The following is a 57,671-nucleotide window of genomic DNA, read 5'->3' as shown; positions in this document are numbered from 1 at the left end:
TGCATTTGCTTGGGGATATTGCGATCGCAAATTATCCAGTTGCGCTTGTGGTGTCGGTAACTCTAGTATTCGAGTTACTTCCCACTGATTGCCAATTCGCTGAAGAATTCCTTCTTCAACCAGCATTTCCAACAGGCGCAAAGCGAGTTTCTGATGTTGCTCAATGACTCCTAGTTTGGTAAGTTGGGGGATGGAATAGCGATCGCCTAGCTGCAAATTCCATCCCATCTGCCGGAATGCCGCCACCACATAAAGGATACTTAGGGATTCTAAAGTACTTAGGGCTTCCCCATAGTTTTTTAGATTAAGTTGGGCTGTCAATTCAGCCAACTGGGGCACAAGCAAACGCTTGATTTCTGCTGGCGAACAGAGCGATTCTTTAGCAGTCACGTCATTAGATGCAGTTTCCATCCAGAAACGCGATCGCTCAAAGGGATAATTGGGCAACACTACCCGACGATTTTGAGAGCCATGATGGAAGCCTACCCAATCAACTGATATTCCAGACTCGTACAAAGTTGCCAAACTACACAACATCTGCTGAGAATTCGCTTCCTTTTTGAGGCTGGGAAGCCACACATACTCGTTACTCGGTAAGCACTGGCGACCCATTCCCAATAAAATCGGTTGCGGCCCTACTTCCAAATACGCTAAGGTTCCTAGTTCTGCGAGAGTTACCATTCCATCAGCAAACCGGACTGGCTGCATCACATGTTGCACCCAATATTCAGGCGTGGCGATCTCTGATGCAGCCAGTTGACCAGTGAGATTAGAAATAAAGCGAATATCGGGATTTGGCAGATAGTAGTTTACTTGCTGGACAATTTGCTCAAACTCCGCCAGCATGGGTTGCATCAACGGCGAATGAAAAGCATGGGAAACCTCAAGTGCTTTTGTCTTCACTCCCTTTGCTTCTAACCTAGCCACAGCCGATGTCATAGATTCAGATCCACCTGAGACGATCAGATGTGCGCCGTTCATTGCGGCGATCGCCAAATCTGAATACTCATCAATGATGCTCGATACTTCTTGCAACTGGGCAAATACCGCTACCATTGCTCCCACAGACGGTAACGCTTGCATCAGTTTCCCGCGTGCGGCAATTAACTTTAGTCCATCTTCCAGACTGAACACTCCTGCAACAGTTGCGGCAACATACTCGCCGATACTGTGTCCCATCACCACACTCGGTTTGATTCCCCAGGATTGCCATAGCTGGGACAATGCATATTCCAGAGCAAATAAAGCAGGTTGGGTATAAGCGGTTTCGTTAATAGAGGCTTGAGTTGAGTTGTCTAACTCACTACTTGGATATAGAACCTCTAACAAAGGTTGATTTAAGTATGGCTGCAAGATTTCAGCGCAGCGTTCTATAGCTTGCCGGAAAACAAGTTGCGTGTTGTAAAGTTCCCGCCCCATACCGATATATTGCGAACCTTGGCCAGTGAACAGGAAAGCAACTCCCTGACAACGATCGCCTGTTCTAGAAGGTGGTGAATTATAAATGAACGCTGCGAGTTCCTCGCAAAATTCCTCAGAGGATTCTGCAACCAGAGCTAGTCGATGGTGAAAATGCGATCGCCCCACATTGCTCGTATAACAAATATCCCTCAAAGATACTTCTGAATGAAACTCCAAAAACGCCACATACCGCCGAGCTAATTCCCGTAACGCCGTCTCACTTTTTGCCGAAAGCGTCAACAGCGATTTGACATGCTCCCCTACTTCCCCGGTTACTGAGCGTTGGTCATTGAGCGTAGCCGAAATGAGTCGAAGTATGCTCCCCTGCTCCTCGGTCACTGAGCGTAGTCGTTCGTGCAGCGTCTCGTAGAGAAGGGCTGCTCCTCTGCTCCCTGCCCCCTGCCCCCTGCCCCCTGCCCCCCTGCCCCCTGTTGGTGCTTCCTCCAGAACAACATGGGCATTCGTACCGCCGAAGCCAAAGGAACTTACCCCTGCAAAACGTTGCTCCCCAAAACCAGACCACTTCTGATTTTCGCTAGGAATTGAAAAAGGCGTGTCTTGGATGGTAATCTTCGGATTTAGCTGCTGGAGATGAAGCGTACCGGGAATCTCTTGATGTTGCAAAGCCAGTACAACTTTAATTAAGCCTGCAATTCCGGCTGCTGATTCTAAATGACCGATATTAGTCTTCACCGAACCGATCGCACAAGGTTGGTTTGGAGAACGACCTGACATCAGCACTGATTGCAAGGAATTAACTTCAATCGGGTCGCCCAAAGCTGTACCCGTCCCGTGAGCTTCCACATAGCTAATCGCTGCGGGTGCGACTCCAGCATTCACAAGTGCTTGATGGATGACGGCTTGTTGGGCAATTCCTCTAGGAGCAGTCAGTCCATTGCTGCGACCATCCTGATTGACTGCCGAGCCGCGAATCAGCGCCAGGATATTATCCCCATCTTCGATCGCATCAGTCAAACGTTTCAGCACTACAATCCCACAACCTTCTCCCCGGACATAACCATCTGCATCCGCATCAAAGGTTTTACAGCGACCATCCCCCGACATGAATCTTGCTTGGGAGAGGGCGATTGTCATTTGGGGGGTGAGAATTAAATTAACACCACCTGCCAAAGCCAAGTCACATTCCCCTAACCGCAAACTCTGGCAAGCCTGGTGAACTGCAACCAAAGATGAAGAACAGGCAGTATCGACAGCCCAACTGGGCCCGTGCCAATCGAACTGATAGGATAAGCGGTTAGCAGCAATGCTCAGAGCGTTACCTGTGCTGGCATAGACATCAATATCAGACAAGCGATCGAACTGGAATCGAGCATAGTCGTTGGTGCTGATGCCGATAAATACACCACTGTTGCTACCTGTCAAGCGATCGCTTGCTAATCCAGCATTTTCTAAAGCCTGCCAACTCACTTCTAGTAACAGCCTTTGCTGCGGGTCCATCCGCTCGGCTTCACGAGGAGAAATGCCAAAAAACTGGGGATCGAATTGGTCAACTTGCTCGATAAATCCACCCCAACGAGTACTCATTTTCCCTGGTTGGGCGGGGATGGGGTTGTAGAAAAGATGAGAATCCCAACGATTGGCGGGAATTTGGTCAATGGCACTTTTACCATTTCGTAGTAATTGCCAAAAGGCTTCCGGGTTATTAGCCCCAGGAAAGCGGCAGTCAAGACCAATAATCGCGATCGCCTCGACAGATTTGAGGTTTTGTCTGGGTTGTGGAGATTCTCGCCGTTGGGATATTTCTGTGAGATAAGCTGATAGAGTGGCGATCGTTGGGTAATCGTAAGCCAAAGTAGGCAACAACTGACAACCTAACCAATCTTCTAAATCTGCCGACAGGCTGACTGCAGCAATAGAATCTAACCCGTAGTAAGCAAACGATTCACGCGGATCTATAGATTGGGGTGCAATGTTTTGTCGTTGAGCAATCTTATTTACCAACCAGTGTTGAATTTCCGCCGCTCCTTTGTCTTTTGACTTGCGGCTTCTCAATTCTCCCCGCTCCCCTACTCCTCGGTCACTGAGCGTAGTCGAAGTGCTGCTCCCACTTCGGCTACGCTCAGTGACCACCTGCTCCCCTGCCTTCCTCCACTGTCCCACCACTTCCAAAGTCCCCGCCAAAAATCCTGCACGGGTGGCATAGCGTTGAATCTTCCCACTAGAAGTTTTGGGGATACTGACTGGCTTCAACAGCAAGACGGCATAAACTTCTAACTCGTGCTGTGTTGTAACTGCTTGTCGGATGCAGCTAATTACCTCACTTGCATCAAGCTTCCGCATTGCAGTTCGCTCGACTTCACAGGCTACTACGAGTTGTTCTTCACCGTCTACCTCGATAGTAAATGCGGCTACTCCCTGCGTTCCCAAAGCCGAATGACTATTTGTAACTGTGAGTTCAATGTCTTGAGGATAATGATTGTGTCCTCGAATAATAATTAAATCCTTGAGTCGTCCGGTGATAAATAGCTCGCCGTCTTGTAAAAAGCCTAAATCTCCTGTACGCAGAAACGGGCCTTCCCCTGTATCTGCTAAATAAGCTGCAAATGTATGTTTTGTTTCTTCATATCGCTGCCAATAGCCTTGGGTGATACTCGCTCCCGCTACCCAAATCTCGCCCACTTCATCTGGTAAACATCGTCTCAATAATTCCGGATGAGCGATCGCAATTTGGGTATCGCCCTGCTGGCTATTGCCACATCCAACTAAAAGCCGCGTCTTGGAATCCTCTGCTGTTGCCAGCATTACCCGATTTTCTGCCAGTGCGGTTGCCTCTACCTTGATAATTATTGGCTGAGTTTGTGCCTCTACGGTAGTCACTTTCAGCGTCGCCTCAGCTAGCCCGTATGCTGGACAAAAAGCTGTTTCTTGAAATCCACAGGAGGCAAATGCTTTGGCAAACCGTTGGAGTGTTTCTGCTTTGACTGGCTCGGCACCATTGGAAGCAACTTGCCAAGAACTGAGATTTAGGCTAGCACGTTGTTCTGCGGTAATTTTCCGAAGGCATAGTTCATAGGCAAAGTTGGGTGCGCTGCTATGGGTTGCCTGATAGCGGGAAATAGCTTGCAACCAGCGAATCGGACGCCCAATAAAGGACACCGGCGCCATGATATAGCTAGGAAAGTTGTAGTACAAAGGTTGGAGTACTCCATAAATTAGCCCCATGTCGTGAAAGAACGGAATCCACGTCACCATCACACTATTAGCTGTGTGATTCCAACCTTGGTCAATGTAGGCTAAATTGTGCAGCAGATTGCTGTGGCTAACCATCACCCCTTTAGGCATTCCCGTAGAACCGGAGGTGTATTGCAGGAATGCTAAAGTATTTCCATTGATATTAGGTGCTTGCCATTCCTGTGCGATTGCCTCAGAAATCCCATCGCTGGCCAACACTTTTAGAGATGCTAGTCCTGGATTGTCTGCAAAGTAGTTCTTAACGATTGGCAATAGTGCTGTTGTTGTCAGGATGGCAGTTGCTTGGGCGTCGGAAACGATCGCACCCAACCTAGCAATCGACTGATTTTGCCGAGGGGGATAGGCAGGAATCGCGATCGTACCAGCATATAAGCAGCCGAAAAAAGCAGTAATAAATTCTAAACCAGGTGGGTAGAGCAGGAGTACGCGATCGCCTGGCTTTGCAAATGTTTGCAAGTAGGTAGCGATCGCTCTTGCCTGTTTATCCAATGCTCTATACGTGAGTCTACTTCCCTCAGATTCACCATCTACCAAAAAGGTATAGCCTAGCGTCTGAGGTTGCTCAATAGCTCTGTAGCGCAATACGTCTACTAGCGTCTGACTAGTATGTTGTTTTTCCATGCACGGCTACTCCTAAAACCTGGAAATTGTTCAGACCGCTAATCTCTAGCACATTGACAAGCAAAGCCAACATCTGCGAGTAAATGAAGGTATTGAAGATTTATCGGACTGATGAAGCCATCAGTTTGATCGATCTTGGTGTTCTCCGAGAAAATCTTGGTTTGGTGTTATCCAAAAAATCTTAGTGTTCTCCGAGAAAATCTTGGTATTGTTTAGAATACCAATATTTCACTCTTCATGCATAAATTTTATAAATTCTCAACTATTTAAGGGATGACTTTTATATCAAAATAACTTAATAGTTATCGCAGGAGACTTGTAGAATTTCTATTTAAATTAGCAGATGCATTCAATTTAGTGAAGCGATTGCCGTCCTGAATCTTACCCCAATAATAAAGCGACAGGTCTATTTTATGATCCAACGATCTTATGAAGAGAATGGCATAGCAGAGAATCAACAGCTAATTGAGGAACTGAAAGCCCTGCAGCGAGAGGTAGCTGAATTAAAAACAGAAAAAGCTGCTTTCCAGGCTCAAAAAAAGCTGCTGGAGCATTCAGTAGCAACAATCATCCGCGCTTCACCCGAAGAAGAGATGTTGAAAGCTACTTTACAAGACACGTTAGATGTTTGTAGTCAGCTTACTGGTGCCCAAAAAGGCAGTCTGTTTTTACTCGATCGCCAGGGTGCTGTCACCGATAGTATCCTCACGCAAAGGGAAACAACAGCACTGAAGGAACGCGATCGCCTGATTGGTTGTGTTTTAGCACAGGGGCTTGCTGGTTGGGTATACAGACAGCGCCAGATCGGGTTGATTGTAGACACTGAAACCGACGATCGTTGGTTGCAGTTGCCCAATCAGCCTTACACTGTACGTTCAGCATTAGCTGTTCCCATTCTCAGGAATGAAGAGGTGTTAGGCATTCTTACCTTGCTACACCAAGAACCTGGGCACTTTAGCCCAGAAATTGCCCATCTGATGCAGCTCACTGCTGACCAAATCGCTATAGTTTTAGAAAATGCCCAGCTATATGGGAAAATTGAAACTTATTCCAAAGCACTCAACTACGAATTAGAAAAAGGGCGGCAAATCCAGAGAGATTTTCTACCCAACGAAATCCCACAGCTACCTAATTTAGAGATTGCCACGTTTTTCTCTCCTGCGCGTCAAGTTGCTGGCGACTTCTACGACGTTTTCATGCTACCTGGCGATTACTTGGGGCTAGTTATTGCTGATGTCGCCGACAAAGGTGTAGGCGCTGCGTTATTTATGGCTTTGTTCCGAAGCTTAATCCGTATTTTTTCGGGACAAATTAGTTTGGGCGGACTCTCTATTATTGCCAATGAGGCGGAATTATCGATTTTGCTGGAGTCAGAGATGGCAACCAATTTATACCAAATTAACCCCCTGAAAGCAGTAGCGCTCACGAATAATTACATCGCCCAGCAGCACGCCCAGATGAGTATGTTTGCTACGCTGTTTTTTGGCGTGCTAGATCCGGCAACTGGCATTCTCACCTACATCAATGGTGGACACGAAACTCTGTTTGTTGTTGGTGAGACTGGTATCAAAGCCAGTCTCAACTCAACCGGGCCAGCAGTAGGGATGATGCCTAATATGAAATTTAAAATTCAACAAGTACAGTTGGAACCAGGCGATATCTTAATTGGCTATACCGATGGGGTAACTGAGGCACGCAGTCCCAGCGGTCAATTTTTTACTGAAAAGCGACTGCGATCGCTCCTAGATCGATCTGCGCTTTTGCCGTCTCCTCTGCTAGAGCGGATTACAACTGATTTGTTCGCTCACATCAGCAACGCACCTCAGTTTGATGACATCACAATGCTGATTGTGCAGAGAAAGGCATCAGACTAAAGTTTCATCCTTTCACTCACCCCCAATCTGTAAAATATGGAACCTTTAACTGTGCCTGGAACACTGGACTCTTTAAAGGCGATCGCAGAATATGTGATGGCAGCAGCAACGGTAGCAGGTTTGAATAAAAAAACCTCCTACAGACTGCGTTTGGCGGTCGATGAAATCGTTACAAACATCATTAATTACGGCTATAAGGCAGCAAATCGCGAAGGCATATTGATTTTAAAAGCCGATTTTGACGATCGCTCCTTGAGCATTACGATTAAAGATACTGGTGTTCCCTTCAATCCTACCCAGAAGTTAACCCCAAATGATTTGAACAAGTCGCTACAGCAACGACAGATTGGCGGTTTGGGAGTTTATCTAGCTCTTAACAGCGTAGATCGGTTTATTTACCAACAAGACGGAAACCAAAATTGTAATATTTTAATTGTAAATCGTGACGACGGATTGGGAATCAGTTAAGTAAGTTTGCAGGAATATTAATTATAAAAAAATAACAATGACTTTAACAAGATACAACAAGAGTTACAAGTTAATTTATTTTTATTTACATAGTTTTGTTTTTCGACACCGTTGCACTCAAAACTGAGTGATTGTTGGACAAAAATCTTCCTAAAACTTGCTAGCAAATATTTACAAAGCTTTAAGTCCAATCCTTCCAGATTATCTTTTCACGTCACTTGTTACAAATGGTCACGAAGTTAGTAACTACAAAAAAATTTCATGTATTCTCAATATTCACAAGGTAGCGACCTGAAACAGCAAATATGTCAAAAACGGACAAAAAAAGCATATATAGCAGTTACCAGATAGGTTAGGACATGAACCAATTGTCAAACCCCGACACCAAGGATTTTTAAGCCTGTTGCCTATTAGCTGTTGCCTGTTATATCAAACCACCAACTAATAGGGTTGCTTGTAGAAGCAAAGACATCCCGCAACAGCAAACGTGTCTAAGTTAGTTTGGAGCTTATGAATGTTAGAGAAAATTAATACCCTCAATGGTTTTCAGGCAAACTTAGCAGACCAAGAAGCACTCGAAACTACGCTCCTGACCCATCCAGAAATTGAAGAGTGTCGGGTATTAATCCGAGAAACAGAAACCGCAGATATGTGGTTCGTTGCCTACGTAGTTGCATCAGGAAAATCTTCGTTGGCACAACTAAATGCATATTTGCAGGGTCATTTGCCAAATACTATCCCGCCTCAAGCCTACGTTTGGTTATCCAGATTGCCGCTCACCAGCGAAGGACTGATTGACGATCGCCGTCTAACTGATTTAGCCGTGATTGACATAGATTTGGTCGAGCGATGGGAGTCGTCTTTGCGATCGCTCCCCTCGATTAACCAAGTCGCAGTTATCGTACAAGACCAGACGAAACAACTACCACCATTACACGTTTCGGATTTGCTAGGGAATCCTCAAGCAACAAAGCTTAATTTTCAATTAGAGGATTCTGGAGAAAAACTAAAATCCGATGGCGTAAATCAACAATTTGAGCTTTCACAATCTCAGATAAAAGCCAAAGCAATTAGTCATGGCGAACCTTTACAACTGGAAATAGACGCGATCGCTAACTTAACGGAACTACTTCAAAGGGCAGCGTTACAAACCTCAAAAGGAATTACTTACATCCAACCCGATGATACTTACCAAAACCAATCCTACAAAGATTTATTAGACGCAGCTCAACGGATTTTGGCAGGTTTGAGAAAATTAGGACTTGTGCCTCAAGATAGAATTCTCTTTCAATTTGACCAACCTGAAAATTTCATTCCTGCCTTCTGGGGTTGTATTTTGGGCGGATTCATCCCAATTCCTTTATCCGTTCCTCAGAGTTACGATCGCTCTGATGGTTTCGTTAATAAATTAGCTCAAATCTGGCAAAGACTAGAACCAAGCTTAATACTGACTAGCGATCGATTAGCACCTGAACTGAGATGTTCCCTGACAGACTTGCCACTTGACAATTTGGCGATCGCTACCCTCGATGAGTTGCAATCTCACGATCCCGATCCTAACTGGTATGTTCCGGCGGCCGATGATTTGGCAGTACTGTTTCTCACTTCTGGTAGTACAGGTACGCCGAAAGCAGTTATGCAAAGCCATCGCAGTCTTATCTGTCGGTCGGCTGCGAGTGTGCAAATGAACGGGTTTACCCAAGAAGATGTTTCCTTAAACTGGATGCCACTCGATCACGTTGCCGGATTAGTGTATTTCCATATTCGGGATGTGTATGTGGGTTGTCAACAAATTCATGCCGTCACCGATTGGGTGTTGCAACAACCCCTAAAATGGCTTGATTGGATGTCTGATTATCGCGTGAGTGTAACCTTTGCACCGAATTTTGCCTATGGGCTAATCAACGCCGCCGAAGCAGAACTTTCTCAAGGGCATTGGGATTTATCATCAGTGCGATACATCTTTAACGGTGCAGAAGCTATTGTCGGCAAAACTGCGAAAAAATTTCTCGAATTGCTGACAGCGCACGGACTCCCGACTACGGCAATACATCCGGCTTGGGGAATGGCTGAAACTTGTTCGGGAGTGACTTACTCTCACAACTTTTCTGGAGAATCAACCACTGATGAAGATGCATTCGTAGAAGTTGGAGCGCCGATTCCCGGATTTTCTTTGCGGATAGTTGATGCTCAAGACCAACTCGTTGAAGAAGAAGCGATCGGAAGGCTGCAAGTCAAAGGATTGACAGTAACATCAGGTTATTTTGGTCAACCAGAACTGAATTCGGAGGTATTTACAGAAGATGGCTGGTTCAATACGGGAGATTTAGCTTTCTTACGACAAGGACGTTTAACAATTACAGGCAGAGAGAAAGACGTTATTATCGTCAATGGACTGAATTACTATAGTCATGAAATCGAAGCAGTTGTTGAAGAAATTGCAGGTGTAGTTGTTTCTTACACTGCCGCAGTTGCAGTCCGCGATGGAGAAACTACAGAAAAGCTAGCTATATTTTTCCATGCAGGTGAAGCGAATGAAATGCAAATTTCAACGTTGATGCAAACCATTCGTCAGCAAGTTATCCAACGTTGTGGGATCAATCCCAGTTATGTAATTTCAGTTGAAAAAGCTGCGATTCCAAAAACGGCCATTGGCAAGATCCAGCGATCGCAACTGGTTAAACGCTATGAATCAGGTGAATTTAAACCTATCCTCCGTCAGTTTGATATCTTGACTGGCAATGCTAACACAATCCCTGACTGGTTTTATCGCCGAATTTGGTGTGTTAAGCAGTTAAATCACAATCGGCAGCCAGTTAAACTTCCGACTCAGAAATTCCTCGTGTTTCTCGATAATTTAGGTTTAGGAAATTACCTGTGTACAGAACTCAAACGCAATAATCAATCTTATATCTGCGTTGAAGCAGGTACGGATTTTATCAAATCTGAGCAAGGCGATCGCTTTACCATCAATCCCGAAAATCCCGATCACTATCAGCGGTTGCTAGAGTCTTTGGCATCGGATATTCCCACTCAGATTTTGCATTTATGGACTTATAACGAGTCTGCGGGTCAAGTGTCTAGTAGTTCGCCAAGTGAACTTGGCGGGGGAAAGGGGAAAGGGGAAGGGGGAAAGGTTTTAAATCCCTTAGCCTTTACCCCTTCCCCTTTCCCCAGCCCTCACCCGACTTCTAGCCTAGAGGAACTAGAACGCGCCCAATACTTAGGACTATATAGCATTCTATTTTTAGTGCAAGCCTTAGCAAATGCCAAGGAAAAACACCAACTACTAGATATAGGCATTCAGTTACAAGTCATTTCTAACAACGTCCAGTTAACTAGCAGCGATGATGCGATCGCTTATGAAAAATCGACACTTATTGGATTGCTAAAAACAATTCCTTTAGAACTATCTTGGTTGCACTGTCGCCACCTTGACTTAGAAATTGGGTCGCTGGAAACAAATGCAAACTATGTTTTTAAAGAACTAAATGTTACCAAAGATGATAGTGAAATTGCTTATCGTCAAGGTCAACGGCTAGTCTCGTCACTCGCCAAAGTCGATATGCTTGCTAGTCCAAGCCAGGAAATACCAATTAAACCAGGGCAGACTTATCTGGTAACAGGCGGATTGGGTGGAATTGGGACTTCCGTTTGCCAATATTTACTTAAGCAATATGGTGTGCGATTGCTGATTATTGGCAGAACAAATTTGCCACCAGCAACAGAATGGTCGCAGCATCTCGAACAGAATACAGCGATCGCCAAGCGACTGAAAAATTATCAATCTCTCTTGGCGATAAGTGGCGATTTATTATACAAGTCAATTGATATCTGCGATCTAACTTGCTTACAACAGGCTGTCACTGAGGCAGAGTTGAGATGGAATCAACCTCTGGCAGGAATTATTCATCTGGCAGGTGAAGGCGACCTCAAACACCACTGGACGGTGATGGAAAATCACTGGATAGCTGTAGCTACATTAGAAAGCTTTCGTACCATGCTACGTCCGAAAGTTCAGGGCACTTGGACGCTTTTTCAACTGATTCAGAATCGGCCAGATGCCCTTTTCATCGGCTTTTCTTCCGTAAATAGTGTGTTTGGGGGAGCAACCTTTAGTGCCTATGCTGCTGCCAACAGTTTTTTAGATGGTTGTTGTCAGTATCAGCAATACCATTACCATCCTCATGCTTACTGCTTTAACTGGAGCCAGTGGGATGATGTTGGTATGAGCGAGGGAAACCCGATGCACAGCCGGGAAGCAGCTCATCGCTTGGGGTATCAGAGTATTACTCAGGAACAAGGTTGGCGTTCCTTAGTGGCAGGTTTATCGCGTCATCAACCGCAGCTAATTATTGGTTTAGATGGCAGCAATCATCATATTCGTCGATATCTGAAGACAGAAGCCGATAACGTCCAGAAATTAACCGCTTATATTACGACGATTGATGGTGCAGGGTTGTATGGTTGGGAGCAAATGAGAGTTAGCGATCGCTTTGGAACTCCGAGCCATTGTGAAATTGTACAGCTTCCAGAAATGCCCGTAACACAAACGGGTACGATAGACATTGCCAAAATTATTGGCAGCAATCAGAAGCACAACCAACCTTGGCAAGTCGTTTTGCCCCAAACTGACATTCAACGCGAGATAGCTCAAATATGGCAAGACGTGCTGGGCATTTCTTCAGTGAGTATCGATCGCAACTTTTTTGAACTAGGTGGCAGTTCGCTCACCTTGGTTCGGGTTCACGATCGCTTACAAAAACAATTTGGGCAACATCTGTCACTGATTGACTTGTTCCAATATCCAACGATTCAGACGCTAGCAGAATTCCTGAATCAAGCTCAAATGCTATTGCCGGAGCGATCGCAATTATCGCCATCCGAGCGCGTGGGTAAAATGAAAGATACCCAGCAATTAGAAATTGCCATCATCGGTATGTCCGGGCGTTTTCCAGGAGCCAAAACACTCGATGAATTCTGGGAAAACTGCTGTAATGGCGTGGAATCGATTTCATTTTTCAGTGATGAAGAACTGGAGTTAGCCGGAATCGATTCCTCATCCTTTAATGATGCCAATTATGTGAAAGCTAGTGGTATCTTATCTGACATTGATTTATTTGATGCCGCGTTTTTCGATATCTCTCCCAAAGAAGCCCAAATCATGGACCCGCAGCATCGCCTGTTTTTAGAGTGTGCTTGGGAAACACTGGAAAATGCTGGTTACGACCCTGCAACTTATACAGGATTAATCGGGGTTTATGCAGGCATGGGGATGAATCTTTATGCAGGTCGAACCTACTGGAATCACAATCTTTACCCAAATCGGGAGCGATTAGAATACGTTGATGACTCGCAACTAGCGATCGCCAATGGTACAGATTTTCTTCCCACACGGGTTTCATACAAATTCAACTTGCAAGGGCCCAGTGTCAACGTGCAAACCGCTTGCTCAACTTCCTTAGTTGCAGTGCATCAAGCTTGTCGGAGTTTGATTCAGGGAGAATGCGATATGGCTCTGGCTGGCGCTGCGGCGATCGCCGTACCTCAAAAATCTGGTTATCGGTATCAGCCCGGAATGATTCTTTCACCCGACGGTCACTGCCGAGCATTTGATGCCAATTCACAAGGAACCGTTGGCGGCAATGGCGTTGGAATTGTGATGTTGAAACGATTGGCAGATGCGATCGCCGATGGAGATAATATTTACGCTGTTATTAAGGGTTCTGCGATTAATAACGATGGCTCCCAAAAAATCAGCTATACGGCTCCCAGCGTTCAGAGACAGGCAGCAATGATTGCCCAAGCCCAAGCGATCGCAGATATTAATCCAGAAACTATTACTTACATCGAAACCCACGGAACCGGAACGACTCTCGGCGATCCGATTGAAATTGCAGCATTAACCCAAACATTTCGTGCCAAAACACAGAAGCAACAATTTTGCGCCATCGGTTCTGTAAAGACTAACATCGGACATTTAGATACAGCTTCAGGCATAGCAGGATTGATTAAAACAGTTTTGGCACTCAAGCACCGATTGCTACCGCCTAGCCTAAATTTTAAACATCCCAATCCCAAGATTGATTTTGCTAACAGTCCATTTTATGTAAATACAACTTTATCAGACTGGCAAACAGACCAAACACCTCGGCGGGCTGGCGTAACTTCTTTGGGTGTTGGCGGTACGAATGTTCATGTGATTTTGGAGGAAGCACCAACAGGGGGCAGGGGAGCAGGGGGCAGGGGGCAGGGAGCAGGGGAGCATACTTCGACTGCGCTCAGTAACCGGGGGAGCAGGTGGTCACTGAGCGTAGCCGAAGTGGGAGTAGGGGAGCATGTCAAATCGTTGTTGACGCTTTCGGCAAAAACTGAGACAGCGTTACGGGAATTAGCTCGGCGGTATGTGGGGTTTCTGGAGTCTCATTCAGAAGTATCTTTGAGAGATATTTGTTATACGAGTAATGTGGGGCGATCGCATTTTGATTATCGGCTGGCCTTGGTTGCCGATTCACCCGCACAATTGAGAAATCAACTCACAACATTTATTGCCGAAAATTCGCGCACTCGCTTTCAGGCTTCAGGGGTAGCTTTCCTGTTCACTGGACAAGGTTCGCAGTATATCGGTATGGGACGAGAACTTTACGAAACCCAACCTGTTTTCCGACAAGCCATAGAACGCTGTGCCCAAATTCTGGACTCATTATTAGAGCAACCATTGCTAGAAGTGCTGTATCCGTTAGGGGAAAGGGGAAAGGGGAAAGGGGAAAGGGAAAAGAACTTAGGGGGTCATATTCTGGATGAGACGGGCTATACCCAACCTGTCTTATTTGCTCTGGAATATGCATTGTCCCAGCTATGGCAATCTTGGGGTATCAAGCCTAGTGTTGTGATGGGTCATAGTGTGGGCGAATATGTTGCTGCAACTGTTGCAGGTGTATTCAGTCTGGAAGATGGATTGAAACTCATCGCTGCACGGGGAAAATTGATGCAAGCACTACCGCAGACTGGGGCGATGGTAGCGGTATTTACTGATTTGGAACAAGTATCTGCGGTTATTGATTCATTGCCGGAGGTGGCGATTGCAGCAATCAACGCACCAAGACAAATCACGATCTCTGGTGCAGCTGGGGCGATCGCATCGGCTGTGGCTATCTTAGAAGCCAGAGGAGTGCAAACAAAGTCACTGAAAGTTTCCCATGCCTTTCATTCGCCGTTGATGCAACCAATGGTGGCAGAGTTTGGGCAGATTGCCCAGCAAGTGAGCTACCGTACACCAAACCCGAATATTCGTTTCATTTCCAACATCACAGGGCAATTGGCAGGAGTGGAGATTAGCACGCCTGAATATTGGGTGCAGCATATTTTGCAGCCAGTGCAATTTGCTAACAGTATCGTCAGCCTGTCAGCGTTAGGAAATTTGGCTTGTTTGGAAGTGGGGCCGCACCCAATTTTAGTAAGCATGGGTCGTCAATGTATCCCAGAATCACGACATCTGTGGCTAGGGAGCCTCAAATCGCAAGAATCAGATTGGCAGCAGATGTTGACCAGTTTAGCGGCGTTGTATGAGCAGGGAATATCGGCGAATTGGTCGGAGTTTCATCGGGGATCTGAGCATCGGCGCGTGGTATTGCCGAATTATCCCTTTGAGCGATCGCGTTTTTGGGTTGAACCAAACAAAGACAGCAGCCACAAAAATGTTCAACTCTCCTCTGCAAATCTCAAATCTTCTCATCCTCTGCTCGGTTCTAGATTGCACTTGGCAGACTCGAAAGAGATTCGTTTCCAGACGCAAATCAGTTCTAATTTCCCCGCTTTTTTAGCTGACCATCGCGTTTACGGAAAAGTAATTATGCCGGGAACCGCCTATCTAGAGATGGTTTTGGGGGCAGCAGCTAAGGTTTTGAAATCCAAAAATTTAATTTTAGAAAATGTCTTATATAAACGGGCGTTAATTTTATCAAAAAATGAAGTTAAGACGCTCCAGCTAATTCTTCAACCAACGGAACAACAAGGATATTCCTTTGAAATTTTTAGTTGTGAATTAGATGAAGAAGATTCACCATCTTGGATGCTGCATGTTTCTGGAAATGTCACCGCATCCAATCTCAAACCATCGCTGGAACTTTCTGCAACGCACTGTTTCCCCAAGGAAGTAGCCTCCCACAACCAAGCCGAACATTACCAACAGTTTCTTCAACGAGGAGTTGATTATGGTGCGAGTTTTCGGGGAGTTAAACAGTTGTGGTTGAATTCAGAAGTAGTCACAGGAGAGATTGAGTTACCCCAAACATGCGTAGAAACAGATACCTATCAGTTTCATCCAGCATTCTTGGATGCTTGTTTTCAGGTTTTACAAGCTAAATTCCCAGAAGATAATAGCAAAGAGGCTTATGTGCCGATCGCCATCCAGCGATTGCAAGTTTGCGATCGCCCCAGCAACCGACTATGGAGTTTTGCCAAAGTACATCCTAGCCAGAACAGTAACAAAACACTGATTAGCGATTTACAATTAGTTGCAGATGATGGTGAAATTCTAGCGGTTGTTGAAGGTCTGCAACTTCAAAGGGTCGCTGCGGCTACATTGACAGTCTCTCCTCAAGTGCTGCCGCCAGATTGGTTGTATCAAATCGAATGGCGACCTCAAGCCCGAATGGGGCGATCGCTCTCACCGGATTACCTGCTCAATCCCAAGGACATCAGCCAAAACCTGATTCCTCAATTGGCCGAACTTTTAACAACAACCTCATCAAACGAGGAATTTTTACCCCAACTTGAAGCCCTCAGTGTGTCTTATGTAATCAGTGCCTTACAACAACTAGGATGGGACTTTCAACTCGGATTGCAGTTTTCCTTTACAGAAATAGCTGAACAGTTGGGGGTGATTAGCCAGTATCATCAACTGCTACATCGGTTTCTAGATATTTTGACTGAAGCAGGGTGGCTCAGACCTCTTGATTGTGCCAACGGCAAACATCACTGGGAAGTAATTAGCGCCCTCGATCGCCAAACGCCGCAACCAGACCGACTGTTAGTCCAATTCCCTACCGGAGATACTGAGATCGCCCTAGTAGAACGCTGTGGTGCCAGCTTACCAGAGGTACTTCAGGGAAAACTTGACCCGCTACAATTACTATTTCCTAATGGTGATTTCACCCTGCTGACGCAACTGTATCAAGATGCCCCAGCTGCTAGAGTGATGAATACATTGGTGCAAAAGGCAGTTTCCGCAGCACTGCTGCGAGTACCACAGAAAAGCAAGATCCGCTTGCTAGAAATTGGGGCGGGAACTGGCAGCACAACCGCTTACATTCTGCCGCAATTGAATAATGATCAAGCTGAATACACCTTCACAGACATTTCACCGTTGTTTGCAGCCAAAGCACGGGAGAAGTTTCGAGATTACCCATTTGTCCGCTATCAATCTTTAGATATCAGCCGAGATCCAGCGACTCAAGGCTTGGAAGGGCAACAATATGATGTGATTCTGGCAGCCAATGTGTTACACGCGACACCAGATTTACAACAAACATTGACCCACGTCCACAGCTTATTAGCACCAGGCGGAATTCTGGTGATGTTAGAAGTCACCGATCGCCATTGTTGGCTGGATCTGAGCTTCGGTTTGACCCCAGGTTGGTGGTTGTTTGCCGATCGCTGGTTGCGACCGAATTACCCGCTCTTAAGTAGTGCCGAGTGGCAAGATGTGTTGCAAGCGAATGGATTTACATCGGCGGTGGCGATCGCACCTAAAAACAAAATCATCGGTTCCCTGGCTCAGGCTGCGATCGTTGCCCAAAAAGGAACCGAGAGCCATGTACCACAAAACTGGCTAATTTTAGCAGATAGTCAAGGTATTAGTCAGAAACTTGCTCGACGGTTTCAAGAACGAGGAGATACCTGTACTCTAGTTTTTCCCGGACAGGAATACGAACTGTTGAGCGAGTTCGAGTTCAGGATTAATCCTCACAAACCGGAAGATTTTCAGCAGTTGGTTTCGCACATACTTAGCAAGCGATCGCGTCTCTCAGGGGTGGTACATTTGTGGAGCCTGGAGAGTAAAGAAACTGCACCAACCTTAAGCGTCGAAGATTTGCAAGCAGCAACCCGTATTGGCTGTGGCAGTACTCTGTACTTGGTGCAAGCCCTAGTTAAAAAGATGGGTATAACGCCACCTCAGTTATGGGTAATAACTAGAGGAGCAGTTGCCGATAAAGCTGGATTAGTTCAATCGCCCCTATGGGGAATGGGAAAAGCGATCGTCAAAGAACACCCAGAATTACAGCTTCGCTTGATAGATTTAGACCTCCAAGAAAATTATCGGCTTCAAAATCCCCTTGATGCACTATTTGCAGAGTTGACATCACCGGATCGAGAGAACCAAATTGCATTCCGTAATGGGATACGTCAAGTGGCAAGACTGGTTCCTTACCGGGGAAAACAAAATCATAATCAAGCAGATATCCCCATCCACCCAGATAGTACCTACTTAATTACTGGTGGATTAGGGGGACTGGGACTGCTAATTGCCCATTGGTTAGTAGAACGTGGGGCAAAGCACTTAGTTCTCATGGGACGCAGGGGGACAAGCGAACAGAGCGATCGCCAGATTCAGCAGCTTCAGGCACAAGGTGTATCAGTGATGGTCATGCAAGCTGATGTATCTGTGCAGTCACAAGTGGCAAAGGTATTGGCAGAAATTGACCGCAGCCACCCGCCTCTACACGGCATTATCCATGCCGCCGGAGTTTTGGATGACGGAGTTTTACTCCAACAAACTTGGGAGCGCTTTCATCGAGTCATGGCAGCGAAAGTACAAGGTGCTTGGAATCTGCACGCATTAACCCAAACCTTACCGCTCGATTTCTTTATTTTGTTTTCTTCGGCTGCTTCTGTTTTAGGTTCTGCCGGTCAAGCTAACCACTGCGCTGCCAATGCCTTTTTAGACGCTTTAGCACATTATCGTCATCAATTGGGGTTATCGGGATTGAGTATTAACTGGGGAGCTTGGGCTGAAATTGGTGCAGCCGCCGAGCGTCAGTTCGGTAAGCAACTCCAACATCAGGGAATGGAAATGATATCGCCATCCCAAGGTTTACAGGCTTTGGAGCAGAGCTTTTTTTGGGAGGTTGTTCAAGTAGGGGTGATGCCGCTCAATTGGCTGACATTTATGCAGCAATTCTCACCGGGGAATTGTCCGGCATATTTGACAGAGTTTTCGCAAGTGGGGATTGCTCAATCAGCATCACCACCGCCGATGGAAATTCAGCAGCAATTGCAAACTCATGACTTCGGCGATCGCTTGCAAATTTTAACCATTTACCTGAAAGAAAAGATTGCCAAAGTGTTAGGTTGTTCTGTGGATCGAGTCGATGCCAGTCAAGCACTGAGCAAAGCCGGACTCGATTCTTTGATGGCGATCGAAATCCGCAATCGGATCATCACAGAATTGGGAATTGACCTTTCTTTAGAAAAGTTTGTTGAAGGTTCCAGCATCAACCAACTAGCAGACCTGTTATTAAAACAGCTAGCTTTACAGGGACTCAACGAAAATTCGGCAACTGAAATCACTGAGGATGTAGAAGAAATAATACTATGAACCTAAATGCCCTTTTAGCCGAGCTTTCAGACCGGGGAGTGAAATTATTAGTTGATGGGGAACAACTCCGCATTCAAGCACCTAAAGGAGTTATCACTCCCGATTTACGGAATGCTTTAGCTAACAATAAAGTAGAGCTAATCCGGTTACTACATCAGAACAAAATCGGGGCTGCTTCCATTCCTTTGGTTCCGGTTTCACAAACGCAAAATGTGCCCGTATCCTTCCAGCAGGAACGCCTGTGGATTTTGGCTCAGTTAGCTGCTGTAGAATCTGCTCATAATATTGCTCAAGCCTTGCGGCTGAATGGGGATTTAGATTTAAACTGCCTAGAAAAAAGTCTTAATGAAATTTTCCGTCGCCACGATGTCTTTGGGACAACATTTGGGGTATCGGAAGGTAATCCTGTGCAAAATATTGCTGCACCAGAACCGTTTAAATTATCTGTTTTAAATCTTGAGCATTTAGATGCAACCGAACAATTAAAAACTTTCTGGCAACTTGCCGATGAAGCAGCCGAAGCTCCCTTTGATTTGGCGATCGCTCCTTTATGGCGGATTAAACTCATTCGCTTAAATGCACGCGAGCATATTCTCTTGCTCGTCATTCACCACATTATTAGCGATATGATCTCGATGGGTTTATGGATTCGAGAACTGGCGACAGTCTATAGTCATTTCTACAAGGGACAGCCTTCTCCACTGCCAGAACCTGCGATCCAATATCGAGATTTTGCCGTATGGCAGCGCCAGTGGCTCAACAATGATGCCCTCAAAAGCGAACTAGCTTACTGGAAACAGCAATTAGAGGGGGCATCATTTGAATTAAAATTACCCATCGACCATCCCCGACCGCCACTCCAGAATTTTCAGGGTCGGCGAAAGTTTTTTAAACTCGATCCTGTGATGTGGGCTGCAATCAAACAACGAAGTCACGAACAAATGGGAATTACTTCCTTTATGACTTTCGTAGCAGCGTTTAAGGCTTTGATTTATTTGTGTTCTCAGCAAGAAGACATTTTAATTGGCTTTACCGCCTCTGGTCGAGTTCATCCGCAAGTGGAATCCCTGATTGGTTTTTTTGGCTATCCTTTGTTGCTGCGTACAGATTTGTCTGGCAATCCGACTTTTACCGAAGTACTCAGCCGAGTGCGATCGGTGTTGTTATCTGCTTATGCTCACCAAAATGTCCCCTTTGGTAAAGTCGTTGAAGTCATGGGGTCGAGTCGGGTTGCACAAGATACTCCCTTTTTTCAAACATTCCGCACCGGATTAAGCTATGTCAACAGCCAACTACCGAGCGACCTAACAAATTTACCAAATCTGACGTTTTCATTAGTTGATGAGGGAATTTGGGGACCGACTGATTTAGATTTGTATACTTATATTTACGAAGTCGGAGCAGATTTACAAATAGGAATTGCATATAACACCGATATATTTGAAAGTGAAACAATCGATGCTTTTGGTAATGCTTTATTTCAAATTTTAGCACAATGGGTTGAGTCAAAAGATATTCGCCTCAATGAATTTAGATTACCAACAGACCTTGAGAGAAAAGCAAGATTAGCCAGAAGTCGATATCAAAAACAAAAATTGGCGATCGCAGCTACTTTTACCGCCGATTCGGTGGCAGATTCTCTAAAATTCTGGATGCAGCAACTCAATTTACCCTCAGAAATTACCTTTGCTCCCTATAATCAGGTTTTCCAACAACTGCTGACTCCTAATAGTCTGTTATCGCAAAATGAAACGGGAGTCAATATTGTTCTAGTGCGGTTAGAAGATTGGGTTAGGTTACAGGATTCACAAGAGTTATCTAGTAACGAAAAAAAGAATGCCATTGAGCGCAATACTAAGGATTTAGTTATAGCATTACGTCAATCCGGCGAACGGAATAAAATTCCCCATTTGGTTTGTTTGTTGCCAAGTAATTCAATAATTGCTGATGCAGAAATGGCAATTTTTTTGCAACAAATAGAAGCAAATTTATTAACGGAACTTGCCGATATTAGTGGGCTGCATATTATTAATTATCAGGAGTTAGCAACAAGCTACCCAGTAACTAACTTCTATGATGCTTATAGCGATGAAATCGGGCATATTCCATTTACACCAGCATTTTTTACAGCGTTAGGAACAATGTTGGCGAGAAAAATTCACTGCCTACATAGACCGCCTTATAAAGTAATTGTCTTAGACTGCGATCGAACCTTATGGCAAGGTGTTTGTGGTGAGGATGGAGTTGAGGGTATTGTCATAGATTCATCCTATCAAGCATTGCAAGAATTTATGATTCAGCAGTGCGATCGCGGGATGTTGCTATGTCTGTGCAGCAAAAATAATCAAGCAGATGTCTTTGCTGTATTAGACCAACGCTCCGATATGCTGCTAAAGCGTCACCATTTGGCGGCTTGGCAAATTAATTGGCAGACTAAATCAGAAAATTTAAAATTGCTGTCTCAAGAACTAGGGCTGAGTTTAGATAGCTTCATCTTTATTGATGACAATCCCATCGAATGCGCTGAAGTCCGCTATCACTGTCCAGAAGTTTTAACCCTGCAATTGCCCACAAATGCCACTGAAATTCCCCAATTCCTGGCTCATATCTGGGCATTCGATCGTCTCAAGATCACTGTAGAGGATCGACAGCGAACGATTGTTTACCAGCAAAATCGCCAACGTCAGCAAGCGGCAAACGAATCTCTCACGTTGCGAGATTTCCTCAATAGCCTCAATCTGCAAGTGGATATTATGGAAATGCAGCCCTCCCAGGTAGATCGTGTTGCTCAACTAACGCAGCGAACAAATCAATTTAACACCACCACCTTACGCAGAACATCGGCTGAAATCAAAACCTTTTGCCTGTTAGATACTCATACTTGCTATGTTGTAGATGTAAAAGACCGCTTTGGTAATTATGGTTTGGTGGGCATGATGATGGTACAGGCTACAGCATCAGCCCTGGTGGTAGATACCCTATTACTCAGTTGTCGAGTGTTGGGCAGAGGAGTTGAGTATCAAATGCTCAACTTCCTGGGTAAAATTGCCCTGGCACGCGGACTGAAGCAAATCGATATTATTTACAAACCGAGTTCCAAAAACCAGCCTGTTGGCGATTTTCTCGAACAGTTGACAGCCATTGCCAAGGAACCTTTAGCAGAAAGCTATTGCTATAAGTTATCAGCAGATGTTTGTCGATCGCTCGCTATTGCTTCTGAACGATTAGACAAAGAAGCAAAACATTCGGCATCTGAAGGGAATTTAACCCCAAGCGATCGGGCAATACCCCAGCAATCTGCCTACACCGCCTTATTCCAAAAAATTGCTTCAGATTGGCATACACCAGAGCAGATTCTCCAGCATATTCAGGAGTCTCAAGTTCAATACCAACAGCATCAGACATTTGTTGCACCTCGCACCGAAACCGAGAAACACTTAGCTGACTTGTGGCAAAACTTACTTCACAGATCCCCACTCAGCATCTACGATAACTTCTTCGATTTGGGAGGCAATTCTTTGTTAGCAGTGCAACTGCTGTCTCGGTTGCGAGAAACCTTGCAAGTGACTATACCCATTCATCAATTATTAGAAGTCCCAACAATTGCGGGAGTGGCTCAAGTAATTGAAGCGATCGCTCGGACAGGAATGGCTGCCCATTTAGCGATCGATTTGGCAGCAGAAGCTGTCTTAGATCCGGCAATTCGTCCAACTACACCATTCAAGTCGATCGCCCAACCCCAGGCGATTTTCTTAACTGGAGCAACCGGTTTTCTCGGTGCGTATTTAGTAGAAGAACTCCTGCAACAGACCACAGCTAATATTTATTGCTTAGTGCGAGCGCAGGATGTAGAACAGGGCATCCAACGTATCCAAAGCCATTTACAAGCATACGGACTTTGGCAAGAACAGTTTCGCTTTCGCATCATTCCAGTCATTGGTGATTTGGCGTTACCCAACTTAGGTCTGAACGAGTCACAATTCCATCAACTTAGCCATGAAATTGATGTCATCTATCACAATGGTGCTGTCGTCAATTTTCTTTATCCCTACGCCAAACTCAAAGCAGCCAATGTCCTGGGAACTCAGGCGATTTTGAGTTTAGCAACTCAAACAAAAGTCAAACCCGTGCATTTTGTTTCGACGCTGGGCATCTTTTCGGCTCCTGCTTATGCAAATGCTAACTCCATTCCAGAATCCGATGAATTAGCAGAATTTCAAGGGTTGCAAGGAGGTTATTTACAGAGTAAATGGGTAGCAGAAAAGCTAGTTATGCAAGCACGCGATCGCGGAATTCCTGTATGTATCTACAGACCAGGTGCAATCTCAGGACACAGCCAAACGGGAATCGCCAATGTGGATGACTTCTTTTGCAGCCTGACCAAAGGCTGTATCGAACTAGGTATGGTGCCGGATTTGGAATTCCCCCTCGATTTGACTCCAGTTGATTATGGTAGCAGAGCGATCGTCCACCTCTCTCAAAACCCTGACTCCTTCGGCAAGGCATATCACCTTGTTTCTCCTGATTGTCTGTCTTGGCGTAATTGGTGTGAGTTAGTTCGGTCTTTGGGCTATTCGCTAGAGCAAGTTTCTTACCATGAATGGTATGCTAAATTGCTACACAATGCGAAACACAATATTCCAAATGCTTTACATGCTTTTCTGCCATTGTTAGACGAACAATTATTAAAAAACGTACAGCTACCTGCGTTTGATTGCCAAAATACATTGACTGGACTTGCTGACACCAATATTATTTATCCAACAATAAACACCGAATTACTCAATATCTACTTTGCCTACTTCAAGAAAAGTGGATTTTTCAGCGGAGTTTAGCAACTGGAGTTTAGACTAAGCAGCAAAAAACGACGCAGGAATGCTGAGTTGAAAACAAGCAGGCTTCAGGCATGAAAGTTGGCAATGTTAAGTAGATTCTGGTTGTTTTTTACGTGGCAAGGAATTATGTCAAACCTGTGTGCTGTGAGGGTTTAATGCCATAAAACCTTAAAATGAGAATGAATTAGCGATCGCTAGATATTTACCACTACCAAGATTCTTATGGCGGTGGATGCAGTCCCGCCGAGGTCAGAAGGCGACGCAAGTTAACGACTCCAACCCGATTTAATTGCAGAGCTGACATCGTTGCTCATACAGAACCTTTTTCCCCTTCCCCTTTCCCCTTATCCCCAGAGGGGACCCCACCTTCCCCTTTTCCCGACTTATGCAAGAAGTCTATTGAGAACAGATGTGCTTTTAGAATTACCCAAAGAATGTTTATAACGACCAAAAAGCAGGTTATTAATCATGCGTTTAAGTTTTTGCAAAAATCTGCTTCGGTTTGATTTAGTTTATATTAAAATATAAATCGTAATAATATGTTATATTAGTCATCTCATTCTTAAGATGGATTATTAGTAAAACAATTAACTAAAATAGATAGATTATTTAAGTATGATTTGCTAGTCTGAAATTTGACGTTAGCAAAAAGTATAAAAAATATGCCTTGATTAGCAAAGCTTTTAGTGAGAGCAGACAGACTTTAGTTTTTGATAGCTGATGTTTAGAGAGTTTTAATCAACACTAATCATACTGTAGGTAGAGCCAAAACAAATGAGAGAATATCCAAAATAGAGTTACAAATCTTAATAGTTTCTGATCGTGGATGAAATTTTGTGTAGCTGCTCCTGGAGATGGAAAAATGGTTTTTATGGAAAGTAAACGCTTGCTCTTCGTTGCTGACTTTCCATCTGTACAGCAGGGTAAAGACTTTTCTCAAGCTTTAGTCCAAATACCACCGTCACCGCATTGCGAAGTTTGTGTAATTGTTCCAGTTCGCAATGAAGCTCAGATGTTGGCAGCAACCCTTACTGCCCTGATACATCAAGTTGATCTACAAGGACAGCTTTTAGATCCCAGACGCTACGAGATAATTTTGTTTGCAAATAATTGTAGCGATGAGTCAGCAGCTATAGCCCGGAGTTTCGCCCAAGAACATCCAGATATAGCACTGCATGTAGTGGAAAAAACTCTGCCTCCTGCACAAGCCTATATTGGTCGAGTGCGTCAGATTTTAATGGATGAAGCATACCGCCGTTTGTGTAGCTTAGGACGCACAAGGGGGGTAATTGCTTCAACTGATGGAGACTCGCAGGTAAGCCCAACTTGGATTGCTGCCAATCTGTATGAAATTAACTGTGGTGCTGATGCTGTAGGTGGGCGAATTCTTGTTGAACGCACTGGTCGTGCGGATCTACACCCTTACGCCAGAGCTTGCTATCTGCGTGAAGTGGGCTACCGCTATTTAATTACTGAATTAGAAACTTATCTCGATCCCGACCCTGATGATAGATTTCCTAGACATTATCAACACTATGGAGCAAGTTTGGCAGTAACAGCAGAAATGTATGCACTGGCGGGAGGCTTACCACCAGTGCGGACTCCTGAAGATGTAGCTTTTTACCGTGCTTTGGTACGGGTAAATGCCCGTTTTCGCCATAGTTCTTTAGTGCGAGTAGTAACTTCGGCCAGACAAATTGGACGTACCAATGTTGGTTTAGCAAATCAGCTGAATGAATGGATAGAAATGGGACGGCAACAACAACCATTTCTAGTCGAGTCAGCAGGGGCTATCGAAACTCGTTTTGTTGCCCGCCGCCAATTACGAGTGATGTGGTGGTGCGTTCTTAATGGCTATCAGCCAGATCGTAAGAGCGTCGTATGCTTGGCAGAGATGCTGGGAGTTTCAGCCCAATGGCTTTTAGAAAAATTGACCCAACCTTATACCTTTGGTCAGTTGTTTGAACAAGTCGAAGAACGCCAGCAGTCAGAACAAATTTGGGCTTCGCGTTGGAAATTTGTGGAAATTGAACAAGCAATTGGAGACTTGCGCTTGCGTCTTGAGAGTTTACGGCTCAGTCGGAGCAAACTCCACGGAAATTCGACCCAGGATGATTTGGAACTAACTAAAGAGCTTTACCCTACGAAAAGCCCAGAAAATGGGGGTCTTAAACCCTCGATCTAAGCGCGTCACAGAACATCCCATCCCACCGATCGTTTTACCTCAGCAGAGGGCAGTTTTCCGTAAGCTCAAACTACTCTCCGCAATAACTGCCTTTTTTGGTAAAACTAAATCTCAAAAAATAAGGCTCATTTTATAGAAAAGAACAAGAAGATTGGGGGATAATTCCCCTTGTCTGTTTCTTCAATTCTCAGACTCGCTCGAATAAATCAAGTCGATATTCTTCATCCCGTTGACCTTTTAAATGCCGCAGTTTATTTGGGGTCAACTCAAAAAACGAGTCATGAACTTCATCCCCACTCAATGGATAATCACGGGCATAAAGTATCCAATGAACTAAAAGTAGATGTCCTCCAGGTTCCAGGTGTTCCAGAATGTACTGTTGGGATTTTTTCAGGTCTTCCCAGCACCAGTAATAGCCGACTTCTGAGACTAGGGTCAAATCAAACATTTCATTAGGATATTGCTCTGGGACACGCATAATCTGGAACTTGACATTGGAGAGATGCTGACAGCGCTCTTTTGCTCTATCCTGCGCCAATTTTGATACATCAACTGAGAGCAGTGAGTCACAACGTTCTTGCAGTTTTTCAGTTAAAACGCCAATGGAACCACCGATTTCAAAGGCAGACCGATAGCGGTCTTTGGGTAAAGCTGCAATTGTGGCAGCATATTTGTTAGCTTCGTAAACACTTGTCTCAAACTTCCACGGGTCAGGATCTTCGCTGTAAAGTTTATCAAAGTAGCTAGGTGGTAGGGAATTAGATTGTAACGGGTTCATCGGTTTTCCTCTATATAAACTTCCCAAGGATGACTGAAGTTTGCTAACATTTCGGGAGTTAGGCGAAAGCCTTCTGGATCATCATCAATTAAGTCTGTAGTTTGGGAACGATAAGCAGCGATCGCTTGCTGTTTCAACTCCACCACTGCGCTAATATTCAATCGCCAAGTTGTCACCTCAAGAGATCCTGGCAGACTCTCTCGTTGGTCAAAGTCCCAATCCCAAATCGGATACTCAATCAATCGGGGGGATAAGGGCAGGTCATTCAGCACTGTGTGAATTAACTTCCACGTCGCTCGGTGGTCTGCATGAGGGTCATATCGCCAGGGTAAAAAGATAATTTGTGGGGCGATTTCTGTAATGTAAGCACGACAACTAGCTACTGCACTTTGATACTGTGTTGAAATTGACCCATCCTGTATTCTCCAGAAGGTGACATCATTAACCTCTACACCTAGTAATTTTAATGCTAATAGCGTTTCCGCTTCCCGCAGATTTCGCAGTTTATCTGCGGGATATTTCTGAGAATTAGGGTGTGAAAGAGTACCATCACTGATGACTAAAACTTGCACATGACAATTTAAAGACCGTAACAGAGCGATCGCACCTCCACAACCTAATGTCTCATCATCAGGATGGGGTGCAACAATCAGTACCGGGCTACAAGCGATCTCGTTAACTGAACGCCAGGGCAAAACATTAGGATTGTCTAGTGGTAATGCAATCAAGCCGAATTCATTCATCATTCCAAAGTATTGAAGCCGGATTACTTTCATGCAAGACATATTGCCCAACATTTGCCAAGGCTGCATCAAAAGCAGGTTGACGCAGATATAGAGTCAAATCTCGGATAATTCGTTCCATCGGATTTGGTGGTAGTAAGCCGCGAGTTCCCACAGAACGTTGACACAAATGCATCACATCAATACAAATTTGTTCAATTGCTGTCCTGACCATGTTGGCATAGGCGACGAGTTGGTTTGCTTGCGGGTGAACAACAGTGGGATCGCCACCAAACACTGGTGCATAGGCTGCTACTCGATCCGCAGCCCCCCGCAGCCAGAGATTACCGCTTTCAATGGCGATCGCCATTCTGCCAAGCCGTTCCTGTTGATATGGATCGTTTGTATATTCCAACTTTTGTAGATACTGACGAGTTAGGTTAAACAGTGCTTCTGCCCCACCTAGTTGCACAGCAGCAAACCGAATTACCCCAACAGATAACCAAGGCTGTCGATAGTAATCTCCTGGCTGGCCGATTAAATAGCTTTGATCCAACTCGACATCGCTAAAATCCACTTTGTAACTAGCAGTAGCTCGCATCCCAGAAGGTTGCCACCAGGCGGGATCGCTAACTGTTGTCACTTCGTCCATTGGCACAATGCACATTTGCCAACCGCCTTCTGGCAATACTCCATTCACGAAAGGACGTTCAACATAGCCAGTACCAGTACAAAACGTTTTAGAACCTTCCAGCCGATAACGCCCATTCTCACAAGGAATTATCTTCACACCATCAGAGGCTTCAGCATTCCAAACGCCAAATATTTTCTGGCGATCGCGGGCATCATGAGCGCAGCTTGCGATCTGTTCTATGGAACCAAAGGTCTGAATCAGTTGTAGGGCGTTGATATGTCCTTCATAAATTCGCCCAACTGCCAGATTGCCATGCCCTATCTGCTTTAATAGCATTAAAAGCTCGTAGGTAACATTCGCATCAATTCCTGCACCCCATCCGCCTAATTCTTTCGCTAATGGTGCAGCCAATAACCCAGCCTTAGCAATTAGCTCAAACTCTTGCTTGGGAAAAGCAGTATTGCAATCGATTGCAGTGGCATTGTTTAAACAATAATCCGCAATTTCTGCGGCACGTTTCAGATCCAGAGCAATGTTGGAACTATGCCATTTTGGGATGACGACATTCTTTAATAATTGGATGCTAATAGCCGACTCCTTTCTGTAATATTTCTTTATATATTGTTAAGAATAATTCAATTAAATCAGTTAACATCTCTATCTTTTGTATGATTATATACCTAACAAAAGAGAGATTATTGTATGCATAAATTATTTTTTACGTAGGACAATGGAGTATACTTTAATTTTAGCAGAATCACCAGAGTTTAACCATCAACTCTCATCTGCCAATATTAAACGTGCCAAATTAGAAGAATTTCGTTAAGCAGCGTATAACTATTTAGGTAGAGCGTATGATGCAACTTTTGAACTGATGGATGCGATATTGCTGACGCGAAACGCTTACAGTTTTGGTAGATTTATTGCTATCACTGAATGTCTGCTCCATTAGAGTAGTGTTAAGTAGGGCGGCAGACAATACTTGTCGGGTTTTGGGGGAAGGAGAAAAGGTAAAAAACCCTTAACCATCCTTTAGCCCTTTCCCAACAATGAACGACGCTAAAATCCTCTTCCTTCCTGCCTCCTGCCCGATCCCAACTACTTAAATCTTACTAAGAATTACTTTTATCTCAGAACTGTTAGTAGTAAAGCAGATATAAAATAGCCCATCTTCTATTGGTTTTTCTAAAACTTTAGCATAAATATCAACACTTAATTCTTTGGGAGAAGTTGGTGATAAAACTAATTTAATATTACTGAATAAAGAAGGGATGACATCTTTTTCTATATCCTTGGGACGTACCTCGGCTCCCTTAGTGGAAAGCTTAACTAAATTGCCTTGAAAAAGGGTTTTTTCAATGTGCTTTTCATCTAAAATTGTATATTCTATTGGGATTACTTCAGTTAAAGGTAGTAATTTTTCTTCTTCTTGAGTTAAAAAGAGATTGTATTTTCCAATAATTCCCCTAACTTCGTAAATATTTATCGGTAGTTTAATTCCTTTTACTTGTACTTGCTTTTGCCCAGAGATTTTAACAATTGACTCTACTTCTCTAAATGTCGATTCTGAAATAACAATCTGTCCTCCAATTGTATAGGATTCAATACGATAGGTGAGATTCACCTGGCTACCAACTACACCATATTTGGTTCGGATATAAGAACCAATATTTCCAACAACAACTTCGCCGGTGTTGACAGCTATTCCCATTTCTAATGATGGCAGATTCCACTGCTGCATCTTTTCATTTATACTCATCATTGCTAACTGCATAGCGATCGCACAAGCAATAGCCCTTGTAGTATCGTCTTCTTTGGCAGTAGGCGCACCAAACAACACTAAAATACCATCACCTGTAAACTCATCAATGGTTCCTTGATACTGGGTAATGATATCTGCCATTGATGCTAAATAAAAATTGAGAATTTGAACAACCTTTTCCGGGGGTAATTGTTCTGAAATACTGGTAAATCCTCTTAAATCGGAGACGAGTATGGTGATTTTGCGCCGTTCGCCCCCAAGCTGTAAACCTTTTGGGCTTTCTAATAAGGTAGTGACTACTTCTTTGCTTAAGTAACGCCCAAATGTATAACGAATTTCTCCAGCAGTACGGGCGATATAGACTGTAATAGCGATCGCAGATCCCAACAAAGCTAATAATGGTGGTACTACAGGTATCCACCAACTGGCGATAAAGGCTGTATATGTACTAACCAATAGCACACCTGCTGCCAAAATTGGGCTAGTTATTTTCTGGAGGGATAAAAATTTTATCCCGCCTGCATATCGCCATTGCCAAGTTAGACTTGCACCCACAAAAGACCAGAGAAAAATCCATCCTATTTCTATTGGTTGCGACCAACTCTTAATTAGTGGACGACCTACTGTAGCTGCACTGATAATTTGGCTAGCCATATTCGCATGAATTTCTACCCCAGGCATAGGTTCTGGAGAAGTCAACAAACCACTACTATAGGGAGTGAAGAATAAATCCTCAAAACTTTCGCTGACGTTACCAATTAAGATAATGCGATCGCGTCCCCATTCTGGTGGTACCTTGTCTTCTAAAATATCTGTCATCGTGACTGTAGAAAAGCGTCTGGCTGGCCCCCTGTAATTAATTAAAATTTGGTAGCCACGGTCATCAGCTCGCACATAGCCACCATCATTAGCGGCAAAAGGAATAAATCTTGTCTTTCCTAACTGCCAATTTTTTGCCTGTCCAGAAGTTTGGGGTGCAATACCTTCGGCATCAAGATAAAGTAAAGCTAAATATAATGCAAAACTGTAAATAGTCTCTCCATTTTTATCTGTTAAGTAGAGCAAACTGCGTCTTACCTTTTTATCTGGATCTAAAACCAAATCATTTGCACCTACTTGCCCTTTATCTTTGAGTGCTGGTGGCGGGTCAATTGGTTCGCGTTGGTTATCTCCTACCACTCTTTGAATCCCGACTAAATTCGGGGTAGATGTAAATACTTTGGTTAATTCTTGATGTCCTGGTTCTACAGGTAAATCGCGGTAGATATCTAAACCAATAGCTCGTGGTTTCCTGGCTTTTAATTTTTGCAACAATTGAGCATACAGACCATCTGGAACGATTGGCTGACGAATTTTTTTCATGTCTGCAAGATTTACTCCCACAATCACAATCCGGTTATCGGGTGCTTCTTGGGGTCGCAAACGCATATATCCATCGAAAGCCTCTAACTCCCAAGGCTGCATTAAACCAGCAAAGCGTAATAAGATGACTACACCAGCCACACTAGGAGTAGTAATCAAAACACCGCGCCATTGCCACAGTAGCTTTTTCCACTTTCTCCAGATCATCTTTTTTGTACCAAAATTAATTTTTCCGGGTAGCAAAGTAGCCGTTTTCACTTTGCCATATAGTTGTACTGAGGTTAGCGATCGCTCGTGCAGCAGTCAAGGAAAGGTTCTTTGGCGATCGCCCCTAGACCGACTGATTGTAAAAGTTCTTCCCATTCAGTTGGCTTCTCGCGGCGCAATTGAGCAACGGTATTCAGTGCTTCCTGCCAAATTTGAGACTCTGCATAAATTTTTGCTTGTTCTAGAAGTCCTGCCCCAGCTAGCTGATTTTTCAGGGATGAACTTACTTCGGTACGCTGGAGTAATCCCTTGACAGATTCATCCTGAGCGCGGTCTTGAAAATCGCAAATCATCGTGAAGTACCATCGATAATACTTGCCAATTTGGAGAGAAACATTTGCTGGTAATTCCAGTTTAATAATGCCAGGAGTACTAGGTAGTTTAAAAGTTGTCAGATAAACCTGATTTCCGGCTTCATCTGTCAAAGCCAATTCTCCAGATTGGGCAGTATTTTGAGGAATGTACCAATATAGTGTTGGATTGGCTGCAACCGTTTTCCCAAAATTCTTTTTTGACGGCATCAAAGGCGTTATCGGTATTCCTCTCCCATCGATACAAGAAGAGCCACGCGTTCCTCCACCCAATGTTTGAGAGGGCGCTCCTCTGTCATCTACAGGTGGGAATTTGAGACTAACTTTCCACTCCAAGTTGGATGCCGATCGCCGTAATGGCAAGCTAGCAAAAGTGGCAATGGTGGGAGAAAGTGCGCTAACAAGGATCGCTAAAAACAGAAAAAATTTTGGTAAATTCATGATCCGCGTAAGGACTTCTATTGAACGTAAATCTTTGAAACAGTAAATCAGTCTTTTCAGAAGTATAGTTGAGTGCTGTTAGCGGATAGCTAAGGTTGAGCCAGTGCTGAGTCAAGAGGCAGAGCCTCTTGGAACTCGTTCGCAGCCTCCAAGCTGGGAACGAGGATACAATAAGTCTTTGGGCTTTTCTTAGTGCCATTCCGATCCCAGTTAATTGGATAATTTATTTTCTGGAAGTCCCTTACCAAGGATTGCCGACGAGCGTGAAACCGCTCCAATAATAAGGATGAGCAAATTCTTTGTCTCCTATCTGTCTTAACTCCGGCGGTAAAGGAAAACTTTTACTCGGTGTTACCAACTGACCCTTCTCTAGTCGCACCTGACCCTTGAGCATCGCTACCTGTGCTTGCCGCAGAGCCTCGGCTTTGATGGGAGTTTCTTTCAATTTCTCGTAGAAACTTGTCATTAGTCCCATTGTGCTTTCATCGTTGACAGACCATAGACTGCCCATCGCTGATTTCACTCCTGCTAACACCGCCAAGCCTGCAAATCCCAACTCCGCTTCTGGGTTCCCTAGTGCTGTACGACAGGCACTCAAAACCAATAGTTCCACTGGCGGCTGACTTAATTTCAATTGCTGCAATTGGCTAATTAGTAATTTGCTATACCAAAACTCAATATAGGATTTATTGATATTACCAGGCTGAAAGTTGGCATGGGTAGAGAAATGGACAATACCAAAAGTTTGTAAGGCGCGGGCTTGTTTGAGCTTTTCCACTGTGAAGTTTTCGTTAAGGAAAGACTTGCCAGGCCACAATTGACTGACGATTAAAGACAATTCTACTGAAGCTGCTGGTAAGGGCTTTTGATCGGGGAAGCGATCGGCTCCCATCGCTAAGACTTGCTGATTTCTTACATTTGCATAGCGAGTGTCAGTAAGTGATAAGCTGGGCATCAGACCAACGCTGTATCTTTCCACAATAAACCCTTGTCCGTCATGCAGGGCGGCGATGGGCAGAGAGCGTAAACCCGCGTCCATCAAAAAGCTAAGATTCGTGATTTTTTGAGCTTGTAAATCTTTTTCCAAAGGTCCAAGCAGCCACTTATAGAGCTTTTGAGCCAAAGCCAGATATGGAGGAGAGCGTTGAATGTTAGTGATAGCTGCTTGGAATTCTTGAGCGTTTTTGAGGACTTGCTCTCGCGTCGCTCCCTGAATCTGCCGTCTGATTGGTGTTCCAGAGGAAGTGACCATCACTAGTTCGAGCTGGTAGTTACCTTGAGCTTGTTGCGTAGTGGGTTGTACTGGCTGTCGGCGCTGCTCCAAACTTTGAGAATTGAACTCCCAGATAGGTTGCGGTTGCTTGGCTGTCTCCTCTGGTTGAGATTTGGAGTCTTCCTCGGTTTTGGGTTGAAATAAGACATAAATCAGGGCAGATTTAATGCCAGTGGCTTGTTCAATTCGGCGCAATATAGCTTGGGCTTCTTTTAAGGTTTTGATGCGGACATTGCTGATGCCTAAATGGTTCTCAAAGGTCTTAGTGAAGGCTTCTTCCAGTTCTGGTAGGTTGGTGTCAATTGCTGGTGTGGAGGCGAAGGTTACTTGTAGTGGCTGGGTAACAGGGAAGGGATTGCTGAGATCGACGGGATTAAAATTAACAAGTGGAGTCTCTGTTGCAGGTGGAGGGGGGATAATAGCAATTTTCCCGCCAACGATCGCACCTGCTGTACCATTTACCGAGGCATTGCCAATCTGAAACGGATTTAACCTGCCTCCCCCATGCCGGATCGTGATGTCTCCCCCACTGTTACCACCAAGGCTGGAAATGCTAGCCAGACTGTTGTTGCTGTCGGTGAAGGTGTCTGTGACGCGGAAAAATTGTCTAGCGGTGATATCTATGTCACCACCTCTACCGTTTTTCCCACCTTGGGCGTTAATCTGGGTAGCTTGAATGTCACGGCTGGAGTCAAGAGTGACATTGCCACCGTTGCCGAAACTACTGCTGGAATCAATCGCGCCAGTGGTAATATTGGTGGCAGCTTTGGCGATGATGGCACCACCGTTAACTCCTGAACTGTTCAGGTTGCCCGTGGAAATGTCACCGCCGCCCTCTAGAGCGATCGCTCCCCCATTTCCAGTTGTAGAACTAGTGTTGAGAGTTCCCGTACTGGTATTGATATTGCCACTGGTGCTGGTTATTCTAATCTCTCGACCTTGATTTACCACATCGCCAGTGGTAATGTTTTGGTTGGCTTGCAGATTAAGGGTAGCATTGTCAGCTCCTGTGAGTTGAAATCCACTAGTGTTAATGGAACCTGAGCCAAAGGGCGATCGCAAAGTAACCGGGTCATTGAAAGTCACATCACCTGCCAAGGTAATGCTACCGCTGCTGTTATCTCGCCCGATCGATATTTGAGAAAAGCCATTTTGCCAGGTGTTTAATTTACTGGCATTTAGATTTAAACGGGCATCGTTAATGTTGCCACCCAAGGTCATGCCTAAGCTAGGAGTCCGAGGCTGCAACTGAAGGATACCAGTACCTTTGATTTGGGTGGAGCCAAGGAAGTTCATTTCATCAGCAGTGAGGGCGATCGTACCACTGCCTGTTCCAGTGGGGTTAATCGAACTGTTTTTAATGCTAATTCCTTCTGTAGTGTTACCACTACTAGCGCCATCTAAGCTTATATTTCCTATTGCCTTCGATTCCACCTCTGCGCCGTCTTCCAGTGAAATGCCGAAGTTCCGATTTCCCTCTCCATTACCGCCAGTACCCATAAAGTTGATATTTCCATTGGCTGAACTGACTCTGGAATTGGAACCGATATATATCCCCTCACTAATGTCAGTCCCGACTCCGGCAATCCCCTCTAGATTAATTGTCCCCGTTTTAGTCGCGCTGATGATGCTACTGTTTACTTCAATGCCGTCGTTGTCCCTACCTCCTCTAGCGTTACTAGTACCTTGGAGTGTAATCTTCCCAGTGCCAGTGGAACTCACCAGGCTATTGTTAAGCTGAATCCCGTTGTTGTTGTTTCCATTTCCGTAGCCTATGCCAGTTAAGCTGATATCTCCATTTTCAGCTATGATGCTGCTATTATTCAGCCAAACGCCTTTCTGCTCGCTCGCATCAGCGTTGTTTCCCTGACCTTTAATCGAAATATTGCCAGTACCAGAGTTGAGAGTAGCTCCATTAAGGCTGACTCCAATGGGATTTGCTGCTGTTCCTTGTGCCGATTCGTTTAAGGGGTTACTACTACCGCCCAGAATTATATTACCTCCATTAGAATCGATCGCAGCACCGCTTTTGAGGGCGATCGCTCCTGCTTCGATCCCGTCTCGATTTGCATTGAGGGTGACATCCAATTTCCCCACACCACTGGCTGTTAGCTTGGCATTTGAGTTGAGAAAAATACTGTTATTAGCTTCTAGCGTGAGATTTGTATTGGCAGTACCCGTTGTGCTGATGTTGGCATTGATGTTGATATTGCGATCGGCAGCTAATTTCAAGTCAGAACCGCTACTCCATGAGATCGGATTGCTGACTGTAATATCTCCTTTCCCAGCCAAACCCGATGTTGTCGAAACGGTAACATTACTCAAAGCTAGTTGATTTTGTAGCGTAGTCGAGTTGAGATTAGAAGAGGTTGTAGTGATGTCAGCAAATATACCCTTACCGAAGGTCATACTGTCGGTATCCATCGCGCTGCTGATGGTGATATCAGTCGGATCTAGCAGGAGCGTACCGACTTTCCCCGCAGGCGAACGTAAATCAACTAAGCCTTGAAATAAGAGCAATCCTTTGCTAGATACTTCGACTAATCCGCCATTCCCAGTATTAAGCCCGCCGATGGCGTCGATCTTACCAAAGAACTGAGTGTTATTATCTGACCAAACGATCGCCCGACCGCCATCACCGTTTCGCAGTGCGTTAGCATTAATTACCGAATCACTGCTAACAAACGTCTGTAAGGCATTGGGCAAAATACCTTGACCTTTGTAGTCTCCGCCAATCCGAACGATGCCGCCCCCAGCTGTGCCAGAGGCATTAATGTTAGCACCAATCAATCCGACGCGATCGCCCAAGACGTTTACTGTACCACCTGTCTGCATAACTTTTGTATTGGAAACATCTAGGGTTCCAGAAGCGATCGTAGTTCCTGCGGTAGTTGGGATAGTTGTACCAGCTCGTGTTAACTGTACTTTGCCAGCATCTAAAGAAGCGATCGCACCAAGATTTAGTCCCTTAGCTCCTTGGGTTAACAGCGTTGGCAAATCCAGAGGGTTAATTGCTAGGTGTTGGCCTGTTGTATTTCTTGGCAGTTCTAGCTCTAAACTCAGCAGGTTTCCTGCTTGAGAGATCCGAATCAGGTTTGTCCCTGGCACTGCTGCAAGAGTGATATTGCCGCCGGGTGCGCTCAATGTCGCGGTATTAATAATATTCCCACCGATTAAAACCAGATTGTGTTTTTCTAAAATTGACAAACTACCAGCATTGATAATAGTCCCAGGATTGGCGAAATCAAAGGCAAACCCAGAGGGATTGCCATTTAAATTTGAGTAATCATTTTTACCGACTGCATTAAACCAAAAACGATTGTCAAAACCAATTGCTGTAGCAGTCGTTACTGTAAAGTCAGCCGGAAGGTTAATTTGGGCATTCGGCCCAAAGATGACTCCTGCTGGATTCATGATGAATAAGTTGGAATTTCCTCCAGTTACCTGAATCAATCCATTGATGGTTGAAGGATCTCCACCGATAACTCGTGTGAGAATATTGTGAATATCGGGATTCGAGAGAAAATTGGCAATCTGCTGTTGATTGAGTCCAAATTTCTCCAAGCTGTGAAATAGGTTCGCCCGATCGCCAGAAAGTTTACCTCCTTGGATATCGATGCGATTACCCTCTTGAGTTACAACTGTCCCTGTCCCATCATTAGCTGGAACAATCGATTGTCCAAGTACGGGTTTAGCAGCAATGCTCCCTAACCAGAAGCATAGGGTAAGCACGATCGGCAATGCAGCATTCTGACTTCTAAACACCAGTGGCTTTTGCTGACAAAGACGCTGTAAGTAGCTTGCTTCCCCAAAGGGGTACAAATGCGCAATTACCGACGCTCGTTCGCTCTTAGCGTCTCCCCTTGGGAGATGACTCGCTACCGCTGACGCTCGATGACTTGCTAACGCTGCGCTAACGCTAACGCCAACGTACTGCCTTACCAACGGACTATTTCCTTTTGACTTTTGATTTTTTCTGTTCACTGCCAATTCCCCAAGCTTAAAGTTGATAATTCACTTGGAAATAAAAGCCATCATCTATGAGCATTATTGCTATGTGCGATCGCCATAATTCTAGTGGTGGGCTACACAAACTTTTCCTCGTAGCCAGCAGAGGGGAAAGAACACTTGCGAACTATCTTCTTTTTGTCCAAAGTCCAAACAGTAGATATCTTTAAAATAGTATCATTCTAATATATAAGAACATTAGAAAATATTTTTACACAAACCTATGAGCGACATACTGAATTGAAGACAATCCTAAGAAACAAAGTTTTTGATTAGTTTCGAGTATGAACAATTACAACAATTAATTTTAAATACCCAATGATTGTATCATGAAAAACAAGCTTTATTAGAATTTAAAAAAGTGAAAATTATTGTTATACGAGGAGGTCGTAAACCAAAACTATCTATTAAAGAACAAATTATTTTCAAAGGCTCGACCTTAACTTCTCACGAATACATACTGCGTTGTCTTGTAGTCTAAAAATTTACTTTATAAATTGTCTCTTAATTAACGTAACCAATAATTAGCGATCGGCAGATGGTGTCATTAGCTTCATCTACTGTTACATTTCATACCTTAAAACCAAGTATGTCTTTTGGGAATTTAGCACGCGATGTGAAACAACAAATCACTACAAATATCTATCCAACGCAACGATCTATTTAGTATGATGCTAGCGTCTGGACTAGCAGTGGCAACAAAGGGAATGCTCTGAAATCAAGTACTAGCAAGTGTTGGAGTCACTAAGCTTGGTTTAGTTAATATTTTCCAGCGCTACGGGGTATTTCAACTCGAAGAAATTAATGCTGTAGCTTCAGCATCGGTGTTTCCAGGTGTTTTTGTGGTTGAGGCATTAAGGTTTCAGAAAAATATGTTTTTGAATTTTATATTTTCTGAGCCTTCACTCAGTCAGGAAACGATCGCGGCACTTGCAGACGATGCTATTGTCTACCTAGTTGATGCTTGTGCAGATTAGAGTTTCTGGCAGCGTAAATTTTTTTTGGTAGTAACTAGTTGAGTTTCTGTAAGGATTCAATATCATATTCATCAACTACAAGCAAGCTTTGGTCAAGTCCAGTTTTTTTGAGTGTTTCCAAGACCATTTCTTGCGGAGCAACTATGTAAATATTTGCATTAGCATCTATTGTTTGTTTAGCAAAAATGAGTACTCGTAGACCCGCACTGGCCATATATTCTAAGTCTTGCATCAACAACACGAGGTGTTTTGGATGCTCAACTGCTGCTTTCTCTACCTCTGTCTTGAAAATCGGTGCAGTCATTGCATCTAATTCTCCAGACAAAGTGATTTTAGCAACATCATTGCCGATTTCTAGTGTGACGCTCAAAGCCATAACTTTTTCCTCTATGCTTATTTATTTGAACCTATTCGTAAGATTTTAAGGTCAAAGACAATTTATCAACAAGCAATTAAATTTAAAATATTGCTGAAAATTGGCGTTGGAAACATAATTTTTGAGCAGGTGATGCCTACTTTGGGCTATACCTACGCGTCAGGGACTTCCAACTCAAAAAAGATCCCATCGCTGTGTAGGCAGAGGGGCAGGGAGATATATAACAGTCTATACTTTGACGACGCTTTCAGGAGCTTGTTGCCGGATAGGCACTTGAATTATGAAATTAGTGCCTTGCCCAAGGCTAGAAAAACATAGCAATTTCCCACCATGCTTTTCCGTAATGATTTGGTAGCTGATTGCCATACCCATACCTGTTCCTTTGCCTACAGGTTTGGTAGTAAAAAATGGATCGAAGATCCGGTTTTGAACCGATTCTGGCATTCCTTGTGCATTATCAGCGATCGCAATTTCTATTGATTGTGAATCAACTACTGAAGTGCGGATAGTAATTTGACTGGGATTTTCTTGTATCTGTTGAGAGGTGCGCTTGATGTCTGCTTCATCAAGGGCATCGATTGCATTTACCAAAATATTCATCAATACTTGGTTGAGTTGACCAGGATAGCATTCCACTTGCGGCAAGTTGCCATAATCTTTAATAACTTCAATTGCTGGATGGTCTGGTTTATCTTTAAGGCGGTGTTGCAGAATCAAGAGCGTACTTTCGATGCCTTCATGAATATCAACTGTCTTAAATTCCGCTTCATCCATACGCGAAAAATTCCGCAGCGATAGCACAATGTTACGAATTCTTTCAGTCCCCATTTTCATTGAAGGCAGTATCTTTTGTAAATCTTCAATGAGAAATTCTAGATCTATTTTCTCTGCTAATGCTTGAATTTCTGGGTCATGACTAGAATGGCGTTCTTGGTAGAGATAAATCATCTGTAACAAGTTTTCAGTATATTCATCTAAGTAAGTAAGATTACCGTGAATAAAGTTGACTGGGTTATTGATTTCATGGGCAATACCTGCTACCAGTTGACCCAGACTAGACATTTTTTCACTTTGAACTACTTGTGCTTGGGTACGTTGCAATTCACTCAAGGCTGTTTTCAGTTCAACAGTCCGTTGTTCGACTCGCGCTTCTAGTTCTGCATTACTATTTTCTAAAGCCACAAAGGATTCGCGCAATTGTCCTGCCATGTGATTAAAAGAGTGAGCAAGAGTGTTGAGTTCATTGATATTCCCCTCTTCGAGTGTCTGTTGTAAATCACCAAATGCTATTGCCTGGGTAGTCTGATTCAAGCGCAAGATAGGATGGGCAATCCAACGCGAGGTAAATATGCCAATCGTTGTTGCTACTATCAGCGCCCCAAAACACAGCAGAATACTAATTTGGGTGTTGGCATGGATTTGCGCCATGTAAGTTTTTTCCGGAATACCAACTACCACTAACCAGTCCAAACCATGTTGGTCTCGCCAAGGTACAATATGCACGTAGAAATTTTGACCTTGAACATTAACTTTCAGTTTTTGGGTATTGGTAATCGACTGGAAATTTGGAATCCGCTGCTGAAGCTGCTTGGCAATGTTTTGTACCGTAGAATTGGGGCTATCGATCGCTTTCAGGCGTTTAATTTGGTTATTGACTACAGTAAAAGGCTTTTCTTGAGCAGAATTGGCAACCAACATACCATCACGCTCCATAATAAAAACTTGTCCAAAGTGGCTGACATTTAATTTTTGTAAAAATTCACTGAGTTTCAACAGGTGAATTTCAGCCCCCACAACACCAATCAGTTTTTTGCTGGCATCATAAATCGGACGACCTGCCGATGCCACAATATAAGGGGGATAAGCAGGATCGTAATAAGTATAAATGCGAACCCAAATAGGTTTTCCGGCTTTCACAGGTTCAGTATAGGCAAGTTCATTGACGGTATCCCAAGTACTGGTCGTCATCACTTTGGTTGGGTTGCCATCATTATCTGTTAAGTAAGTTTTCGTATTTTTCGGCAGACTTGGAGTTTTGATTGCATTGTCATCGATTGTCACCGTTTTGCCATCGTAACGACCGGCTCCAGTCCCTTCTCCAGTTGCTAGGTTTAAGCTGATAAAGGTTAAGTCATAAACTTGCATTTCGTGCCAGAAATACTTACCAACCTTAAGGCGATCGCGCACATTCAGCAATCCCATACTAATTGCATCCGCATTTAACTGGATAACTTTATGGGGAATCGACAGGTAAGCATCCAAATGTTGATTTACTTCACCACTGGTTCGCTCCATCAACTGATCCGCCAGATTGTTCACCGCTTTCTCGCCATTTTTAAACGACAAATACCCAACCAGTCCCACGATGGCAAAAACTTGCAATACGAAAGGAACGATCAGAACAAGGTGTAATGAAAATGCACGGACTTTGCTAGATGAATGTATCTTCATGAGTGGTAAATCTTGGTTCGCTCAGGTCTTGGCTTAACCTAGATTACCCATCACAAACTTCATACTATCAAATACCAGAAAAATCACTTAGTTGTATTTATACTTTCTTCAGATAATTTGTGCTTCATCTTCCCGAAGTTTATCCTCAATCAACCTCGTTCTTTGCTTCTGCGAACAAGATAAATACCTGTGTTTGCCGCTATTTGGGATATTTAATGTGATTTACTAAGTATTAATATTTAGTGATTAAATTTACTTTTATAATGCCAATTGAAAAATGTTTCTTTGTTGAAACATTACTTTAATAATCTTAATGAAATATAAATATTTATAATGATTTAATATCTAAAGAAATAAAATTCAAGCTTCTTGGATTCCAAAAACCAAATTTGGCAATCAAGAATGCCAAAAACTTCATAAATTAACTGTTTGCAAGTTCAGGCCTGATATCGGTATTCAGCAATCTTTGGTAATCAACCAAGCTAACTGAGTATCAAATTTGCCTTGCCTGTATTCAGAAATACTTGGTAATCAGCCCAGTGAAATGCGTATTAATTTTACGTATCAATTTTGCTTGGTTTTGATATTGCCGCTAGTATCACCTTTTCGATATTCACAGCAACTTTTGAGACAAATCGACCGACACTACTTCAACTCTTGAAATGACTAAAATTGTGAACACATTCGATCGCCTAACTCAGCAGCTAAATCAACTGCTCGCTCAGGATTACCTGGCATTTAGTATTACAAAAAATCCGGTTGCACAAATGCTGAACAAAGCAAGCTTTGCTCAGATTGCTTATATCATGCAGCAATATTCGATTTTTCCAAAGGAGTTGGTGGGTTTCACAGAATTAGCAAGACAGAAAGCGCTGGTAGCAAAATGGGACATTGTAGCCCAAGAACTCAAAGAAAACATTGCTGAAGAGATGGGCAAAAGTACACAAGGAATTTCTCATTACACGCTTTTAGCTGAAGGGTTAGAACAAGGACTGAGTGTTCCTGTGAAGAACGCAACGCCATTGATCGCTACATCCAAATTGTTAAGAACTATGCAATCGATATTTGAGCAACAAATACCCTATGTGCTGGGGGCAACCTATGCGATCGAGGCAACCTCAATTCCAGAATTAACTTTAATCGTGCAACTTGTAAATTGGTTGCTGGAAGGAGCAATGCCCAAAGATTTGGAATATTTCTTTAGCAAGCATTTAGATGAGTGGGAAATTGAACATGAAGCGGGTTTGAGAACATCTCTGGCAGCGTACATACAACCCGAACAATTTGGAGAGTTTGCAGCAGGATTTCGGGCAACGATCGATGCGATGGAAGCTTGGTGGCAGGAATTAGCACAAGAGGCAATCTCATCTGGGGTTGTTCTGACTACAGCGATCGCTCAATAGCACTGATTAAATAGAATTTAACAATATGATCTCGATCCATCCTTCATTTCTCGATCGCACTTCTAGTACCAATCAACCAAAATTTGGACTACCCGGTGATTACTACTTTAGCGAGCGAATTTTTGCTTACGAGCAGCAAACTATCTGGCGTAACACCTGGCAATTTGTAGGACGTGAATCCGATCTACCTAATCCTGGGGATTATTTAACTTGCCAAGTTGGCGATCAGCCCATGTTCGTGATTCGCGATCGTAATGGTGAATTGCAAGCAATGCACAATGTTTGTCCGCATCGCGGAGCGCAGATGTTACAAGGGCAGGGTCATTGTCAACGGGTGCGTTGTCCGTATCATGGTTGGAACTTCAATTATGAAGGCAATCTTAAAGGTTTACCTCGCGCTGAGTGTTTTCCCAATTTAGATAAGTCGGCTGTCTATCTAGCGAAGGGACGAGTAGAGACATGGGGCGGCTTTATCTTTGTTTGCTCAGAAGCAGAAGGCGAATCCTTAGTCAGTTATTTAGCCGGATTCTCAACCTATTTAGAGCAATATCAGCACTCCTGGCAAGAACTTCAGCAGGTCGATCGTTGGTTTTATGAAGAGCCAGCCAATTGGAAATTTCCGATTGAAAATTATCTAGAGTGTTATCACTTGTCAGTTGTTCATGCCCAAAGTTTAAAGTGTTTCGATCCGAAGAATATTATTTACACTCCAACTGGGCGACACTATCAGATATTTGTTCCTTTTACAGATGATGAATTTGTCAAAGATCACCCTGCTTTTGCAGGAGAACCAAGGGGACAATCGTATCAGGGTTTCATCTTTCCTAATATGATGGTGAATACTGCAAGAGACAAAGTTTCAGTTTTTCGGCTGACTCCTTTATCTCCCATAAGAACTAAGTTTGAGGTTTTTATTTATCAAACCAAAGCCCAAATTGAAGCATTTCCTTATAAGCAGGATGAATTTCGACCTGAATTTGAGCGGGTGTTAAATGAAGACTTTGGGGCGGTGCGATCGCTACAAGCAAGCGTTCATTCCAAAGCATATGGTGTACTTCAGTTTGCAGATATTGAATATGGAATTTCTCACTTCCATCAAGTTTTGTCGAAGTACTAATTGCACGATTACACAACTTTTTGATTACGAACGCCCGCAAACAGAGTTTCCGAACTATTCCTCAAGCACAACGTGCCCTCTTGAACCAACTGCACAAAGTTTTTTCTTTTTGTTGTATGATATGATGTCCGGCTAATTAACCATAATTAAGCTGCAAATTCAGACCACCAGTAAAAATTGGTTAAACCGCGAATGAGATCGGGACGGTCAATAATTTGGCGACAGCGCTCAAATAAAGCCTCCTCAACCCGATCCAAATTTTCAAAACTACGATTGGCAATTGGTTCATTGGTAAGTGTCCATAGGCGCTCTGCGGGTTGTAATTCTGGTGAGTGGGACGGTAGAAACAAAAGATGAATACCCTCTGGTACAGAGACTTGATTGCTTATGTGCCATCCGGCTTGATCTAGAACTAAAACAACTTGTTTGGTTTTACCAACATTAAAGTGACGAGCAAAATCTTGAAGTACGCGAGTAAACAATTCGATATTGACATAGGGTAAAATCCACCAATACGTTTGCCCAGATTTGGGGTGAACAAAACCATACAACCACAACCATTGAAATCGCCAGTTGACATTTGCAATCGGTACTGCCAATTCATCAACCCAAATACGACGAATCACTGGTTTGAGTCCAACACGATGTTCATCCATTGCCCACACTTCCACGTCGCAATCTGGGTTTGTTCGTTTGATCTGTTCGACTTCGTTGACCAAATTTTTTTTTCCATTCCTCTTGTTCAGTAGGACTTGGTTGAGTATGTTCAGGGCGAGGAACTCGCAATCGGTAGCGCATTTGTTTAAGATAATCCCATCCTCGCTGACGACTGACACGACGACCAATCAGCCTCCCAATCCAGTCTGCTACTTTACGACCGTTCCACAGTCCCCCTTCAATTGGTGGTTCCTGCAATGCTTGCCACAGATAAGCTTGTTGCACATCATCAAGCAATGGTTCGATACCACCTTGATTGTGATTGCGCTGGTCTCCCAATGTTTGTGGACCAATGCGGTTATAGCCCCAAACCAATTCATAAATCCAGCTACGACTGTATCCCGTCGCTGTGGCTACTTCTGCGGTACGCAATCCTTTGGCTAGTAACCAAATAATTTGATAATGTGTTCGCTCGACTGGTTCTTTCGCTTGGCGGTATCGGATCTCCAACTCTTCGAGGCTAAGATGCCCCTCGATTGTGATTCGTTTTGGCATGGCGATCGCTCTTGTACTACACCCTTCATCTTTATTATGGTTGATTGCCCGGACATCATATGAAACCACTCTGCCATTTCCTCATGAGCCTTAGGGGGCTAGGGGGGTTAGGTTTTTGAGGCTTTGATGTGATGAAAAATACTTGTTCATTCATCCTCTAAGGGCTTTGTCAACCCACGCGGGCGGTTACGCCATCGCTCTTAAGGCGGGCGAAGCAGTGCCTTCCAGTTAAAAAAATTGTAGGGGTGCAAGGCCTTGTGCCCCTACAAATCTAGAAATAATTTAGGATAATTTATTTTTTGCAAATCCCTAAGAGACTATTATGTTCCCGGACGAGAGCGAATACGATCGGGTATATGATGGCGATCGCCTAATATTTCGAGCAAAGGGCCATTAACGTCAAATTTAACCATACTTACCGAGGCGACCAAAATATTCACCCGATAGCGATAGCGTCCCAAATCAATTCCCAGTAAACTGCAAAGCATAATCCGAATCGTAGCTTTATGAGAAACTACTAAAACATTACCTTGGGGATGTTTTTCTTGAATTTCAGCAATTACAGGCATAGAACGGTTAGCAATATCTACCGCAGTTTCTCCACCTAGTGGTGCATTCCAAGCTGGTTCTGTCACCCATTTTAGATAGTTCTCTGCGTAATTCTCTTGGGCAAACGATTTACTCTTAGTTTCCCATTCGCCGTAACTACCTTCTCTAAGTCCGTCACGCAACTGCATATCCATACCGATAGCATCACAAAATGGTTTGGCAGTTGCAATTGTGCGCTTCATTGGGCTAACATAAACTCCCTCCCACTTCAATTGTTGATAAACATCGGCAAAAGCGGATGCCATCTCCATCCCCTCTGTTGTCAACTCCGCATCAGTTTCACCGCAGAAATTACCACTTTGACTAAAGGTAGTTTCTCCATGTCGCAGTAAATATAAATTGAGTGTCATAACTTGTATCGCGATTGGGATAAAGGAGTTTGTGCAAAGATAAACTACCATCATCTCGCAATCGAGTCTGTCACACCAGGACAAATTCAGAAGGCAGAAGGCAGGATAGCGCCGGCGGCAAGCGAGTCCGCGTACCCAATACTGCTCGCTTTGTGCATTTTTAAATCGGAATTGGGTTTGGGGAAAAGGTTAAAGGGTAAAGGTTAAAAGTTTTTTCTTTCCCTTTTCCCCCGCCCCTTATCCCCTTCTTGGGGCCCCACCTTCCCCTTTTCTCCAAAACCCGACAAGTATTGGTCTGCGTACCCTTACACGTTTATTTAATCCCCATCCTTTATCGTAAAATCTGGTCAATCATCCTATTGGCTTGGGAATCGTAACTACCCCCAAATAAATTGAAGTGATTCAAAATGTGATATAGGTTATAAAGCGTTTTTCTTTGCTCATAGCCTGCATCTAACGGAAACACCTCGTTGTAACCCTTATAAAACGCTGCGGGGAAACCACCAAATAATTCGGTCATGGCGATATCAACTTCTCTATCCGCAAAATAAGTTGCTGGATCGAATATCACTGGTTCCCCTGATGCAGTACACCCTGCATTTCCGCCCCATAAATCGCCATGTACTAAAGAAGGTTGCACCTGACGATCCGCCAATAGTTCCGGGATAGCTGCTAGTAACTTGTCTTGTTGGGGAAAATTACCTCCACGTCGCCTTGCCAACTGAAATTGATAACCCAAGCGATGTTTAATATAAAATTCCGTCCAGTCTGCTGTCCAAGTATTAATTTGGGGTGTGGAACCAATGGTATTGTTAATTTTCCAACCAAAAACTTGACTACTGCTAGCTTTATGCATCGCTGCTAACTTGCGCCCCATTTCCTGCCATGAATTGCTGTTACCGCTACCAAGTTCCAACCATTCCAGGATGATGTAGCTAGAATTATCAGCAGTACCCCAGCAAATTGGTTTGGGAACGCGAATACTAGCTGTTGCTAGCATTTGCTCTAAACCTAACGCCTCAGCTTCAAACATCGCAATTTGGGATGCAAGGTTTTGTTTGACGAAGTAAGTTATCTCACCATTAGAGACAGCATAACCTTGGTTGATGCACCCGCCACCAACCGATCGCCTTTGCTGACTTTGAAATTTTTCGCCAGTCACCTGGCTAATATGGGTGTCGATTTGAGTCCACATGATTAAATTGGGGAGTGGGGAATGGGGAGCAGAGGAGCAGCACTTCTCTGCGAGACGCTCCGCGAACGGCTACGCTCAGTGACCGAGGGGCAGGGGGGCAGGGGGCAGGGGGCAGGGAGAGAATAACTAATGACAAATGACAGATGACCAATGACAAATTTACGGCTTGACAAAAACTACACCATAAGCATATGGAGATAGATACTCTTTGGCTGCTTGCATCAAGTCTGTTGCATCTTGGCTCTGAACGATCGCTGGGTAGTTAAAGGCGGGTTCCAAATCTCCCACCAAAGATTGATAATAACCATACAACCCAGAGCGATCGCTTGGTGTTTCGTTGCCAAATATAAATCTGTTAGCTACTCGCTGCCGTATACGAACAATTTCTGATTCTGTTATTAATTCTGTCTGTAGTTTGCCAATGTGTTGAGCGATCGCATTCTCTACAACTGCTAAATTTTCTACTGCGCATTTAGCGGAAATATAAAATACCCCTTGTAGCTCGTTGCTCATGTTGCTCACAGAAATTGAAGAAACTAATCCCCGTTCCTCCCGTAAATCCCTCACCAGTCTTGATGTCCGTCCGTGTCCCAAAATTCCGGCTAAAACATCCAATCCATAGGTACGATCTAACTGAGTCATTCCGGGAACCCGCCAAACCATTACTAGTCTTGCTTGTTGCAGACTTTCATCAATAAATTCTCGACGAACAATTTCTGTAAATGGTGATTCAGGATTCAGTGAGGAGTGAGCAGACACGCGATTAATCGCTTCTGTAGTGGGCAATGGAGAGTTGCGAGTAACTTTTGCAAATCCTTCCGCAACTGTTGCAATTAATTCTTCCACGGGCAAATTGCCCACAGCCACAGCCGTAATTGATTGGGGTTGATACCATTTAGCATGAAAATCTCGCATCTGCTGGGGTTTAAGTCTAGCAATCACCGATTCTGGCCCCAATACCGCACGGCGATAGGGTAGACGATCGAAAGCTGTCTCCATCGCCCGCCGATATGTACGCCGTTGGGGATTATCTTCTGAACGCCTAATTTCTTCTAAAACTACCAATCGCTCGCGTTCAAAGGCATCATCAGGAATACTCGCATTCGATACTACATCTATTTGTAGTGGCGCAAGCTCGGCAAAATCTTTGGGGGCAGTAGTTATATAGTAATGAGTATAGTCTTGGCTAGTCGCGGCATTAGTAACAGCACCCCGTTCTTCAATTCGACGTTCAAACTCGCCGCTTGCCAGTCGTTCTGTTCCTTTAAAAATCATGTGTTCTAAAAAGTGAGCCATGCCGTTAATAGCATCAGGTTCGACAGCAGAGCCAACTTTTATCCATAAGTTGAGGTTTACGGCTTCAACTGGCATTTGCTCGGCAATGATTGTCAAACCATTGGGCAACTGGTGCAGCGTCGGAGCATTGAGACTAGTAAATTTCCGCAGGGTTGAGGTCATTGCTACTTGTGTGTGAGGAGCATATTACTCTCTTATCTTATCTGCGACTATAAAATAAACACTGCGATCGCTTCTCTATAAAAAAAGAAGCGATCGCATTAGCAAGATACGCAAAGAAGACTTGACAGCTTGTGTACTTCATCAACTTGAAATTAGCTGTATATACCCGAAACATCTATCCAAAGTTTTGAAACGCTGGATAAATGCCAACTAGACACGCTATCGAAAGCAATGTCTGATTAACATACATAGAAATCAATACCCTCTTAGAGTTGATAAGGGCTTTACTTATAAAAGTTAGCAGAAGTAAGTTTCTTAATTTCTGCTTAACTATTTATATTGATGCAATACCCAGTCTCCTATCTGTCATATCGATCGTTTCGATCGTATCTGTCATATCGATCGTTTCGATCGTATCTGTCATATCTGTCGTTTCTGCGATCGCCTACTGAAAACTCAGCTCGGCAACCATTTTTCACCCAAATACGATTTCTCCGATAGCCCCAATTTCCTCTACAACTGGTGTTAGACAATTGCCTAACAAGCCTGACTCTGCCTCTTGTATCTACCGAACAAGTATTTCTTCGATTATTTTGGCTTGCACAAGTTATTATCTCTTGAGCTGAAGCTGGGGTAGCAATACTCAAAAGTGTACCGATACCAAGACTAGCAACCAGAAAGGTTGCAGCAATTGTGGGAAGGCGCATAATCATAATAAAATGCTAGATTTCTTCCAAATCTTAGAAACAAAAACTATACTAATTCTAGCAAATTGCATTCAGAGCTAATGAATAAATCAGATTAAATGCAAAAAATATTAGCACTCTGAAGTTCATCAAAGATAACGGGTTTTATCAAGCACCTAAGCATTGCAAGGAGTGTAACTATTCTTATGCTACAATATCTATTTCAATCGTTATACAAAAATGAATACTATTAATTTTTATAAAGCTTTAAGAGGTGAAAAACTATCTAGTTTAATTGGAGATATTACATTTACAACCCATTATGTTGGGGAATTAATTTTAACTTCAGGAAGATTAGTAGCTTGCGATCCACTTGCTTTTCCTGATAGTGAAGCTTTTCAAAAGTCTTTACCAATTGCTAAATATTCTGTTTTCTTAATTGTTGCTCTGTTAACTTTGTCACTGAGTTTTGAATATTAAAATAACGTGAGTTCGACGAGTGCTATTTTGACCTCTCCCCCAGTCCCTTTCCTACCAGGAGCTACGGTGTACACACAAGTGTTGGTGCAGTGTATCTATCCCGCCTCGGAATAAATTCCGAGTCTCATAAGCAAAGTCCTCTAAAAGAGGACTAAACTAAATTTCTTGTTTAGTCCTCTAAAAGAGGACTTTCGCTATCAGCCCGGAACTTTAGTTCTGGGCGGGATATTTGCTCAGTGTGGTACTTTCACTTGAACAGAAATATTGGGTGGGTAGGATTTTTAGAGATGTGTGTACACCGTAGCCTACCAGGAGAGGGGAGCAAAAAGCTTCTAATCTTGTTACTCCTCCCTTTCCTAAAAGGCGAGGGAGGCTGTCCGGGAGAGGTCTGTCGAACTCACGTTAAAATAATCAAAATTACAGTTGAATTATACAAGTAGTACTCCTACCCAAAGTAGTTTTGTAGGTTGGGTGCAGCGATAGCGTAACCCAACATAAAATTTGGTGGTAATGTTGGGTTGCGTTTCACTCCACCCAACCTACAAAAATATATTTTTTTAAAACTCTAGGTTTCAACATAGATGAGGTTTAGTACTCCAACCCAAAGAGCGCAAAGGGTTTGTTTTGTTTCCAAAACAACGGCTGATAGAGCGCACCTTGGGTTGGCTTGTTTGGTATCGGCAACGAAACAAACGATATTGCTGTTTATGCCGCCTAATTGGATAAAGTCAAGTTAAGACTTTGGTTTATAAGTCGAAGCAACGTGTAATTCTTTCAACTGTTTAGCATCTACACTCGAAGGCGCATCTGTTAACAAACAACGTGCTTGTTGTGTCTTTGGAAAAGCAATGACATCCCGAATAGATTCTTCTCCAGCTAGCAACATTACCAAACGATCTAAACCGTAGGCGATTCCACCATGCGGCGGTGTACCATATTCAAATGCTTCTAAGAGAAAGCCAAATTTATTTTGTGCTTCTTCAGGAGATAATCCAATCGCTTCAAATACTTGCTGTTGAATTTCTCGCTGATAAATCCGTAGACTTCCACCACCAATTTCTACGCCGTTGAGTATCATGTCGTAAGCTTGGGCGCGTGCAGTCTTTAAGTCGCTCAAATCATCAGGATGTGGTGCTGTGAACGGGTGGTGTAGTGCTTCTAAACGTTTTTCGTCAGCATTCCACTCGAACATCGGGAAATCTGTAATCCAGAGCAAGTTAATTTTTTCTGGATCGATTAAGTTAAATTCTCTAGCGATCGCTTGTCGTAATCTATCTAAAGTTTTATTAACTGTAACAGCATCACCAGCCCCAAACAACAGCAAATGTCCCGCTTTTGCACCTGTACGGCGCAAAATTTCTTGTTTTTGTTCTTCGCTTAAGTTGTCTTTAATCGCCCCAATGGTGTCAATTTCGCCATCATCTCTGACCCGGATATAAGCTAAACCTTTAGCGCCGGCTTCGCTGGCTTCTTTAAATAAATCACCACCTGGTTTAATGCGGACATTAGAAATTACATCATTACCGTTGGGAATGGGCAGGATTTTGACGATACCACCATTAGTAACAGTGTCCCGAAAGACTTTGAAACTAGAGTCTTTCACAATATCTGAGACATCAACTAATTCCAAACCATAGCGTGTATCTGGTTTATCACTACCATAGCGTTCCATCCCCTCAGCATAAGTGAGACGCGGGAAAGGACGCTGTAACTCAATGCCTTTAACTGTTTTGTAGATATGGCAAACTAAATTTTCATTCAGTTCGATAATTTCTTCTTGGGACATGAAGCTCATTTCCATATCCAACTGGGTGAATTCTGGTTGTCTATCGGCGCGTAAGTCTTCGTCACGAAAGCAACGCGCAATCTGATAATATCTATCTAAACCGGATACCATCAGCAATTGTTTAAATAGCTGGGGTGATTGCGGCAAAGCATACCATTCACCAGGATTGACGCGACTGGGTAGAATGTAATCTCGCGCTCCTTCTGGGGTAGAACGGGTAAGGATTGGGGTTTCGACTTCGATAAAACCTTCCAAATCTTCTAGATAACGACGCATGGCTTTGACAATTTGATGACGCAGTTGCAAATTTTGCGCCATACGTTCGCGTCGCAAATCCAAATAACGATATTTCAGCCGTAAGTCTTCTCGTACTGTTTCGGTGTCAGCTACAGAAACTTGGAAAGGTAACTGTTTGCGAACAGCATTGAGTAGTTCAATTTTATCAGCGTAGATTTCTACCTCGCCTGTGGGGATGCGGGTATTCAACGATTCTTCGGGACGTTGTGTTACCCTACCAGTGATTTCGACAACATATTCATTTCGCAGGGCGTTCGCATATTCGTAAGAATCTGGGGTGCGTTGCGGATCGCTGACGATTTGGACAGTTCCAGAGCGATCGCGTAAATCTAAAAATATCACACCACCATGATCGCGGCGACGGTCTACCCATCCGTAAAAGGTAACAGTTTCTCCAATATGTTCTTTTCGGAGTTCGCCGCAATAGTGAGTTCGCATAAGTCTTAGTTATTGTTTCCGGGCTAGATTGGCAAGAAAATGTCAAAGCCTTCCCATTATCTAGCATCAATAGTAATTGTAGTAGTTCTGGTGAAAGAAAAAATCAAATAATCTCACACTATATATACAGCATCTTTCATGTATTTGAACCACACCCAATACTTGTCCGGTTTTGGGGGAAAGGGAAAAGGGTAAAGGGGAAAAAACCTTACCTGTCGTAGGGGTGCAAGGTCTTGCGCCCCTACTGCGTGGTCTATGGTTGATTAGGACGATTTTCTTGGGGAGAGGCTCCGCCATCGCCAGGAGGATGAGGTGGAACTCCCAATGCCGCCTTTAACTGGGCTTCTGTAACTCCTAATTTGGTTGCTGCGGCTTGAAAATCAGGTCTGGGTGGGCGTTGATTGCGATCGCCTGGATTTGGTGGATTGGCTGGAACTCCCAATGCTGCCTTTAACTGGGCTTCTGTAACTCCTAATTTGGTTGCTGCGGCTGCAAAATCAGGTCTGGGTGGGCGTTGATTGCGATCGCCTGGATTTGGCGGATTGGCTGGAACTCCCAATGCTGCCTTTAACTGGGCTTCTGTAACTCCTAATTTGGTTGCTGCGGCTGCAAAATCAGGTCTGGGTGGGCGTTGATTGCGATCGCCTGGATTTGGCGGATTGGCTGGGACTCCCAATGCCGCCTTTAACTGGGCTTCTGTAACTCCTAATTTGGTTGCTGCGGCTGCAAAATCTGGTCGAGGTGGACGCGGCTGTTCGTTTGATGGTTGGTTGGGCGGTTGTTGCGCCTGTGCAATTCGATCGAATTGATTAGCAGCATTTGCTTGATTGAGTGAAAGAAAACCAAATGTGCCAACCAGAACAGGAATCGCTGTTACTACTAGTACTCTACGAATATTCATCATTAAATCTCCAAAGGTTTATATTTCTAATTAAGTCTTCTCAAAATAACAGTTTGCCCTGTTTCTAAATTACAAAACTGTAATTTAGAAACAACAATACTCTGACGAGATCGCCGCTGAGGGCAAAGCGAAATGCAAAGGTGAATCAATTAACGGTTATTGCGTTCTACCCGGTTTTGAACTGCTTCTTGATTATGAGCTTGGGGACGTTGGGGAGTAAGCTTTTTCTGATGTGGACGGGGTTTAGAATGTCTGATTTGTGGTTTTTTATCAGATATTTGCCGTTTGTTGGGCTGTTCTGAAATCTCAGCGTTCCGATGAGGTGGATTAGCGGCATTTGCCTGATTGGGTGCAACAAGACCGAATGTACCAATCAAAAAAGGAATCGCTGCTACGGCTAAGACTCGACGAATATTCATAAAAATCAACTTTCAAAAGCTGCGGTGTTCATATTTCTAATTGAGCCACCTCAAAATTACAGCTTTCCTATTTTCTAAATTACAGTTTTGTAATTTGAATAAAAAATAATGAATTTAGAATAGAAGAATATATGAATTAATAAATGCTGTGAACGTTCTGTTTGTTGAAGATGAAGCGAAAATTGCTAACTTTGTCCGGGCTGGATTAAAGGAGCAGGGATTTGTTGTAGACTACTGCGATAACGGTGATGACGGATATCTGCGGGCATTAGACAACGAATACGATGTGATTATACTCGATATTATGATGCCGGGAAAAGATGGACTATCGATTCTAAAACAATTACGGCGGCAAGGTCGGAATGCTCCGGTGATTTTGTTGACGGCTCGGAATGAACTAGACGATCGCTTGCAAGGGCTAAATTTAGGAGCAGATGACTATATCGCTAAACCGTTTTTTGTGGAAGAGTTAGCGGCTAGAATTCATGCAGTTGTGCGCCGGAGTGTAAGCGATGTCTCCGACGGGCTACGCCTACGCCAAAATCTACTTTGCGTTGGGCCGATCAAACTCGATCGCATTACTAGAGAAATCACTTGTAATCAACAGGCCATAGAACTCACCAGCCGCGAATTTAATCTTCTGGAATATCTCATGCGCTCTCCCGGACGGGTTTTCACTCGTACCCAAATTTTGGAACACGTTTGGGGCTACGACTTTAACCCCAACACCAATGTTGTGGATGTTTGTATCCAGCGAATTCGTAAAAAAATTGATCCCCTTGATGAAGCAGTCTGGATTGAAAGCATTCGAGGGGTTGGATATCGATTTCGCAAGCCGGATTCTCGATCGTGAAACTTCCTTCGTTTCGACTCCGCATTGCTCTGTTGTCTGCGGCTCTAGCTGGCAGCACATTAGTCGGATTTGGCGCGGTTTCCTGGTTTCAGATTTACAATGCTAAGATTAGCCGCCTGGATGCAGAACTATTAAATCACTTGATGCGGGCAACTCCGAACTTCCCTCCACCAGAGGAACCTCCCGCTGGCGCAGCCTTTCCTAAAAGAGAAAACTCACGCGATCGTCCCTCCCGATGGCAGTTTTACGAAGATTCCTTATCTTATGCTTTCGGAACCAATACAAAAACCCCTGTCGCCCTGGTGGTGCTGGACGCAAACAATAATATACTTTATCAATCCAACTCCCTATCTGCCGACCTTGAGGTAAATCGTCTGTTGCTGAAGCGTCTTGAGTTGACACCTCTACCACCGCCCCCGAACAGAGAACCACCACCTTTACCCTCTAATACAAATCCATCCTTCGAGCGGCCACCACTGATTCGTCCACGCCCGCCTCAATTTGTCACAGAGCGGACAACAACAACAGTCTGGCGGATTGGAGCAACTAAATTACCCAATGCTCAGATTGCCATTGCCGTTAGCTTGCAAGCCGTAGATCGAGATATGGCTACCATTCGCAATATCTTCCTGGTTTCAATTCCGGGAGCGCTGCTGTTAGTTGCGGTGGGAGCATGGTTAGTTTCTGGTGGTGCTTTACGTCCCATCCAGCAATTAACGAGCGTAATTCAACAGGTAACTGTCAAAGGACTAGATCAACGAATTCCCATTGGGACAACTGATGTTGAATTTGTCGAGCTGATTCAAGTGTTCAACCTGATGTTGTCACGCTTAGAACGTAGTTTTACCCAAGCTTCCCGCTTTAGTGGTGACGCGGCTCACGAACTAAAAACCCCACTAACTATTTTGCAAGGCGAACTAGAACGAACACTCCAACAGGTCGATCCTGGTAGTGAAGTACAACAGCGCTTAAGTAATTTGTTAGATGAGGTGCGCCGCCTGAGTGGAATTATGCGAAAACTCTTGTTGCTATCTCTGGCAGATGCCGGAAAAATGAGCTTGTATCTAGTTGAAGTGGATATGTCTGAGTTGCTGATGGAGATGCTAGAAGATGTGGAAATGCTAGCTCCCCATTTGACTGTGGAAACTGACTTTACTGATGGGTTGCGGGTAAAAGGCGATCGCGATCTTTTAATTCAAATTTTGCAAAACCTATTTAGCAATGCAATTAAATATAATCTCGCCAACGGCTGGATACAGATTCGCGCTCATCAAACTCCAACAACTCTTCACGTCACCATTGTCAATGCATCAAAAGATATTCCCCTAAGCGATCGCGATCGCATTTTTGATCGATTTTATCGCAGCGATCCCTCACGTAACCGCAAGGTAGAAGGAATCGGACTAGGACTGAGCCTAGCCCGAGAAATTGCCAGGGCACATCGTGGCGACCTTACCCTTGACTTAACATCTTCTGGTCAAACAGCCTTCACCCTCACCTTACCAATGAAGTAATCCCTCTTCTAAGAAACCAGATTTTCTGAGGGCTGAGGAATAAGCTCAAAACCAAAAGCCTGGGCTCTTTTGTGGAGATTATTAACCATACGCTCACGATAACGCTGCTCATAATAATCCATACCAGGATCGGTGTAATCTCCTCCAGATGTCCAAAGTTTGTAAAAAAGCCGCGCAATCTTATGAGCAGTAGCAGTGATAGCTTTAGGAGAGCCAAGGCGAGAACGTAAACGACGGTAAAAAGCACCCAAAGCCGAATTACTTTTTCCAGCAGTTTGTGCTGCCATACGGAAAGCGTTGGCAGCGCGGTTGACTACTGGGCGAGTTTGAGAACTTTTAATCTTGCCACCAGTAATGCGACTACCAGGGCAAAGGCCAAGCCAGGAGGTAAAGTGCTTAACTGTGGGGAATCGGCTGGGGTCTAAACCAACCTCAGAAAGAATAATTTGCACAGTGAGTACACCAAGACCATCAACACGAGTAAAATCTACTCCACTCATGCGGTAAAGGTGAGTACGCAAATCAAAGTTAGGTTCATTACCTTGAGGTTTGTGGCGAATATGCTTGGGTGGAGAAAGGGGCGACTGGGAAATATCAATTTTGTCGTTAAATTGACTTAAGCATTCCTCAATCTGACGGTCACATTCGGCAATTTGGGATTGGTAGACATCATACAGATGTAGCTCCTGTTGCAAGACGAACAAATGTTCTTTTCGGTAATCACCCTCAAGCGCAGCAGCAATTTCTGCTTCACTACGTTTAACACGGTGATGTTTTTTGGCTGCAAGAACTTTTGGATCATGTTCCCCAGCAACGATAGCTCGTATGATTGCCATACCTGTAGTGCCTGTAATATCACTGACTGCTTGATGCAGTTGTATGTTCATTTGAGTTAAAGCTTTCTGCATCCGTTGAATATGAACACTGGCAGTTCTGATGAGACTATCACGTTGACGGATATAGCTACGTAAAACACAGATTTCGTCTTCTGGGCGAAAAGAACCTGATAATAACCCATAACTATGCAACTGTTGCAACCATTGACAGTCTAAAACGTCTGTTTTGCGTCCAGGCAACGTTTTTACATGGTGAGCATTCACAAGTTTGACTTCAAAGCCCCGAGTCTCTAGAATTTGAAATAATGGAATCCAATAAACACCTGTTGATTCCATTGCCACTGTCTCAACTCCACAAAGAGCCAACCAATCAGCAATAGCGTATAAATCAGCAGTGTAACAACCAAAACGCCGGACGCATTCGTTAGCACACCCTGGCGGTACGCAAACCCAATGATGCTGGGAACCAATGTCAATACCAGCAGCATGAGGATGAATC

General features: G+C 43.9%; 27 protein-coding genes and 1 pseudogene (2 of these 28 running past the window's edge). 10 read left to right on the top strand and 18 right to left on the bottom strand.

Annotated elements, in window-relative coordinates; genetic code table 11:
- Positions 1-5,295, bottom strand: the 5' portion of a protein-coding gene (locus ACR5KR_RS33905; RefSeq protein WP_448269747.1) for a beta-ketoacyl synthase N-terminal-like domain-containing protein. Its footprint begins 1,398 nt before the window's first position; only the first 5,295 of its 6,693 coding nucleotides appear in the window; it begins with the start codon at positions 5,293-5,295; its stop codon lies beyond the left edge, outside the window.
- Positions 5,296-5,708: 413 nt separating this feature from the next.
- Here ACR5KR_RS33905 and ACR5KR_RS33900 point away from each other — a divergent pair, with 413 nt between their 5' ends.
- From ACR5KR_RS33900 to ACR5KR_RS33880, 5 genes are all read left to right on the top strand, one after another.
- On the top strand, positions 5,709-7,169 hold the full coding sequence (locus ACR5KR_RS33900; protein WP_448269745.1) for a PP2C family protein-serine/threonine phosphatase: 1,461 nt from the start codon (positions 5,709-5,711) through the stop codon (positions 7,167-7,169).
- A gap of 36 nt (positions 7,170-7,205) precedes the next feature.
- Positions 7,206-7,637, top strand: coding sequence for an ATP-binding protein (locus ACR5KR_RS33895; RefSeq protein WP_448269743.1), 432 nt, complete (start codon positions 7,206-7,208; stop codon positions 7,635-7,637).
- 514 nt (positions 7,638-8,151) lie between these two features.
- On the top strand, positions 8,152-19,236 hold the full coding sequence (locus tag ACR5KR_RS33890; RefSeq protein WP_448269741.1) for an SDR family NAD(P)-dependent oxidoreductase: 11,085 nt from the start codon (positions 8,152-8,154) through the stop codon (positions 19,234-19,236).
- A complete protein-coding gene (locus tag ACR5KR_RS33885) occupies positions 19,233-24,071 on the top strand; it encodes a thioester reductase domain-containing protein (RefSeq protein WP_448269740.1) in 4,839 nt (1,612 codons plus the stop codon). The genes ACR5KR_RS33890 and ACR5KR_RS33885 overlap by 4 nt, the downstream gene beginning before the upstream one ends.
- An 862-nt stretch (positions 24,072-24,933) precedes the next feature.
- Entirely contained in the window at positions 24,934-26,256 is a 1,323-nt protein-coding gene (locus ACR5KR_RS33880) for a glycosyltransferase family A protein (RefSeq protein ID WP_448269738.1), read from the top strand.
- Between the two features lie 187 nt (positions 26,257-26,443).
- Here the strand turns inward: ACR5KR_RS33880 and ACR5KR_RS33875 are convergent, their stop codons facing one another.
- The 8 genes from ACR5KR_RS33875 to ACR5KR_RS33840 all read right to left on the bottom strand — a co-directional run bounded on the left by ACR5KR_RS33875 (position 26,444) and on the right by ACR5KR_RS33840 (position 41,618).
- A complete protein-coding gene (locus tag ACR5KR_RS33875; RefSeq protein ID WP_448269736.1) occupies positions 26,444-27,034 on the bottom strand; it encodes an SAM-dependent methyltransferase in 591 nt (196 codons plus the stop codon).
- A complete protein-coding gene (locus ACR5KR_RS33870; protein ID WP_448269734.1) occupies positions 27,031-27,780 on the bottom strand; it encodes a PIG-L deacetylase family protein in 750 nt (249 codons plus the stop codon). The genes ACR5KR_RS33875 and ACR5KR_RS33870 overlap by 4 nt, the downstream gene beginning before the upstream one ends.
- Positions 27,770-28,894, bottom strand: a complete 1,125-nt coding sequence (locus tag ACR5KR_RS33865; protein ID WP_448270419.1) for an acyl-CoA dehydrogenase family protein — start codon at positions 28,892-28,894, stop codon at positions 27,770-27,772. Before ACR5KR_RS33865 ends, ACR5KR_RS33870 begins: the two co-directional genes overlap by 11 nt.
- 598 nt (positions 28,895-29,492) lie before the next feature.
- On the bottom strand, positions 29,493-31,721 hold the full coding sequence (locus ACR5KR_RS33860) for a CHASE2 domain-containing protein (protein ID WP_448269732.1): 2,229 nt from the start codon (positions 31,719-31,721) through the stop codon (positions 29,493-29,495).
- Positions 31,722-31,795: 74 nt separating this feature from the next.
- Positions 31,796-32,533, bottom strand: coding sequence for a DUF928 domain-containing protein (locus tag ACR5KR_RS33855; RefSeq protein WP_448269730.1), 738 nt, complete (start codon positions 32,531-32,533; stop codon positions 31,796-31,798).
- A gap of 241 nt (positions 32,534-32,774) precedes the next feature.
- Positions 32,775-37,790, bottom strand: coding sequence for a CHAT domain-containing protein (locus ACR5KR_RS33850; protein WP_448269728.1), 5,016 nt, complete (start codon positions 37,788-37,790; stop codon positions 32,775-32,777).
- Between the two features lie 1,035 nt (positions 37,791-38,825).
- Entirely contained in the window at positions 38,826-39,167 is a 342-nt protein-coding gene (locus ACR5KR_RS33845; RefSeq protein ID WP_448269727.1) for an STAS domain-containing protein, read from the bottom strand.
- Between the two features lie 228 nt (positions 39,168-39,395).
- Positions 39,396-41,618: a sensor histidine kinase gene (locus ACR5KR_RS33840; RefSeq protein ID WP_448269725.1), complete on the bottom strand. Its 2,223-nt coding sequence runs from the start codon at positions 41,616-41,618 to the stop codon at positions 39,396-39,398.
- Between the two features lie 662 nt (positions 41,619-42,280).
- On the opposite strand from ACR5KR_RS33840, the gene ACR5KR_RS33835 reads away from it, so the two are divergent.
- Both ACR5KR_RS33835 and ACR5KR_RS33830 read left to right on the top strand, forming a co-directional pair.
- Entirely contained in the window at positions 42,281-43,021 is a 741-nt protein-coding gene (locus ACR5KR_RS33835; protein ID WP_445629528.1) for a DUF3865 domain-containing protein, read from the top strand.
- Positions 43,022-43,046: 25 nt separating this feature from the next.
- Complete coding sequence (locus ACR5KR_RS33830; RefSeq protein ID WP_448269723.1) at positions 43,047-44,138, top strand: aromatic ring-hydroxylating oxygenase subunit alpha; 1,092 nt, start codon at positions 43,047-43,049, stop codon at positions 44,136-44,138.
- A gap of 146 nt (positions 44,139-44,284) precedes the next feature.
- On the opposite strand, the pseudogene ACR5KR_RS33825 reads toward ACR5KR_RS33830, so the two are convergent.
- The 5 genes and pseudogenes from ACR5KR_RS33825 to ACR5KR_RS33805 all read right to left on the bottom strand — a co-directional run bounded on the left by ACR5KR_RS33825 (position 44,285) and on the right by ACR5KR_RS33805 (position 49,675).
- Positions 44,285-45,350 (bottom strand): annotated as a pseudogene (locus ACR5KR_RS33825) (IS630 family transposase).
- A 320-nt stretch (positions 45,351-45,670) separates the two neighbouring features.
- Complete coding sequence (locus ACR5KR_RS33820) at positions 45,671-46,309, bottom strand: histidine phosphatase family protein (protein ID WP_445629526.1); 639 nt, start codon at positions 46,307-46,309, stop codon at positions 45,671-45,673.
- Between the two features lie 331 nt (positions 46,310-46,640).
- A complete protein-coding gene (locus ACR5KR_RS33815) occupies positions 46,641-47,504 on the bottom strand; it encodes a fructosamine kinase family protein (RefSeq protein WP_448269721.1) in 864 nt (287 codons plus the stop codon).
- Positions 47,505-47,663: 159 nt separating this feature from the next.
- Positions 47,664-48,962, bottom strand: coding sequence for a M16 family metallopeptidase (locus ACR5KR_RS33810; RefSeq protein WP_448269719.1), 1,299 nt, complete (start codon positions 48,960-48,962; stop codon positions 47,664-47,666).
- Between the two features lie 359 nt (positions 48,963-49,321).
- Positions 49,322-49,675 carry a DUF3011 domain-containing protein gene (locus ACR5KR_RS33805; RefSeq protein WP_448269718.1) on the bottom strand — a complete coding sequence of 118 codons (354 nt, stop codon included), beginning with the start codon at positions 49,673-49,675 and terminating at the stop codon, positions 49,322-49,324.
- Positions 49,676-49,888: 213 nt separating this feature from the next.
- Here ACR5KR_RS33805 and ACR5KR_RS33800 point away from each other — a divergent pair, with 213 nt between their 5' ends.
- Positions 49,889-50,128, top strand: coding sequence for a hypothetical protein (locus ACR5KR_RS33800; RefSeq protein WP_448269716.1), 240 nt, complete (start codon positions 49,889-49,891; stop codon positions 50,126-50,128).
- Between the two features lie 733 nt (positions 50,129-50,861).
- On the opposite strand, the gene aspS is transcribed toward ACR5KR_RS33800, so the two are convergent.
- From aspS to ACR5KR_RS33785, 3 genes are all read right to left on the bottom strand, one after another.
- On the bottom strand, positions 50,862-52,649 hold the full coding sequence (aspS, locus tag ACR5KR_RS33795) for an aspartate--tRNA ligase (protein ID WP_448269714.1): 1,788 nt from the start codon (positions 52,647-52,649) through the stop codon (positions 50,862-50,864).
- Positions 52,650-52,902: 253 nt separating this feature from the next.
- Positions 52,903-53,550 carry a hypothetical protein gene (locus tag ACR5KR_RS33790; RefSeq protein ID WP_448269712.1) on the bottom strand — a complete coding sequence of 216 codons (648 nt, stop codon included), beginning with the start codon at positions 53,548-53,550 and terminating at the stop codon, positions 52,903-52,905.
- Between the two features lie 149 nt (positions 53,551-53,699).
- The gene (locus tag ACR5KR_RS33785; protein ID WP_445629519.1) at positions 53,700-53,969 is read right to left on the bottom strand and encodes a hypothetical protein; all 270 of its coding nucleotides are present in this window, start codon (positions 53,967-53,969) and stop codon (positions 53,700-53,702) included.
- A 148-nt stretch (positions 53,970-54,117) separates the two neighbouring features.
- Between ACR5KR_RS33785 and ACR5KR_RS33780 the strand changes: the two genes are divergently transcribed.
- Both ACR5KR_RS33780 and ACR5KR_RS33775 read left to right on the top strand, forming a co-directional pair.
- Positions 54,118-54,822 (top strand): response regulator transcription factor, encoded by a 705-nt coding sequence (locus ACR5KR_RS33780; RefSeq protein ID WP_445629518.1) that lies wholly within the window; start codon positions 54,118-54,120, stop codon positions 54,820-54,822.
- Positions 54,819-56,336, top strand: coding sequence for an ATP-binding protein (locus tag ACR5KR_RS33775; protein ID WP_448269709.1), 1,518 nt, complete (start codon positions 54,819-54,821; stop codon positions 56,334-56,336). Before ACR5KR_RS33780 ends, ACR5KR_RS33775 begins: the two co-directional genes overlap by 4 nt.
- An 8-nt stretch (positions 56,337-56,344) precedes the next feature.
- On the opposite strand, the gene ACR5KR_RS33770 is transcribed toward ACR5KR_RS33775, so the two are convergent.
- Positions 56,345-57,671, bottom strand: partial view of an IS110 family transposase gene (locus tag ACR5KR_RS33770; RefSeq protein WP_448265591.1) — the 3' portion only. It continues 68 nt past the right edge of the window; the window shows 1,327 of its 1,395 coding nt (coding positions 69-1,395); its start codon lies beyond the right edge, outside the window — the gene reads right to left on this strand; the stop codon is at positions 56,345-56,347.

Source organism: Nostoc sp. DSM 114159 (genome assembly GCF_053470285.1).
Note: the sequence above shows the minus strand (reverse complement) of the source record. Positions and strands in the feature narration are given on the sequence as shown.

Excerpts from the sequence above, each read along its gene's own strand:
- ACR5KR_RS33860 (WP_448269732.1), bottom strand. The coding sequence starts at position 31,721 with ATGATCTGGAGAAAGTGGAAAAAGCTACTGTGGCAATGGCGCGGTGTT.
- ACR5KR_RS33845 (WP_448269727.1), bottom strand. The coding sequence starts at position 39,167 with ATGGCTTTGAGCGTCACACTAGAAATCGGCAATGATGTTGCTAAAATC.
- ACR5KR_RS33820 (WP_445629526.1), bottom strand. The coding sequence starts at position 46,309 with ATGACACTCAATTTATATTTACTGCGACATGGAGAAACTACCTTTAGT.
- ACR5KR_RS33800 (WP_448269716.1), top strand. The coding sequence starts at position 49,889 with ATGAATACTATTAATTTTTATAAAGCTTTAAGAGGTGAAAAACTATCT.
- ACR5KR_RS33835 (WP_445629528.1), top strand. The coding sequence starts at position 42,281 with ATGACTAAAATTGTGAACACATTCGATCGCCTAACTCAGCAGCTAAAT.
- ACR5KR_RS33790 (WP_448269712.1), bottom strand. The coding sequence starts at position 53,550 with ATGAATATTCGTAGAGTACTAGTAGTAACAGCGATTCCTGTTCTGGTT.
- ACR5KR_RS33805 (WP_448269718.1), bottom strand. The coding sequence starts at position 49,675 with ATGATTATGCGCCTTCCCACAATTGCTGCAACCTTTCTGGTTGCTAGT.
- aspS (WP_448269714.1), bottom strand. The coding sequence starts at position 52,649 with ATGCGAACTCACTATTGCGGCGAACTCCGAAAAGAACATATTGGAGAA.
- ACR5KR_RS33875 (WP_448269736.1), bottom strand. The coding sequence starts at position 27,034 with ATGAACCCGTTACAATCTAATTCCCTACCACCTAGCTACTTTGATAAA.
- ACR5KR_RS33785 (WP_445629519.1), bottom strand. The coding sequence starts at position 53,969 with ATGAATATTCGTCGAGTCTTAGCCGTAGCAGCGATTCCTTTTTTGATT.
- ACR5KR_RS33870 (WP_448269734.1), bottom strand. The coding sequence starts at position 27,780 with ATGATGAATGAATTCGGCTTGATTGCATTACCACTAGACAATCCTAAT.
- ACR5KR_RS33900 (WP_448269745.1), top strand. The coding sequence starts at position 5,709 with ATGATCCAACGATCTTATGAAGAGAATGGCATAGCAGAGAATCAACAG.
- ACR5KR_RS33815 (WP_448269721.1), bottom strand. The coding sequence starts at position 47,504 with ATGTGGACTCAAATCGACACCCATATTAGCCAGGTGACTGGCGAAAAA.
- ACR5KR_RS33840 (WP_448269725.1), bottom strand. The coding sequence starts at position 41,618 with ATGAAGATACATTCATCTAGCAAAGTCCGTGCATTTTCATTACACCTT.
- ACR5KR_RS33880 (WP_448269738.1), top strand. The coding sequence starts at position 24,934 with ATGGTTTTTATGGAAAGTAAACGCTTGCTCTTCGTTGCTGACTTTCCA.
- ACR5KR_RS33890 (WP_448269741.1), top strand. The coding sequence starts at position 8,152 with ATGTTAGAGAAAATTAATACCCTCAATGGTTTTCAGGCAAACTTAGCA.
- ACR5KR_RS33810 (WP_448269719.1), bottom strand. The coding sequence starts at position 48,962 with ATGACCTCAACCCTGCGGAAATTTACTAGTCTCAATGCTCCGACGCTG.
- ACR5KR_RS33855 (WP_448269730.1), bottom strand. The coding sequence starts at position 32,533 with ATGAATTTACCAAAATTTTTTCTGTTTTTAGCGATCCTTGTTAGCGCA.
- ACR5KR_RS33885 (WP_448269740.1), top strand. The coding sequence starts at position 19,233 with ATGAACCTAAATGCCCTTTTAGCCGAGCTTTCAGACCGGGGAGTGAAA.
- ACR5KR_RS33830 (WP_448269723.1), top strand. The coding sequence starts at position 43,047 with ATGATCTCGATCCATCCTTCATTTCTCGATCGCACTTCTAGTACCAAT.
- ACR5KR_RS33895 (WP_448269743.1), top strand. The coding sequence starts at position 7,206 with ATGGAACCTTTAACTGTGCCTGGAACACTGGACTCTTTAAAGGCGATC.